The 54,926-nt window shown below is 71.6% G+C and carries 53 protein-coding genes, 1 tRNA gene and 1 pseudogene (1 of these 55 cut by a window edge); 14 read left to right on the top strand and 41 right to left on the bottom strand.

Annotated features, from left to right (window positions below):
• From ACLIBK_RS10615 to ACLIBK_RS10595, 5 genes are all read right to left on the bottom strand, one after another.
• On the bottom strand, window positions 1-2,886 hold the 5' portion of the coding sequence (locus tag ACLIBK_RS10615) for a cellulose synthase subunit BcsC-related outer membrane protein (protein WP_415387223.1). Its footprint begins 867 nt before the window's first position; 2,886 of the gene's 3,753 nt are visible here — the first part of the coding sequence; its start codon is at window positions 2,884-2,886; the stop codon falls past the left edge of the window.
• Entirely contained in the window at window positions 2,883-7,469 is a 4,587-nt protein-coding gene (bcsA, locus tag ACLIBK_RS10610; protein WP_415387222.1) for a UDP-forming cellulose synthase catalytic subunit, read from the bottom strand. Before bcsA ends, ACLIBK_RS10615 begins: the two co-directional genes overlap by 4 nt.
• The gene (locus ACLIBK_RS10605) at window positions 7,466-8,266 is read right to left on the bottom strand and encodes a cellulose synthase operon protein YhjQ/BcsQ (RefSeq protein ID WP_415387221.1); all 801 of its coding nucleotides are present in this window, start codon (window positions 8,264-8,266) and stop codon (window positions 7,466-7,468) included. The genes bcsA and ACLIBK_RS10605 overlap by 4 nt, the downstream gene beginning before the upstream one ends.
• Window position 8,267: 1 nt before the next feature.
• On the bottom strand, window positions 8,268-8,546 hold the full coding sequence (locus ACLIBK_RS10600; protein ID WP_415387220.1) for a hypothetical protein: 279 nt from the start codon (window positions 8,544-8,546) through the stop codon (window positions 8,268-8,270).
• Window positions 8,547-9,293: 747 nt separating this feature from the next.
• Window positions 9,294-10,325 (bottom strand): glycosyl hydrolase family 8, encoded by a 1,032-nt coding sequence (locus ACLIBK_RS10595; RefSeq protein ID WP_415387219.1) that lies wholly within the window; start codon window positions 10,323-10,325, stop codon window positions 9,294-9,296.
• Window positions 10,326-10,542: 217 nt separating this feature from the next.
• Here ACLIBK_RS10595 and ACLIBK_RS10590 point away from each other — a divergent pair, with 217 nt between their 5' ends.
• Window positions 10,543-11,589 (top strand): uroporphyrinogen decarboxylase family protein, encoded by a 1,047-nt coding sequence (locus tag ACLIBK_RS10590; protein ID WP_415387218.1) that lies wholly within the window; start codon window positions 10,543-10,545, stop codon window positions 11,587-11,589.
• A gap of 99 nt (window positions 11,590-11,688) precedes the next feature.
• On the opposite strand, the gene ACLIBK_RS10585 is transcribed toward ACLIBK_RS10590, so the two are convergent.
• From ACLIBK_RS10585 to ACLIBK_RS10570, 4 genes are read right to left on the bottom strand one after another with little or no spacing between them, the layout of a single operon-like run.
• A complete protein-coding gene (locus tag ACLIBK_RS10585) occupies window positions 11,689-12,420 on the bottom strand; it encodes an ABC transporter ATP-binding protein (RefSeq protein ID WP_415387217.1) in 732 nt (243 codons plus the stop codon).
• A complete protein-coding gene (locus ACLIBK_RS10580; RefSeq protein ID WP_415387216.1) occupies window positions 12,413-13,192 on the bottom strand; it encodes an ABC transporter ATP-binding protein in 780 nt (259 codons plus the stop codon). The genes ACLIBK_RS10585 and ACLIBK_RS10580 overlap by 8 nt, the downstream gene beginning before the upstream one ends.
• A complete protein-coding gene (locus tag ACLIBK_RS10575; protein ID WP_415387215.1) occupies window positions 13,189-14,205 on the bottom strand; it encodes a branched-chain amino acid ABC transporter permease in 1,017 nt (338 codons plus the stop codon). The genes ACLIBK_RS10580 and ACLIBK_RS10575 overlap by 4 nt, the downstream gene beginning before the upstream one ends.
• Window positions 14,202-15,062 carry a branched-chain amino acid ABC transporter permease gene (locus tag ACLIBK_RS10570; protein WP_415387214.1) on the bottom strand — a complete coding sequence of 287 codons (861 nt, stop codon included), beginning with the start codon at window positions 15,060-15,062 and terminating at the stop codon, window positions 14,202-14,204. Before ACLIBK_RS10570 ends, ACLIBK_RS10575 begins: the two co-directional genes overlap by 4 nt.
• Before the next feature lie 280 nt (window positions 15,063-15,342).
• Between ACLIBK_RS10570 and ACLIBK_RS10565 the strand changes: the two genes are divergently transcribed.
• The 3 genes from ACLIBK_RS10565 to ACLIBK_RS10555 are packed head-to-tail and all read left to right on the top strand — an operon-like array spanning window position 15,343 to window position 18,205.
• Window positions 15,343-16,410, top strand: coding sequence for a Rieske 2Fe-2S domain-containing protein (locus ACLIBK_RS10565; protein WP_415387213.1), 1,068 nt, complete (start codon window positions 15,343-15,345; stop codon window positions 16,408-16,410).
• Between the two features lies 1 nt (window position 16,411).
• Window positions 16,412-17,140 (top strand): GntR family transcriptional regulator, encoded by a 729-nt coding sequence (locus tag ACLIBK_RS10560; RefSeq protein ID WP_415387212.1) that lies wholly within the window; start codon window positions 16,412-16,414, stop codon window positions 17,138-17,140.
• Window positions 17,141-17,170: 30 nt separating this feature from the next.
• On the top strand, window positions 17,171-18,205 hold the full coding sequence (locus ACLIBK_RS10555; RefSeq protein WP_415387211.1) for a PDR/VanB family oxidoreductase: 1,035 nt from the start codon (window positions 17,171-17,173) through the stop codon (window positions 18,203-18,205).
• Window positions 18,206-18,249: 44 nt separating this feature from the next.
• Here the strand turns inward: ACLIBK_RS10555 and ACLIBK_RS10550 are convergent, their stop codons facing one another.
• Entirely contained in the window at window positions 18,250-19,647 is a 1,398-nt protein-coding gene (locus ACLIBK_RS10550) for a leucyl aminopeptidase family protein (protein WP_415387210.1), read from the bottom strand.
• 155 nt (window positions 19,648-19,802) lie between these two features.
• Here ACLIBK_RS10550 and upp point away from each other — a divergent pair, with 155 nt between their 5' ends.
• The 6 genes from upp (at window position 19,803) to ACLIBK_RS10520 (ending at window position 26,514) form a co-directional block, all read left to right on the top strand.
• Window positions 19,803-20,450, top strand: coding sequence for a uracil phosphoribosyltransferase (upp, locus tag ACLIBK_RS10545; RefSeq protein ID WP_415387209.1), 648 nt, complete (start codon window positions 19,803-19,805; stop codon window positions 20,448-20,450).
• 35 nt (window positions 20,451-20,485) lie between these two features.
• The gene (locus ACLIBK_RS10540; protein WP_415387208.1) at window positions 20,486-21,202 is read left to right on the top strand and encodes a ribonuclease activity regulator RraA; all 717 of its coding nucleotides are present in this window, start codon (window positions 20,486-20,488) and stop codon (window positions 21,200-21,202) included.
• 34 nt (window positions 21,203-21,236) lie between these two features.
• Window positions 21,237-21,674 carry a helix-turn-helix domain-containing protein gene (locus ACLIBK_RS10535; protein WP_415387207.1) on the top strand — a complete coding sequence of 146 codons (438 nt, stop codon included), beginning with the start codon at window positions 21,237-21,239 and terminating at the stop codon, window positions 21,672-21,674.
• Between the two features lie 513 nt (window positions 21,675-22,187).
• Window positions 22,188-23,183 carry a UDP-glucose 4-epimerase GalE gene (galE, locus tag ACLIBK_RS10530; RefSeq protein ID WP_415387206.1) on the top strand — a complete coding sequence of 332 codons (996 nt, stop codon included), beginning with the start codon at window positions 22,188-22,190 and terminating at the stop codon, window positions 23,181-23,183.
• 513 nt (window positions 23,184-23,696) lie between these two features.
• Window positions 23,697-24,776: a TonB family protein gene (locus tag ACLIBK_RS10525; RefSeq protein WP_415387205.1), complete on the top strand. Its 1,080-nt coding sequence runs from the start codon at window positions 23,697-23,699 to the stop codon at window positions 24,774-24,776.
• A 217-nt stretch (window positions 24,777-24,993) separates the two neighbouring features.
• Window positions 24,994-26,514 carry a glycerol-3-phosphate dehydrogenase gene (locus tag ACLIBK_RS10520; RefSeq protein WP_415387204.1) on the top strand — a complete coding sequence of 507 codons (1,521 nt, stop codon included), beginning with the start codon at window positions 24,994-24,996 and terminating at the stop codon, window positions 26,512-26,514.
• A gap of 23 nt (window positions 26,515-26,537) precedes the next feature.
• On the opposite strand, the gene ACLIBK_RS10515 is transcribed toward ACLIBK_RS10520, so the two are convergent.
• The 5 genes from ACLIBK_RS10515 to ACLIBK_RS10495 all read right to left on the bottom strand — a co-directional run bounded on the left by ACLIBK_RS10515 (window position 26,538) and on the right by ACLIBK_RS10495 (window position 29,802).
• Window positions 26,538-27,179: a ChrR family anti-sigma-E factor gene (locus tag ACLIBK_RS10515; RefSeq protein ID WP_415387203.1), complete on the bottom strand. Its 642-nt coding sequence runs from the start codon at window positions 27,177-27,179 to the stop codon at window positions 26,538-26,540.
• Window positions 27,176-27,757, bottom strand: a complete 582-nt coding sequence (locus ACLIBK_RS10510; protein ID WP_415387202.1) for a sigma-70 family RNA polymerase sigma factor — start codon at window positions 27,755-27,757, stop codon at window positions 27,176-27,178. The genes ACLIBK_RS10515 and ACLIBK_RS10510 overlap by 4 nt, the downstream gene beginning before the upstream one ends.
• 163 nt (window positions 27,758-27,920) lie before the next feature.
• Window positions 27,921-28,433: a hypothetical protein gene (locus tag ACLIBK_RS10505; RefSeq protein WP_415387201.1), complete on the bottom strand. Its 513-nt coding sequence runs from the start codon at window positions 28,431-28,433 to the stop codon at window positions 27,921-27,923.
• Window positions 28,430-28,969, bottom strand: a complete 540-nt coding sequence (locus tag ACLIBK_RS10500) for a hypothetical protein (protein ID WP_415387200.1) — start codon at window positions 28,967-28,969, stop codon at window positions 28,430-28,432. Before ACLIBK_RS10500 ends, ACLIBK_RS10505 begins: the two co-directional genes overlap by 4 nt.
• A 74-nt stretch (window positions 28,970-29,043) precedes the next feature.
• Window positions 29,044-29,802, bottom strand: a complete 759-nt coding sequence (locus ACLIBK_RS10495; protein WP_415387199.1) for a transglycosylase SLT domain-containing protein — start codon at window positions 29,800-29,802, stop codon at window positions 29,044-29,046.
• A 199-nt stretch (window positions 29,803-30,001) separates the two neighbouring features.
• Here ACLIBK_RS10495 and ACLIBK_RS10490 point away from each other — a divergent pair, with 199 nt between their 5' ends.
• Window positions 30,002-30,721, top strand: coding sequence for a DUF72 domain-containing protein (locus tag ACLIBK_RS10490; protein WP_415387198.1), 720 nt, complete (start codon window positions 30,002-30,004; stop codon window positions 30,719-30,721).
• Between the two features lie 27 nt (window positions 30,722-30,748).
• On the opposite strand, the gene ACLIBK_RS10485 is transcribed toward ACLIBK_RS10490, so the two are convergent.
• The 13 genes and pseudogenes from ACLIBK_RS10485 to ACLIBK_RS10425 form a co-directional block, all read right to left on the bottom strand.
• Window positions 30,749-31,735 (bottom strand): branched-chain amino acid ABC transporter permease, encoded by a 987-nt coding sequence (locus tag ACLIBK_RS10485; protein ID WP_415387197.1) that lies wholly within the window; start codon window positions 31,733-31,735, stop codon window positions 30,749-30,751.
• A 5-nt stretch (window positions 31,736-31,740) separates the two neighbouring features.
• On the bottom strand, window positions 31,741-32,598 hold the full coding sequence (locus ACLIBK_RS10480) for a branched-chain amino acid ABC transporter permease (protein WP_415387245.1): 858 nt from the start codon (window positions 32,596-32,598) through the stop codon (window positions 31,741-31,743).
• Between the two features lie 100 nt (window positions 32,599-32,698).
• Complete coding sequence (locus ACLIBK_RS10475; RefSeq protein ID WP_415387196.1) at window positions 32,699-33,943, bottom strand: ABC transporter substrate-binding protein; 1,245 nt, start codon at window positions 33,941-33,943, stop codon at window positions 32,699-32,701.
• A gap of 23 nt (window positions 33,944-33,966) precedes the next feature.
• Window positions 33,967-34,713: an ABC transporter ATP-binding protein gene (locus tag ACLIBK_RS10470; protein ID WP_415387195.1), complete on the bottom strand. Its 747-nt coding sequence runs from the start codon at window positions 34,711-34,713 to the stop codon at window positions 33,967-33,969.
• A complete protein-coding gene (locus tag ACLIBK_RS10465) occupies window positions 34,706-35,485 on the bottom strand; it encodes an ABC transporter ATP-binding protein (protein WP_415387194.1) in 780 nt (259 codons plus the stop codon). The genes ACLIBK_RS10470 and ACLIBK_RS10465 overlap by 8 nt, the downstream gene beginning before the upstream one ends.
• A gap of 108 nt (window positions 35,486-35,593) precedes the next feature.
• A tRNA-Pro gene (locus tag ACLIBK_RS10460) sits at window positions 35,594-35,670 on the bottom strand.
• Between the two features lie 142 nt (window positions 35,671-35,812).
• Window positions 35,813-36,118, bottom strand: a pseudogene (locus ACLIBK_RS10455) (MerR family transcriptional regulator); the annotation flags it as partial.
• Window positions 36,118-36,441, bottom strand: coding sequence for an integration host factor subunit alpha (locus ACLIBK_RS10450; protein ID WP_415387193.1), 324 nt, complete (start codon window positions 36,439-36,441; stop codon window positions 36,118-36,120). The pseudogene ACLIBK_RS10455 and the gene ACLIBK_RS10450, both read right to left, overlap by 1 nt.
• A gap of 251 nt (window positions 36,442-36,692) precedes the next feature.
• The gene (locus ACLIBK_RS10445; RefSeq protein ID WP_415387192.1) at window positions 36,693-37,670 is read right to left on the bottom strand and encodes a beta-ketoacyl-ACP synthase III; all 978 of its coding nucleotides are present in this window, start codon (window positions 37,668-37,670) and stop codon (window positions 36,693-36,695) included.
• 8 nt (window positions 37,671-37,678) lie between these two features.
• Window positions 37,679-38,710: a phosphate acyltransferase PlsX gene (gene plsX, locus ACLIBK_RS10440; RefSeq protein WP_415387244.1), complete on the bottom strand. Its 1,032-nt coding sequence runs from the start codon at window positions 38,708-38,710 to the stop codon at window positions 37,679-37,681.
• 76 nt (window positions 38,711-38,786) lie between these two features.
• A complete protein-coding gene (gene rpmF / locus ACLIBK_RS10435) occupies window positions 38,787-38,990 on the bottom strand; it encodes a 50S ribosomal protein L32 (protein WP_415387191.1) in 204 nt (67 codons plus the stop codon).
• A 191-nt stretch (window positions 38,991-39,181) separates the two neighbouring features.
• Entirely contained in the window at window positions 39,182-39,697 is a 516-nt protein-coding gene (locus tag ACLIBK_RS10430) for a YceD family protein (protein ID WP_415387190.1), read from the bottom strand.
• Window positions 39,694-40,236: a ubiquinol-cytochrome C chaperone family protein gene (locus ACLIBK_RS10425; protein WP_415387189.1), complete on the bottom strand. Its 543-nt coding sequence runs from the start codon at window positions 40,234-40,236 to the stop codon at window positions 39,694-39,696. Before ACLIBK_RS10425 ends, ACLIBK_RS10430 begins: the two co-directional genes overlap by 4 nt.
• Window positions 40,237-40,435: 199 nt before the next feature.
• Between ACLIBK_RS10425 and ACLIBK_RS10420 the strand changes: the two genes are divergently transcribed.
• On the top strand, window positions 40,436-40,903 hold the full coding sequence (locus tag ACLIBK_RS10420) for an outer membrane protein assembly factor BamE (RefSeq protein ID WP_415387188.1): 468 nt from the start codon (window positions 40,436-40,438) through the stop codon (window positions 40,901-40,903).
• A 345-nt stretch (window positions 40,904-41,248) separates the two neighbouring features.
• Here the strand turns inward: ACLIBK_RS10420 and thiL are convergent, their stop codons facing one another.
• The 11 genes from thiL to ACLIBK_RS10365 form a co-directional block, all read right to left on the bottom strand.
• A complete protein-coding gene (gene thiL, locus ACLIBK_RS10415) occupies window positions 41,249-42,217 on the bottom strand; it encodes a thiamine-phosphate kinase (protein WP_415387187.1) in 969 nt (322 codons plus the stop codon).
• Window positions 42,218-42,229: 12 nt separating this feature from the next.
• Window positions 42,230-42,742 carry a transcription antitermination factor NusB gene (gene nusB, locus ACLIBK_RS10410; protein ID WP_415387186.1) on the bottom strand — a complete coding sequence of 171 codons (513 nt, stop codon included), beginning with the start codon at window positions 42,740-42,742 and terminating at the stop codon, window positions 42,230-42,232.
• A complete protein-coding gene (ribH, locus tag ACLIBK_RS10405; RefSeq protein WP_415387185.1) occupies window positions 42,739-43,221 on the bottom strand; it encodes a 6,7-dimethyl-8-ribityllumazine synthase in 483 nt (160 codons plus the stop codon). The genes nusB and ribH overlap by 4 nt, the downstream gene beginning before the upstream one ends.
• Complete coding sequence (gene ribB / locus ACLIBK_RS10400; protein ID WP_415387184.1) at window positions 43,218-44,363, bottom strand: 3,4-dihydroxy-2-butanone-4-phosphate synthase; 1,146 nt, start codon at window positions 44,361-44,363, stop codon at window positions 43,218-43,220. Before ribB ends, ribH begins: the two co-directional genes overlap by 4 nt.
• Window positions 44,360-44,998 carry a riboflavin synthase gene (locus ACLIBK_RS10395; protein WP_415387183.1) on the bottom strand — a complete coding sequence of 213 codons (639 nt, stop codon included), beginning with the start codon at window positions 44,996-44,998 and terminating at the stop codon, window positions 44,360-44,362. The genes ribB and ACLIBK_RS10395 overlap by 4 nt, the downstream gene beginning before the upstream one ends.
• The gene (gene ribD / locus ACLIBK_RS10390; RefSeq protein ID WP_415387182.1) at window positions 44,998-46,110 is read right to left on the bottom strand and encodes a bifunctional diaminohydroxyphosphoribosylaminopyrimidine deaminase/5-amino-6-(5-phosphoribosylamino)uracil reductase RibD; all 1,113 of its coding nucleotides are present in this window, start codon (window positions 46,108-46,110) and stop codon (window positions 44,998-45,000) included. The genes ACLIBK_RS10395 and ribD overlap by 1 nt, the downstream gene beginning before the upstream one ends.
• Before the next feature lie 26 nt (window positions 46,111-46,136).
• Window positions 46,137-46,589, bottom strand: coding sequence for a transcriptional regulator NrdR (nrdR, locus tag ACLIBK_RS10385; RefSeq protein WP_415387181.1), 453 nt, complete (start codon window positions 46,587-46,589; stop codon window positions 46,137-46,139).
• Between the two features lie 13 nt (window positions 46,590-46,602).
• A complete protein-coding gene (gene glyA / locus ACLIBK_RS10380; protein ID WP_415387180.1) occupies window positions 46,603-47,907 on the bottom strand; it encodes a serine hydroxymethyltransferase in 1,305 nt (434 codons plus the stop codon).
• Window positions 47,904-48,365, bottom strand: coding sequence for a ribose 5-phosphate isomerase B (rpiB, locus tag ACLIBK_RS10375; RefSeq protein ID WP_415387179.1), 462 nt, complete (start codon window positions 48,363-48,365; stop codon window positions 47,904-47,906). The genes glyA and rpiB overlap by 4 nt, the downstream gene beginning before the upstream one ends.
• Window positions 48,366-48,636: 271 nt before the next feature.
• Entirely contained in the window at window positions 48,637-49,542 is a 906-nt protein-coding gene (locus ACLIBK_RS10370) for a dienelactone hydrolase family protein (protein ID WP_415387178.1), read from the bottom strand.
• Window positions 49,543-49,815: 273 nt separating this feature from the next.
• Entirely contained in the window at window positions 49,816-50,313 is a 498-nt protein-coding gene (locus tag ACLIBK_RS10365) for a hypothetical protein (protein WP_415387177.1), read from the bottom strand.
• Between the two features lie 436 nt (window positions 50,314-50,749).
• Between ACLIBK_RS10365 and hemB the strand changes: the two genes are divergently transcribed.
• Both hemB and ACLIBK_RS10355 read left to right on the top strand, forming a co-directional pair.
• Window positions 50,750-51,745, top strand: coding sequence for a porphobilinogen synthase (gene hemB, locus ACLIBK_RS10360; RefSeq protein WP_415387176.1), 996 nt, complete (start codon window positions 50,750-50,752; stop codon window positions 51,743-51,745).
• 164 nt (window positions 51,746-51,909) lie between these two features.
• Window positions 51,910-52,608, top strand: a complete 699-nt coding sequence (locus ACLIBK_RS10355; protein WP_415387175.1) for a hypothetical protein — start codon at window positions 51,910-51,912, stop codon at window positions 52,606-52,608.
• A 117-nt stretch (window positions 52,609-52,725) separates the two neighbouring features.
• On the opposite strand, the gene ACLIBK_RS10350 is transcribed toward ACLIBK_RS10355, so the two are convergent.
• Together ACLIBK_RS10350 and ACLIBK_RS10345 are read right to left on the bottom strand one after the other, a co-directional pair.
• Window positions 52,726-53,877, bottom strand: coding sequence for an alpha/beta hydrolase (locus ACLIBK_RS10350; RefSeq protein WP_415387174.1), 1,152 nt, complete (start codon window positions 53,875-53,877; stop codon window positions 52,726-52,728).
• Between the two features lie 181 nt (window positions 53,878-54,058).
• Complete coding sequence (locus ACLIBK_RS10345; RefSeq protein ID WP_415387173.1) at window positions 54,059-54,784, bottom strand: hypothetical protein; 726 nt, start codon at window positions 54,782-54,784, stop codon at window positions 54,059-54,061.
• Window positions 54,785-54,926 lie beyond the last annotated feature (142 nt).

The following is a 54,926-nucleotide window of genomic DNA, read 5'->3' as shown; positions in this document are numbered from 1 at the left end:
CACGTCATTCTGCCCGATCCGCAGCGGGTTGGTGCCGAAGCGGCGCAGCGTCCCGGCATCCTCGTTCAGGTCGCCGGAGTCGATGTTGTAGACCTGCGCCCGCACCGCGACCCGGCCGCCGAGCCCGGCGATCGGGGTGGAGACTTCGCCGCCCCCGGACACTTCCCGCAGGCGGTCGAGGCCGGCACTGCCGGTGCGCAAGCGGGCTCCGATGCTGGGCGTCAGGCGCGGCGCGGCTTCTTCGCGCACCTCCACGAGCTGGCGGGAAATGTCGTTGAGCAGCGGGTCGTTGACCGCCACACCGGTGGCGGCCGGCGGTTCCGCGAAAAGCTCGTTGCCGCCGGCCAGGGCCACGCGCCGGAACGGGTTCTGCGACACCGGCGCCAATGGGGTCGCCGCGGTAGGTTGCCGGGAAGCCTCTTCCTGCGGCGGCGCGGCACCGATCTGCGCCCGCCGCTGCTCGGCCGCCCGTTCCAGCGCCGCCCGGGCGCGGCGCGGGTCGCCCGAAGCCCGGGCCAGTCGGGCTTCCAGCACGGAAATCCGGGGGTCGTTGGGCATCAGCGCCTGCCCCTCGGTCAGCAGGGTTTCCGCCCGGCCCCATTGCCGAAGCGCCAGCGCCGCATCGGCGGCCGCGAGGCGGGCATCGGCATTGCGCGGGTCGCGGCCGAGCACCGCTTCGGCGATACGCTGCGCCTCCACCGGCTCGCGCGCGCCCTGGTAAAGGCGCGCGAGGGCCAGGTTGGCGGAGGGGTCCTGCGGCGCATTGCGCAGCGCCGGCAACAGCTGCTCGTAGGCACTGGCCTGGTCGCCGCGCTCGTTCAGCCGGTCGCTGGTGCGGACGGCCACGCCGGTGCGTAGCCCGTCCACCCGGCGGCGGTCATCGGCGGAGAGGCGGGGATCGGATTGCAGCGAGCGGATGATCTCCGCGGCCTCGGTTTCCTGCCCCGCCGCCAACAGGGCATCGGCCAGGGCGATGCGGCCCGCGGGCGCTGCCCCGCGGTTCACCGAAGCCGCCACGCGCGCCACCTCGGCCGCGCCGCGGACATCGCCGACATTGCTCAGCGCACGCACGGCCAGGGCCGCCGTTTCGCCGGTCGGGTCGGGTCGCGCGGCGATCTCCAGCAAGCGACGGCGGGCGTCTTCGGGACGGCCGTAGCGGGCCGGTTCCGCCGCCGCGGCGATCTCGCGCTGCAGCCGGGCGGTGCGCAGCAGCCGGTTCTGGTCGGCGTTGCGGAGCCGGTCGGGGATGCGCTCCACGTAGCGGGCCGCATCGGCCGTGCGGCCTTCCTCCTGCGCGAACAGCGCCGCGGCGTAGAGGTTGTCGGCGCTGGCATTGGTCTGCGCTGCTTCCTCGACGATGGCGCGGGCTTCCGCCGCATTGCCCTGGCGCAGCAGCGCGCGGGCGAGGTCGAGCCGCACCCAGGGATTGTTGGGGTTGGAGGCCTGCGCGCCCCGCAGCAGGGCGATGGCGGTGGCGGGATCCTCGCTGCGCTGGGCCTCGGCCCGCAGCTGTTCCGCCCGGGCCGCGCCGGTGGCCGCCGCGAAGGCGGGACCCCGGCGTGCGGCGAGCTCCTCGGCCTCGGCGAAGCGGCCTTGTGCCTGCAGGGCCTCGTACAGGCCGGACAGGGCACCGGGCAGGTCCGGACGGCGCGCCAGGGCAGCGCGGTAGCGCTGCTCCGCCCCGGCAGGATCACCGCGGCGCAGGGCGATGTCGCCCAGCAGGGTTTCCGCATCCGGCCGCTCGGCGCTGTCGCGGCGCACGGTCTGCTGCAGCGCGGCTTCGGCCTGGTCGATCTGACCGCGGCCGATCTGGTTGCGCGCGGCGTTGACCTCGCCGCTGGCGGTGGAGCCGGCCAGGGCCTGGCCCCACTTGCGCCGGCCCTCCTGCGGGTCCGCGGCAATGGCACGGGTCAGGAGCTGGCGCGCATCGTTGTTGCGCCCCTGCCGCAGCCGCACGATGCCGAGACCGCCCAGTGCGTCGGAATCCTCCGGAACCTGCGCCAGCACCGCCTCAAAAGCCTGCTGCGCCTGGGCGAGCCGGCCGGCATTGAGCGCGGTGAAGCCTTCCTGCCGCTGCGCGCCGAGGAGGTCCTGCGGCGAGCGCACCGGGTTGCGCGCCGCGGCCAACTGGTTCTGCGCTGCCGTGTCGTTGGGGAAGCGCTGGAGGTAGTTCTCCAGCTCCGGGATCGCCGCGGGATTGCTGCCCTGGTAGCTCAGGGCGTCGCGCCAGGCGGCACTGGCGGCCTGGGCCGTATCCGGGTTCTGCGACAGTTGCCGCAGGCGACGGATGCCTTCTTCGCGGGAGCCTTCGCGCCAGGTCAGCACCTGCGCGTAGGCGAGCTGCAGGCGCCGGTCATTGGGGTTGCGCTCCGCCAGCCGCGCCAGTCCGTTGCGGGCTTCCGCGTAGCCCTCCTGGGTTCCCGCAAGGGCCTGGTAGTATTCGACCGCATAGGCATCCGGGGGCGTGGTGCCGCGGAACAGCTCGCGGTAGCGCGTCACCGCCGTTCCCTGCTGCCCGGCCTGTGCCAGCCGACGCGTTTCCGCGAGCTGGGCCGGATCGATGCTGGCGCCGCGGACGGCGAGTTCGGCCCGTCCCAGGCGCGGATCGGCGGGCGCCTGCTGCCGCAATCTGGCGAGGTACTGGTCCGCCGCTGCCCGGTTGCCCTGCTCGGCCTGCGCCTGGGCGGCGCCTGCCAGCGCGTCGGCATTGTTGGGATCGGAGCTCAGCACGCGTTCCAGCGTGCGCAGCACCTGATCGGGCCGGTTCTGCGACCGCCAGTAGTTCGCCTGGTCGAGCAGCACCTGGACGCCGCGATCCTGGGCCTGCGCTGCGACCGGCGTGGCGAAGGCGGCCGAGGCCAGGAGGAGGTGGCGAAGCGTCCTCATGGGTGGCGCGCCCGCAGCCGGGTGGCCGCTCGTCGTCGCATCGCCCAATAGGCAGGGATGGCGAGCAGCAGCGCTGCCCCCACCAGCAGGGCGAGGATCAGGTCAGGCCGATGCCCGAGGTAGAGCTGGGGCCAGAGCCAGATCGGCAAGGAGCCGACAGAGTAGTCCCGGCTGATGCGGAAGGCTTCCACCCGCCCACCGGACAGCAGGGCCACGTCGCCCTGGATGCGCGGCTGCTGTTCGGGGTCGCGCAGTGCGGCCAGCATGGCTTCCATTCCCTGCGGCGAGGTGCCGGTGAGAGCGAGGACGGACCGGCCTTCGCGCAGCGGGCTCTGGAAGCCCAGCAGCATGCCCTGCCCCTCGCCACCCGTGGAGATCACGCTGCTCAACCGTTCCCGGTCGCGCAAACGATCATCCGACAGGAAGAGGTTGCGGAACTGGTCCAATGCATCCGGCAGGGCCACGGTCAGGCGGTTGCCTTCCAGCGTCACTGGGCCGTCGCGCAGCAGCTGGGTCAGCGCCGGGACCCGGTTCAGTGCCCCCACCACCAGCAAGTCCTTGCCCGCGACCTGTTCCAGCCCGCCGGAGCGGACCACCTCGATCTTGGTGGCGGCATAGCCGACATTGGCGGCCAGCCGGCCCACCAGCGCCATGGTCGCCGACAGCTCCAAGGAATTCATCCGCTCCGGCACCACCAGGGCGGTTTCCGAGAAGTCGGCCATGCGCGTGTAGGGAAAGCCGGAGCTGGCAAAGAAGGCCAGGTTCGGCAGGGTGGTGAAGCGATGCGCGCGGGACAGGTCGATCGTGCTGTCCGGGTCGATGCCGGCACGCACGTCGCCGGGCACGGCGGTGCAGTCGCCGCGGTTCAGCGGCCGCATGTCGAAGCGCAGCTGCAGGTCGTTGAGGCCGAAGACCAGGTAGGGCGGCAGCCCGGCGGAACCCTCGACCACGTCGGCGGAGAAAGGCCGGCCGATCTGGCGGGCAATCCAGTTCCAGGGCCAGCCCGGCTCGGGCTCCCGCAGCGGCAGCGACTTCAGGTAGTTGCCGTTCAGCGACACGTCCAGCCGCGACACGGCCAGGTCCACCACCGGGCCAGGGGGCGAGCGGTAGCGCAGGTCCACCGGCAGCGGCCGCTGGCGCCAGGTGTAGACGTCCGGCGCGGTGCGGAAGGGAATGGCGATGTTGCCGGGCGCGAAGCCGAAGGATTGCAGCTCCGACGGGTCCATCAGTTCGCCGAAGCGGACCGGGCGGTCGATGCGGATCCAACGCGGCGCGTCGTAGGGCACGCGCGGCGCGAGCTCGGGGGCGGAGACCACCGCCCGCTCGCCCGACAGCGCCTGCCGGCCGGCGGCCAGGGCCTGGGCAGCGGTCACCACCTCGGCGCCGGAACGGCCGCCGATCACCAGCAGCAGCCCGTCGGGGTCCGAGGGGTTGGGCAGCAGCGCCAGGCTGGGACCTTCCGGCCGCGGCAAGCCCAGGCCGGTGCTGGCCTCGGCGGTCGGCGCGATCACCACGGCGTTGCCGCGCGCCGGCACGGTGGCCGAGGCCGGGAAGCTGGCGCCGCGGTAGTCCGCCTGCACCGCGAACCAGGAGGACGCGATCACCGCCGCGCGCAGCACGTCGTTGCCAGCTGCGTCCGGCACCACCACCGGCAGCACCAGCGGTTCCCGCTGCAGGCGCGCGTCGAAGAAGGGTTCCGGCAGCCGCGCCAGGTCGCGCGGCAGCGGCAGCCGCTCCGTGGTCACCTGCAAGGTGGAAAGGTCGGAGATGGTGGACCACAGCAGGCCCGAGAGCGGGTCGTTGCATTCCACCGCGTAGCGGCCGGTGAAGCGGAAGTTCAGCCGGTTGCTGTCGGTGAAGAACACCGGATTGATCGGGAACTCCAGCGGCCCGAAGGCCGGACGGGCGCGATCGGGCGTGACCGTGCCGACGAACTGCTCGTTCATCGTGATGGCGATCTGCGACAGTTCCGGGATCAGCGCCGGGCTGCTGGCGCCCTGGATCACCAGCTTGGCGTCCGTCACCACCTCGTCGGCGCGCAGCCCGAACAGGATGCCCTGCAGATCGGTGGTGCCGCGCAGCTGCATCGGGCTGCGCAGCCCGAGCTGGCGCAGTGTCCGTGTGGCCTGCCGTGCCCCCTCGGCCGGCGGCGGGATCGCCGCGGGAAGGGTGGCGGGAAGACCGGCCGCCGATGGCGGGTTGTTGGGCAAAGGCGCGGGCGCCGCGGCGCCGAGACCCGGCGGTGGCGGCGCGAGCAGCGCCGGTTCCGGAGCGGGAGCCGGCGCCGGCGCCGCGGGCTGTGCGGGTGGCGTGGCGTTGCGCGCCGGCGCGTTGCGGCCCTGGGCCGAGGCGGCCGCGGGAACGCCGAGCCCGAGGCCGAGCCCGATCAGCAGCGCGGCCGCACGCTGGGCACGGGACGCGACCGGCCCGGCATTGGCCGCGGGCAGCGAGGTGGCGGGGCGCGCCTGGTTCCTGCGTGTCCGCTTCCGCGTGAACTGGCTGTCGCCGCGGAACAGGCCACGAATGCTCACCGCAACCTCCCACAGCGCGCGCAACGGCCGATCGCGGCGGTTGCGGTCCCAGTCCACCCAACTGTCGGCGCGGCCCAGCACGATGCGGGTGACATTGCCCTCATCGCGCACGTCCTGCGGCGCGAAGCGCAGCTGCGCACGGCCGCTGCGCCAGCGCAGCATCTCGCCCGGCACGGCCACGCGCTCCGGCCCCAGGTCCACCTCCAGGGTCACGGCAGCGTTTTCCGGGACATCGTCGGGACGGTCCACTTCCAGCGCCGCACCACCGAGCGACATGTCCAGGGTGCGACCTTCCAGGACCCGCCCGTCGGCCAGGATCACCGTCGCCGGAACCACCACGCCGACCCGGGAACGCTCGCGCACCTGGCGCCGCTCACGGCCCACGGCAATGCCGGCCGACACGATGAAGAAGGAAAGGGAGATCCACAGCGTGTTCAGCGCATAGGCCTGGAATTCCAGTGTGCCGTAGCCGCTGCTCCACATGCCGTAGAGACCGAGCACCATGCCCAGCGCCAGCACGCCGGCCAGGGCGGCGTTGGGGCCCACGGCGCGCATGTCGAAGAAGCCCTCATCCAGCACGCCACCCTTGGCGGTCACGTTGAACTTGCCCTTGCGCGGATCCAGCAGCGTGGCCAACACCACGGGCAGCAGCCACATCGTCAGCACCGTCTCGTAGATCTCCGACCAGAAGGAATGGCGCACCGAGCCCTGCAGCCGGCTGTTGGTGGCCACGGCATGCACCACGTGCGGGCCGGCATAGGCCACGATGGCCAGCGGCGAGGCGGCGATCAGGTTCTGGCCGAACATCAGGAAGGCCAGGGGCGCGGTGAGGAACACGAAACGCGGCACCGGGAACAGGAAGTGCCACATGGAGGAGACATAGCAGAAGCGCTGCGTCAGGTTCAGGCCGGGCCCCATCAGCGGGTTGTCCACCCGGAAGATCTGCACCATGCCACGGGCCCAGCGCAGACGCTGGCCGATATGGGCCACCAGCCGCTCCGTCGCCAGACCGGCTGCCAGCGGCAGGCGGATATAGGCGGTGTGCCAGCCCAGCCGCGCCATCTTCAGCGAGCAGTGGCAGTCCTCGGTGACCGTTTCGTGCGGCACGCCGCCCACCTGTTCCAGCGCGGTGCGGCGCAGCAGGGCGCAGGAGCCGCAGAAGAAGGCGGCGTTCCACATGTCGTTGCCCGGCTGGATCAGCCCGTAGAACAACAGCCCCTCGTTGGGCACGCGCTGGCCCGAGGCGAGGTTCCGTTCGAAGGGGTCGGGGCTGTAGAAATGGTGCGGCGTTTGCAGCACCGCGATGCGGCGGTCGCGCAGCATCCAGCCCACCGTCATCTGCAGGAAGGCGCGCACGGGGACGTGGTCGCAGTCGAAGATGGCGATGTATTCGCCCTTGGTCTGCGTCAGCGCGTGGTTGATGTTGCCGGCCTTGGCGCCCTTGTTGTCGGGGCGGATCAGGTAGCCGCAGCCGATATCCTCGGCGAACTGGCGGAACTCTTCCCGCCGGCCGTCATCGAGGATGTAGACGTTCATCTTGTCGCGCGGCCAGTCCATCGCCAGCGCGCCGAAAACCGAGGGTTTCACCACCGCCAGGGATTCATTGTAGCTGGGGATGTAGACGTCGATCACCGGCCAATCGTCGGGATCGGCCGGCAGCGGCACCGGCTTGCGCTCCAGTGGCCAGACCGACTGCAGGTAGGACAGTAGCAGCGCGATCACGGCGTAGATCTCGGCCAGCAGCAGACCGGTACCGAGAAACGTCGCCCAGAGGCCGGAAAAGTCCAGCGTATCCGTCAGCCGCCAATAGATGTAGCGGGTCGAGATCAGCACGGAAAGCATCACCAGGAAGAAGCTCGCCGTCCGGCCTTTCAGGCGCGACGCCATCAGGAACACCAGGAAGCCCGCCAGGGCGAGCCAGGCCTGCTGCTCGGCTTCCAGGGGCGCCACCACGAAGGGCAGGCCGATCCCCACGCCCAGGATGGCCAGGAGCACGCCGGTCGCGGTGCAGCGCGGCAGCAGCGTGCGGGACAGGCGGGCCATGGCGCTCATCGGCTCCCCCAGGCGAAGGTGTTGTTCGGCTGCGCGGTGGGCAGCGCGGCGAGAAGGGCTTGCGTCACTTCGATCAGGTCCGAGGCGGCGCGCGAACGCGGCGCGTGGTCGAGCAGCAGACGCTGGCAGGCCAGGGCCTCGGCCACGCCTTCCTCCTGGCTGACGGCGCCGAGCAGCCGCGGTCCGACATGGCGGGCCACAGCCTCGGCCGAGGCGCGCGACAGGCGCGATTGCAGGTCCACGGCGTTGATCAGCACACGCAGCCGCTGCGCGACCAGCGCGGAGGTCGGGCCGTCCCCGACGAAGCGGCCGCTCTCGATCTCCGGCACCAGGGCGGCGCCCATGGCCTCGGCCTTCAGGACGCAGACCACGATGCTGGCCAGCGGTGCCAGGGCGGCGAAGGCCAGGGACGGCCCGGGCGGCATGTCGGCGATCACCAGCAGCGCGGGATCCGACAGCAGCGCCCGCATCGGGGCGGCCAGCAATTCCGGCTGACGGGACAGCACCGCCGACAGCGTCAGCGCCTGCTGCATGTCCACTCCGCCATGGGGCAGCAGCATCACGCCCGACGGCGTTTGCCGCATGGAACGGCGCCAGTCCGGCGGTTTCGGCAGGGCAGCCAGCCACCCTTCCCCATCCGTCATCGGCACGCCGAAATGCAGCCGCAGGGCATTCTGCGGGTCGAAATCCATGGCCAGCACCCGGCGCCCCTGCCGGTGCAGCGCATGGGCCACGTTGGCCGCCAGAGTCGTTTTCCCGACCCCTCCTTTTGGAGAGGCGAAGCAGATCAGTGGCACGTCAGAAGGGCCTCGACGTTGCCGGACCGGCTTGCGCCACCGCGCGCAGCCTTTCCGTCAGGCTGGGTTGTCCGTTCCGGTCCGCCGCCCCGCCGGGTGCGGCCTGCTGGCTGGCCATGGCCTGGTCCAGGGCTTCGAACAGGCTGTAATCCGCGGGCGCGAACTCGGGCGGGTTCCAGACCGGGGGCGGCGCCGGACGGGGAGGCGGCGCGGCAGCCGGCACCATCATGGCCGGCCAGGCGGGAGCAGGCGCCGGGTAGGCCTGAACGACCGGCGGCATCCCGACCGGCATCCACGCCATCGGCGGGGGCTGCATCGGCGCAGCCATGACCCAGGAAGGCGGCGGCCCGGGCCAGGGGGCCGGCGCGCCGGACCAGGACGGCGGGGCTGCCCAGTTCGGCGCAGGGGGCGGCGGATTCGCGGGCCAGTTCATCGCGGCGTATGGTGGCGCAGGGGGGGGCGGTGCGGCCCAGCCCTGCGGGGCAGCCCCGGGGAAGTTCGGCTGCGTCGGCAATGGCAGCACGTTGGGATTTCCAGCCCAGTGATTCGCAGCGGGCGGAGGGGCCGGCCGCTCCGGCACTGCAGCGGAGGACCAGGCCGAAGGACCGGCAGGGACACTTGCCGACGCAGGCGCGGGTGTTTCGATCCGATTCTGGGCAACACTCCCACCCTGCGGCGCGGCCGGGGCAACAGCGGCCACGCGCGGTGGTGCCGCGGCCTGTTCCACCGCGGAAAGGGGCTGCGGCGCTGCCGGCGGTGCGCTGACCTGAGCGGAGGGCAACTCGGCCGCCGGGGGCGGAGCCTCCACGGGCCGCGGCGGAGGCACGCGCCGAACCGCCTCATTGCCGAAGCTGCGATACTTCAGCCCGGGTGCGCCCAGTACCGCCGCTACCCGTTCAACGTCAGGTTCGAATGACATGCTCAACCTGCTTCAGAGTTGTTGCATGATGGCACAACCCAGATGAAGGATCATGTTCCTTTCGTGCCCGGAGTTGTGATTCGATGCTTTGTGACCCGGAAACTACGGTCATCGCGTCGCTAGTGAGCCAGTAAGTTCCTGGCGGGCCAGGGTAGCGAGCATTGCGAGGGCGGCAGAGTAGTAGTTGCTGGCTTCCTGTCCAACTCGTGGTGGTGGTAGCACGGCTCCCACCCCGGATGCCTCCACTGCCAGCCGCGCGATCGCGCGCATCCCCGGCAGGGCGGCATAGGGCGCCAGCGCCCCGGTCTGCAGGTCCACCCAGGCCGGGGGTCCCTGGGCGAAGCTGCGGGCCCAGTATCGTGCCGGGCCGATCAGCCCCGGCTCCTCCGTCAGGTTGGACCAGGCCAGCCAGAGCGGCAGGCGGACCGCGTCGAAGGAGAATCGTGCTGGCCACCCCGCCGCGGGGGTGAGTGCGCCATTGCTCCGAGATACCGCGACCCAGTCGGCGGGCAACTCCCAGGTGCCGAAGCGCGCGGCGCGCAGCAGACGCAGCCCGTCCGCCGCGAGATCCAGCCACATCCGGTCGGGCAAGGCAGCGGCCACGGTACGAAGCATGGGAAAGGCGTAGTAGGATGGGTTGATCACCACTTCGCCCGGCCGCTCGAACCCTTCCAGCCCAGGCAGCAGCAGCAGCGTCCCCTCCACCCGCCGCACCAGGAGGCGCAGGATATCCTGGCCGATGGCACGGCCATCCTCGACCCAGTTCGGCTGGCGCCAAGCCGTTCCGGCCTCGATCAGCGCCGCGGCGATGAACAGGTCGCCGTCGGTGGCATTGTTCCCGTCGGCCGGCAGCGGCGGCCGGCCGGGCTGCCAGCGCCAGTTGTGCAGACGGTCGCCCGGCCGTCCCATGTTTCGCCGCGTCCAGCCATGGATGCGCTCGAAGGCCGGCTGGTCATCGGCACGCACCGCGAAGAGCATGCCCCAGCCCTGCCCTTCGGAATGCGACACGTCGCCGTTCTGCGGGTCCACCACGCGGCCATCGGACTGCAGGAAACGTTGGGCGAAGTTGCTCCAGCGCAGCTGCACCGGGTCCGCTGCCTCGGCCACGCCCGGCACCAGCAGGGCTGCTGCGCTGCCCAACACGTCGCGCCTGCAGGGAAGGAAATGCACGACCCCATGGTGCATGCCTGTCCAGTTTTTGCAACCTGGGATAGAAGAACTTACCCGATCCGCCGGGCGGGCCGATCCTGCCGAGACATTGCTCGCCCGGTGTGCCGGTTGACGACGCCACTCCCGGCAAGGCGGCGGTCACGGTAGAAGGGGCCGGACAGGATCACCACGATCCCAGGGAGAAGCCATGTCACACCCCTTGCTGCCGACCTCGCTGGTCGGCTCCTATCCGCAGCCGGACTGGCTGATCGACCGGGCGAACCTGGCCGGCCGCTTCCCGCCGCGGGTGCGCGCCAGGGAACTGTGGCGCGTCGCCCCGGACTACCTGGAACAGGCGCAGGACGACGCCACCATCCTGGCGATCCGCGAGCAGGAACGCGCCGGGCTGGACATCATCACCGATGGTGAGATGCGACGGGAAAGCTATTCCAACCGCTTCGCCACGGCGCTGGACGGGGTGGATCTGGACAACCACGGCGTCGGGCTGGACCGCAGCGGCCACCCCAACCCCGTGCCGCGCGTGACCGGGCGCATCCGGCGCCGCCACGCGGTGGAAGCGCGCGACGTGGCCTTCCTGCGCGCCAACACGGACCGGATGATCAAGATCACCGTGCCCGGCCCCTTCACCATGTCGCAGCAGGCGCAGAACGACTTCTACGCGACCGAGGAAGAGATGGCCCTCGACTACGCCGAGGCCGTCAATGCCGAGATCCGGGACCTGTTCGCGGCCGGCGCCGACATCGTGCAGATCGACGAGCCCTACATGCAGGCGCGGCCCGAGAAGGCGCGGCAGTACGGGCTCAAGGCGGTGAACCGCGCGCTGGAGGGCATCACCGGCCGCACGGCGCTGCACATCTGCTTCGGCTACGCGCACGTCATCCACGCGCGGCCGGAAGGCTATTCCTTCCTGCCGGAGCTGGCGGATTGCTGCGTGCAGGAAGTCTCCATCGAGACGGCGCAGTCCAACCTCGACACTTCCGTGCTGGAGAAGCTGCGCGGCAAGACCATCATCCTCGGCGTGCTCGACCTGTCCAACCCGGAAATCGAGACGCCCGGCACGGTGGCGACGCGCATCAAGCGCGCCCTGCCGCATGTCGACGTGGACAAGGTGATCGTGGCGCCGGATTGCGGCCTGAAGTACCTGCCGCGCGAGGTCGCCTTCGGCAAGATGCAGGCGATGGTGGCCGGCACCAAGCTGGTGCGCGAGGAACTGGAAGGCCGCAAGGCGGCCTGACGGCGAACAGGATGGCGGCCCGGCCTACCGGGCCGCCGCCTCACGCGGGCCGTCGCGCCCTCGGCTTCCGGAGGGCCGCGGATCGCGGCCCATCCGCCCTCAGGCCGCGCTGGGCAGCACTACGCCCTTGCGCGACACGCCGAGGTGCCGTTCCAGCACCGAAGGGTCGGCGCGCAGCGCGGCGCTGGTGTCGGCATGCACGATGCGGCCCCGTTCCAGGATCACCGCGTCGTCGGTGACGCCCAGGATCTTGTGGGCGTGCTGTTCCACCACCATCGCCGACACACCCTCGTCGCGGATGATGCGGCGCAGGGCAGCCAGCAACTCGTCCACGATGATCGGGGCGAGGCCCTCGGTGGGCTCGTCGAGCAGCAGCAGCCGCGGGTTCAGCACCAGGGCACGGCCCACCGCCAGCATCTGCTGCTCGCCGCCGGAAAGCTGGTCGCCCATATTGCGGCGCCGCTCCTGCAGGCGCGGGAACATCGCGTAGACCTTGGCCACGTTCCACGGCCCGGGGCGTGCCACCGCGGTCAGGTTCTCCTCCACCGTGAGCGACTTGAAGATGTTGCGCTCCTGCGGCACCCAGCCCACGCCGACGCCCGCGCGCTGCTCCGCCGGCATGCGGCCGATCTCCTGCCCACCCAGGCGGATGCTGCCACCGAAGCGGCGGGTCACCCCGACGATGGTGTTCAGCAGCGTGGTCTTGCCCATGCCGTTGCGCCCCAGCACGGCCATGGACCGGCCTTCCGCCAGGGACAGGGACATGTTGTGCAGCACGGCCGCGGCGCCATAGCCGGCGGACAGGCCCTCGACGGCCAGGATGTCAGCCATGATCGCCCTCCCCCAGATAAACCTCGCGCACGCGGGGGTCGTTGGCGACCTCCTCCACCGTGCCTTCCATCAGCAGCCCGCCGGACACCAGCACGGAAATGCGGTCGGCGAAGCGGAACACCAGGTCCATGTCGTGCTCGATCAGCAGCACGGACACATCGCTCGGCAGGGCCGCCACGGTGGCCAGGATACCCTCGCGCTCGGCTTCCGGCACGCCGGCGGCTGGTTCGTCCAGCAGCAGCACGCGGGGGCGGCAGGCGATCGCCACGGCAATCTCCACCAGCCTCTGCCGCCCGTAGGGCAGCGAGCCGACGCGCTCGCCCATCACGTCGCCCAGGCGGAACTGTTCCAGGATGTCGGCGGCTTCCTCCACCACGGCGGGGCGGCTGCCCATGGTGCGCCACCACTGCGCGCTCAGCCCCAGGCGCTGCGATACCGCCAGCCCCACCGTGTCCAGCGGCGTCATGGCGGGAAACAGCTGGTTGATCTGGAAGGTGCGGGCCAGGCCGCGCGCCACGCGGCGTTCCGGCGGCAGGGCGGTGATGTCCTCCCCGTCGAGGAGGATGGTGCCGCTGGTGGGCGCCAGCACGCCGGTCAGCAGGTTGATCAGCGTGGTCTTGCCCGCGCCGTTGGGGCCGATCAGCGCGTGGCGGCTGCCGCGCTCCAGCCGCAGGCTGACGTCGTTGGTGGCCTTCAAACCGCCGAAGGAGCGATTGAGGTGGACGGTTTCCAGCGCCGGCGCGGCGGCCGGCTGTTGCAGCGCGGCGCTCATTCCGCAGGCTCCTGCACGGGGGTCGGCGCCGGCCGGCGGCGCAGGCGGGACGGCCACTGCGCCATGCGGTCGCGGCCCACCAGCACCAGTACCACCAGCACCAGCCCGATCCAGAACTGCCAGTACTGCGGCGTCAGCACGGACAGCGTGTCCTGCATCAGCTTGAACACCACCGCGCCCAGCAGGCCGCCATACAGCCAGCCGATGCCGCCGATCACCAGCACCAGCAGGATGTCCGCGGAACGGTGGAAGGCCAGCACGTCCAGCGACACGAACTGCGTGGTCTGCGCCAGCAGCGCCCCGGCAATGCCCGCGATCCCGGCGCCCACCGTATAGGCCGCGATAAGCCGCCGGTTCACGGGCACGCCGATGGCGCCGGCGCGCAGCGGGTTGCCCTTCACCGCGCGCAGCGCCCAACCGAAGGGCGAATGGACGATGCGCCGCACCACCAGGAACACCACGAACAGGGTGACGAGGCTGTATACAGCCGCCACCTTGCCGCCGAGGTCGAACTCGAACAGGCCGAGGATCGGGCCGACCTCCATGCCCTGCAAGCCGTCGGCGCCGCCGGTCAGCCAGCTGACGCGATTGGCGACCTCGTAGAGCACGGAGGCGACGCCCAGCGTCACCATCAGCTTGGTAAGGTCCGAGCCGCGCAGCACTAGGAAGCTGGTGGCGCCGCCTAGCAGCGTCGCCGCGCCCCATGCCAGCACCAGCCCCAGCAGCGGGTCGGGCAGGCCGCGCACCGCGGCAATGCCGGCGACATAGGCGCCGAGGCCGAAGAAAGCGGCGTGGCCCAGCGACAGGATGCCGGCATAGCCGAGCACGAGGTCCAGGGAGAGGGCGAAGAGCGCGGTGATCGCGATCTCGCTGATCAGCAGGTAGCGGTCGGGAAACAGGAAGAAGGCTGCGGCCACCAGCGCCCAGACGGCGAATTCCGCCGGGTGCCAGCGCGACAGGCCCGCCAGCTGTGCGGCGGCGCGCTCGCGCAGGGAGGAACGGGCGCCGCTCATCGGGTGGTCACCCGGCCGAACAGGCCCTGCGGGCGCCAGATCAGCACGACGATCATCACGGTGTAGATCACGAAGGCTCCGAAGGCCGGCACGTAGTATTTCCCGGCCACGTCGGCGATGCCCAGCAGCATGGAGGCCAGGAAGGCCCCGCCGATGGAGGCGGTGCCGCCCACGGTGACCACGATCAGGAAGTAGATCATGAACTTCAGCGGAAAGGTCGGGTCCAGCCCGAGGATCTCCGCCCCCAGCGCGCCGCCCAGCCCGGCGAGGCCGGAGCCCACCGCGAAGGTCACGGCGAAAACGAGGTTGACGTTGATGCCCATCCCCCGCGCCACCCGCGGGTCGTCCACCGCCGCGCGCAGCCGGCTGCCGAAGCGCGTCCGCGCCAGGCCGAGATGCAGCGCCAGCGCGATGGCGGCGCACACGCCGATGATCAGCAGGCGGTAGGCGCCCATGCTGACGCCGGCGACCTCGAAGCGGGCGCGCAGGAAGGCGGGAACCTCGATGAACTGCTGCTGCGAGCCCTGGGTGTAGTCCACCAGCGCCATGGCCATGAACACCAGCCCGATGGAAAACAGCACCTGGTCGAGGTGGCTGCGGGCATAGATGTGGACGTAGAGCGTCCGCTCCAGCAGGGCGCCCAGCGCGGCCGAGACCAGGAAGCACAGGGGCAGCGCCGCCAGGAAGGGCACGCCCCAGCGGTTCACCAGCAGCACCCCGGCATAGCCGCCCGCCATGGCGAAGGCGCCGTGGGCGAGGTTCACGAGGTTCATCAGCCCCAGCGTGACGGCCAGGCCGCAGGCCAGGATGAACAGCACCATCCCGTAGGCGAGGCCGTCGAACAGGACGGTCAGCATAACACGGTCTTCCTCACTGGCGTCCCTCGGTGGGGTTTCTGCGGGGCGGCCGCGGCCGGCCCCTGGGGCGCGGGTCCGGCGCTGTGGCGGGCGAGGATGCCTGATCGGCTCGGCAACACGGACGCATCCCCATCGTTACGGATTCGGCGCGGCGTGGTCCGCCACCCTTGCTGCGCTCTACACCGCCCCCCTTGGCAAGCACCAGGGTCGGCTAACATATACAAGTCTGTACGCCACCTGTATACAGGACGCGACACGAACGTCCGAGGGAACCCCGCCCATGGCCACCAGCACCCGCCCGACCTTTCCGCTCAACGCCTGGTACGCCGCCGCCTGGGATGCGGAAGTGAAGCGGGAGCTGCTGCCCCGCACCATCTGCAACAAGAAGCTGGTGCTGTACCGGACCCAGGACGATCAGGTCGTGGCGCTGGAGGATGCCTGTTGGCACCGCCTCGTGCCGCTCTCCATGGGCAAGCTGAAAGGCGACGAGATCCAGTGCGCCTATCACGGCCTGCGTTTCAACAGCCGCGGCCGCTGCACCTTCATGCCCTCGCAGGAAACCATCAACCCCTCGGCCAATGTCCGCTCCTTCCCCGTGGTGGAAGCGCATCGCTTCGTGTGGATCTGGCCGGGCGACCCGGCGCTCGCCGATCCCGCGCTGGTGCCCGACCTGCGCTGGAACAAGCACCCGGACTGGGCCGGCGACGGCAAGGTGATCCACGCGGCCTGCGACTACCGGCTGGTGGTGGACAACCTGATGGACCTGACGCACGAGACCTTTATCCACGGCAGCAGCATCGGCAACGACGCGGTGGCCGAGGCGCCCTTCGACGTGTCGCACGGTGAGAAGACCGCCACCGTCACGCGCTGGATGATCGACATCGAGCCGCCGCCTTTCTGGAAGGCGCAGCTGCGCAAGCCCGGCAATGTCGACCGCTGGCAGATCATCCGCTTCGAGGCACCCTGCACGGTGGCCATCGACGTGGGCGTGGCGCCCACCGGCACCGGCGCGCCGCAGGGCGACCGGTCGCAGGGCGTCAGCATGATCGTGATCAACACCATCACGCCCGCCACCGACAAGACCTGCCACTACTTCTGGGCCAATGTCCGCGACTACCGCATCGACGAGCAGCGCGTGACCACCGACATCCGCGACGCCATCACCAAGGTCTTCCATGAGGACGAGGTGCTGGTGGAAGCGCAGCAGCGCGCCATCGACGACCATCCCGACCACGTCTTCTACAACCTGAACATCGACGCGGGGGCGATGTGGGCGCGGCGGGTGATCGACCGCATGATCGACGCCGAGCAGGCCGGCAAGGCGCCGTTCCGCGTCGCCGCGGAGTAGCATGTCGCAAACCGTCACCGCCCTGCTGCGGCTGCGGGAGCTCATCCTCGAGGGTGAGCTCTCGCCCGGCGAGCGCCTGTCCGAGAACACCGTGGCCGACCGGCTCAGCGCGTCCCGCACGCCGGTACGGGCAGCGCTGGCCCGGCTGGCCGAGGAAGGGCTGCTGGAGCCGATCCCCTCCGGCGGCTTCACGGTCAAGGCCTTTTCCGAACGGGAAATCCGCGACGCCATCGAGGTGCGCGGCACGCTGGAAGGCCTCGCCGCGCGCTTCGCGGCGGAGCGGGGTGCGTCGGTGCAAGGCCTGGGACACCTGCGCGACCTGCTGGGCCGCATCGACGCCGCGATCGGGCGGGAGCGGATGACGGAAGCCGATTTCGCCGGCTACGTGGAACTGAACGAGCAGTTCCACGCCGTGCTGCTGGAACTGGCCGAGAGCCCGGTGCTGGCCCGCAAGGTCGAGCAGGTCGTGGCCCTGCCCTTCGCCTCGCCCAGCGGCTTCGTGATGGCGCAGGGCGTGCTGCCGGAAGCCCGCGTCATCCTCACCATGGCGCAGGAACAGCACCGCGGCGTGGTGGAGGCCATCACCCTGCGCGAGGGTACGCGGGCAGAGGCCCTGATGCGCGAGCACGCCCGCCTGGCGCACCGCAACCTGGCCCTGGCGCTGCGCAACCAGCACACGCTTCACCTCGTCCGCGGCGGCGCACTGATCCAGCGCCGGCTGCGGGCCTGACTCACGCCCGAGCGATCCGGGAGGAAAACCATGCGCTTCGACAACCAGTGGACCCAGGCGATCCTGCGCAGGGTGCGCGACCTGACGCCCGGCATCCGCGAGTTCACCCTGGCCCCGGAAGGCGGCGCTTCCCCCTACCCCACCGGCGCACACGTGGTGCTGCGGGTGATCGTGGACGGCAAGCAGGACCTGCGGCGCTATTCCCTCGTGGGCGAGCAGCCGATGGACGGCTGCTACCGAATCGCCGTGAAGCGCGAGGATCCCGGGCGTGGGGGCTCGCGCTACATGTGGTCGCTGCCCGAGGGCGCGCGGATCGAGCTGGCCCCCCCGGACAGCTTCTTCCAGCTGTCGCGCGACGCGTCGGAATACCTGCTGATCGCCGGCGGCATCGGCATCACCCCGATCCGCGGCATGGCCACTGCCCTGCTGCGCCGCGGCGCGAAGTTCCGCATGCTCTATGGCGGCCGGACGCGGGAGGAGATGGCCTATCTTGGGGAGCTGGAAGTCGAGCTGGGCGACCGGCTGGCCGTGTTCCCGGATGACCAGGGGGTGCGGATGGACCTCGCGGCGGAGTTCGCCCGCCTCGCCCCGGATGCCGAAGTCTATGTCTGCGGCCCGCTCGGCCTGCTGGAAGCGGTGAAGCGCGCCTGGGCCGCCACGGGCCGCCCGCGCGCCAAGCTGGTGTTCGAGACCTTCGGCTCTTCCGGTCGCTTCGCCTCCGAGCCCTTCACCGTGCGCGTGCCGCGCCTGGGGGTGGAAGTGCAGGTGCCCGCCAACACCTCCATGCTGGACGCGCTGGAAGCAGCGGGCGTGGGCGTGCTCTACGACTGCCGGCGCGGCGAATGCGGCCTTTGCGCCATGGACGTGCTGGCGGTGGAGGGCACGATGGACCACCGCGACGTGTTCTTCTCCGACCACGAGCACGAGGAAAACCGCAAGGTCTGCGCCTGCGTGTCGCGCGTGGCCGGCGGCTCCATCACGGTGGACCCGGCCTTTCGCGGCGATGCCGGGCTGCAGCCGGGCAAGTCGGCACTCTGGCCCTCGGCGATCCCGGCCGCGGAGTAGCGCGACGGGACGGAGCGCGGCGCTCCGTCCCGCCCTGCCCGGGTTCAGCCGGCCGCCAACTCCTCGATCGCACCGAACAGGGCGCGGATGGCCATGGCTTCGCCGCCCTCGGCGCGGCCGGGACGGCTGCCGAAATTCCAGGCCGAGAAGTCCAGATGCGCCCAACGCGTATCGGGCGACACGAACTCGGCCAGGAACAGCGCGGCAGTGGTGGCGCCGTTGAAGGCGGTGGTCCCCGTGGAGGAGATGGTGGCCACCTTGCTGTCGATCTGCTTGCGGTAGTGCGGCCAGAGCGGCAGGCGCCAGAGCGGGTCCGCCACCCGGCGCGACTGTGCTTCCAACTGCTGCGCGAGGTCGTCGTGCCGGGTGAACAGCGCCGGCAGTTCCGGCCCCAGCGCCACCCGCGCCGCGCCGGTCAGGGTGGACATGTCGATCAGCAGGTCCGGCTTCTCGGAATCCGCCTCCACCAGCGCATCGGCCAGGATCAGCCGCCCCTCGGCATCGGTGTTGCCGACCTCCACCGTGATGCCCTTGCGCGTTTGCAACACGTCCAGCGGGTGGAAGGACCGGGCGGACACCGCGTTCTCCACCGCGGGGACCAGCACGCGCAACCGCACGTCCAGCTTCGCCGCCATGATCATGTGTGCCAGGCCCAGCACGTTGGCCGCGCCACCCATGTCCTTCTTCATCAGCAGCATGCCACCCGCGGGCTTGAGGTCCAGCCCGCCGGTGTCGAAGCACACCCCCTTGCCCACCAGCGTCACCCGACGCCGGCCGCCCGGGTTCCAGGTGATGTCCACCAGCCGGGGTTCCTGCGCCGCGGCCCGGCCGACCGCGTGGATCATGGGATAGTTCGCGGCCAGCAGTTCCTCACCCACCGTGATCGCGCAGACCGCATCGTGCTCGCGCGCCAGGGCAGCCGCCGCCTCGGCCAGCTCGGCCGGGCCGAGGTCGCCGGCCGCGGTGTTGATCAGGTTCCGCGCCAGCACGATGCCGGCCGCTTCCCGCTCCACCCGCGCGCGGTCCGCAGCCTCCGGCCAGACCAGCCGGGCGGGGGCGCGCTTGCGCGGCTTGTAGCGCTCGAAGGCATAGGCGCCGAGCGCCCAGCCCAGCGCCATCAGCGTCGCGGCTTCCGCCCCGGGCTGCTCTGCCAGGCGGTAGTCGCCCGCCGGCAGGCTGTTCGGCAGGGCGCCCAGGCACCACAGGTCGCGCTCGGCTTCCGACAGCAGGGGCTCGCCTTGGCCGAGCACGACCTGCCCGAGCCCCGCCTCGCCGGGGATGAACAGGGTGGCTCCCGCGGCGCCCTCGAAGCCCATCGCGGCGACGAAGGACTGCTCGGCGGCGGGGCGACCGGCGAGCCAGCCCGGCAGCGACGCCTTGGACACGAGGTGGAGCGGGACCGCGGTCGCGGCCTCGCCGGCATCGATCAACCCGAGCGTCACGGCAACTCTCCTGCGGGAAGGGATAGCGGCGAGAACAATCCTCCGACCCGCGGGCGTCAAGCCGTACGCCGGGCGGAACCGGGCCGCGCCCCTGGCGCAGGGCGCGCGGCTGGGGCAGATGCGGGGGGACAGTTCTGGGGAAGGGACGTGCCGCCATGTCGACCGCCGAACACGGGCCCAACGTCACCGTGCTTCGCCACCCGCTGGTGCAGCACAAGCTGACGCTGCTGCGCCGCAAGGACACCGCCACGGGCGAGTTCCGGCGGCTGGCGCGCGAGATCAGCCTGCTGATGGCCTACGAGGTCACCCGCGACCTGCCGCTGGAAACGGTGGAGATCGAGACGCCGCTGGAACGGATGGAAGCGCCCCTGCTGTCGGGCAAGAAGCTGTGCTTCGTGTCCATCCTGCGCGCCGGCAACGGCATCCTGGACGGGATGCTGGACCTCGTGCCCTCCGCCCGCGTCGGGCATATCGGCCTGTACCGCGACCCGCAAACGCTGGAGCCGGTGCAGTACTACCTGAAGCTGCCGGAGGATGTGGGCGAGCGGCTGGTGATCGCCGTGGACCCGATGCTGGCCACCGGCCATTCCGCCGCCGCTGCGGTGTCACGCATCAAGCAGGCCGGCGCGCAGCAGATCAGCTTCGCCTGCCTGATCGCCGCCCCGGAAGGGCTGCGCGTGCTGACCGAGGCGCATCCGGATGTGCCAATCTTCTGCGCCGGCGTGGACCGCGAGCTGGACAGCCACGCTTATATCCGCCCCGGCCTCGGCGATGCCGGCGACCGGCTGTTCGGCACGAAGTAGCGCGCCGCCCCTTCTCCCCGGAGCCCTGAAGAACCATGACCCTCGACCCGCGGACCACCGCCATCCTGTCCGGCATCTCCACGGCGACGCTGACCACGGTGCTGCTCAAGAAGGGGCTGCGCAATGTGTGGATGCGCGGCACCAGGCCGCTGCGCCCCGGCCAGCCGCGCTTGGTGGGCCGGGCCTTCACTCTGCGTTTCGTGCCGGCGCGGGAAGACCTCGCCACGCCGGAATCCTGGTCCTCGCCCAAATCCACCCGCGCCGCGATCGAGGATATGCCGGCGGGCTGCATCGCCGTGGTGGACGCCATGGGCGTGACCGATGCCGGCATTTTCGGCGACATCCTCTGCGCCCGCATGGCCAGGCGCGGCGTCGCCGCCCTGATCACCGACGGCGTGGTGCGCGACGTGGCGGGGGTGCTGGGCACCGGTTTGCCGGTGTGGTGCCAGGGCGCCGCGGCGCCGCCTTCCGTGGCCGGGCTGACCTTCGTGGACTGGCAGCAGCCGATCGGCTGCGGCGGCGTCGCGGTGTTTCCCGACGATGTGGTGGTGGTGGACGAGGACGGCGCCGTGCTGATCCCGCAGAACCTGCTGGAAGCCGTGGTGTCCGCTTCCGCCGAGCAGGAACGGCTGGAAGGCTGGATCATGTCCGAGGTGGACAAGGGTGCCGCCCTGCCCGGCCTCTACCCGCCCAACGCCGAGAACAAGGCCCGCTACGACGCCTGGGCGCGCGAGAACCCGATCCAGGGCTGAGGCGAACCGGGCGGGGGGAAAGGCCGCGATCGGCATGGCGGAGCCCGAAATCTCGCCGATGGCGGAGCGAATCGAGGCCCGGCTGGAGCGGCTTTCCCTGACGCCGGCGGCGGCCGCGAAGAAGGCGACGCTGCCGCCGGACGCCATCGAGAAGATCCTGTCCGGCCGTGCGCCCAGCCCGCGCGGCACCGCGCTGCGCAAGCTAGCGGAGGTGCTGGAATGCTCCATCTCCTACCTGGTCGGCCTGGACCCCGACGTGCCGCCGCCGCCGGAACTGCTGGAAGAAGAACAGGGCAATTTCGGGCTGCTCTCGGGCGATCAGGAAGCGCTGTTGCGCGCCTACGGGCGGCTGGACCATGCTTCCAAGGCAGCCTTGTTGCGGGTGGCCCAGAAGATGGCGGGACCGGAGCCCGATCCACCAGTGGAACCGAAGCGGCCGGTGCGGCGAAAGGCCGCATCTGCCAAAGCGTGACGTGGCATCGACGCCGGCAGCGTCGGCCACGCACCCTGTTCTCGCGGTGTCAGTCCGACGTGGCGCGGCGGCGGTGCTGGCGAGCCTTCGGGCCGTAGCGACATGATGGAAGATTTATCTAATCCGTTTATTCATTTCTCGCGCAATGGTTGTAATTCTCAATGGAAATATCGGCGCGTAATACGGAAATGACGTGCCGGCCTCAATGTCGCCACAATCCAATTCCTGCGATGCCTGGGACTTACGGAACTGTCGCAACTCTGCACTTCTCTTGCAAATTTGCAAACTAACTCCGGCCTCGTTTCTGCGTTTCCCCCACGAGGCTTTGATGTTGGTGAACATCCCATTCAACTGGTGCACGATATTTGTCGTGGTACACCCAGGGTATGTCGCTGGCCCGTTGCCTCGTGCCGCGAGACACAGGAGGGACCTATTCTGCTTCAGCCAATCACCGGCCCTTCGCCAGATTCCTTCATCGCTTCCGTTGCGACGGAGCACCCCGGCCTGAAACCCATGGTGCTGGTGACGGGAGGAGCTGGCTACATCGGCAGCCATGCCGTTCTCGCGTTGCGGGAGGCCGGCTTTGGCGTCGTGGTGCTGGACGATCTTTCCACCGGCTTCGCCGCTTCCGTGCCGGATGGTGTGCCGCTGGTGAAGGCCTCCGTGCTCGACACGGCGCGGGTGGCGGAAACCCTGCGAACCTACCGGATCAGCGCGGTGATGCATTTCGCCGCCTCGCTGGTGGTGCCGGAAAGCGTTGAGCAGCCGCTGCATTATTGGCGCAACAACCTCGGCGGAACGCTGTCGCTGGTGTCCGCCTGCACGGCCGTAGGCGTGTCGCGCCTCGTGTTCTCCTCCACCGCGGCGGTCTACGGCATTCCCGACAGCATCCCCGTGGCGGAAACCGCCCCCTGCCAGCCCATCAACCCCTATGGCTCCTCCAAGCTCGCGTCCGAGCGCATGCTGGGTGAGGCCGGTGCGGCACATGGGCTGAACACGGTGGTGCTGCGCTACTTCAACGTGGCCGGCGCCGATCCGGCCGGACGGGCGGGCCAGCGGACGCTTCGTGCCACCCACCTGCTCAAGGTCGCCTGTGAGGCGGCCCTGGGCCGGCGGAACGTGGTGGAAGTCTACGGCAACGACTACCCGACCCCGGACGGCACCGGCCTGCGCGACTACATCCACGTGTCCGACCTCGCGGACGCCCATGTCGCCGCGCTGCGCCACCTCCTGTCAGGGGGCGGCAGCCTGACGCTGAACTGCGGCTATGGCCGCGGGCTGTCGGTGCGCGAGGTGCTCTCGGCGGTGGAGCGGGTGACGGGGTCGCCCCTGCCCGTCCGCTACACGGCCCGCCGTGCCGGCGATCCGCCGGCGCTGATTGCCCAGGCCGACCGCATCAAGGAAGTCCTGGGCTGGAAGCCGGTGCGCCAGGATCTGGACGGCATTATCCGCTCCGCCCTGGCCTGGGAGCGCAAGCTGATGATCCCCGCGCTGGAAACAGCGGCCTGACGTGCTTCTCCGGGCCGGATGCCACGCGGCGTCCGGCCCGGGCCAGCTAGCGGTGCGAGCCGCGTTCCGTCCGGCCGCAGCGATCAGCCCTGACATCCCCCCGTTCACTCCCCCCTGACCGGTTTCCATCGCGCTGCGTCGGGCTTGTACCCTCCGGGTCCACACGTCCCGCTCGCCGGTGCCGGGGTCATGCAGCCCCGAAATTGCCCCTCTCCTTGCAGGGCATAGCGCGGCCCTTCACGTTCCGGATCGAGGCTCCCGACTTCCGCTCATAAGAGGCAGGAACCGCGGCAACGGCGTTGCAGGCCCCCCAGGTCCGGGCATACCGGACGCCGCCATTCCGTGCGAAACCCTGGATGCCTATGTTCGGCCGTAGCTGCGCTGGCCCCATGCGGCAGGGCGGATGGCTCGCCCAGAGGCGCGGGCCTGGGATGCGAAAGGGACCCATCCTATTCCCGAAGCGGCCGAAACTTGAACACGCAGAGCCTGAGCTTCCCGGGCCCTGTTCCTCGCGTGCCCAGCCCGCCCCCCTCGTCGCGCCGGCGGGAACTGCTGCGCGCGGGCGCGCTGGGCTCCCTGGTGCTGCACGCGCTGCTGGCGGCCTTGCTGCTGTTCCTGCCAGGGCGCGAACCGCCGCCCGAGCCCCTGCCCAGTTCCTCCATTCCCGTGATCTTCGAAGGCATCGGCGCCGACCGGACGGCGGCACCTGACAGCCGCGCCGACCTGGCCGCGCCCGCACTGCCGGACGCACCCGCGGCGTCGCCGCCCCTGTCGGACCCGCCGGACATCCCGGGACCGCCGCCATCCGTGGCCGAGGCCCTTCCCACCCTGCCGGGCGGCTTGCCGCTGCCGCCGCTGCCCAGCATGCCGCTCCCCTTGCCAGCCCTGCCGCTCGACCGGCCACCGCCCATGGCCGACCTGCCGCCACCACCGGTGGCCGCGCCGCCCGCCACACCGCGTCCGCTGCCACCGCCTGTGCCGCAAGCCACCGCCGAACTGCCCCGGCCACCCGATCCAACGCCCATGGCCAGCGCGGAGCTGCCGCTTCCGCCGCCGCCCGCCCCCACTCCGCCGCAGCCGGCGCAACCGCCGCGCCCGGCACCGCGGCCGGCGCCCTCCCCCTTCGCCGGAACGCTGGACCTGAGCCGCGGCCCGCCCATCACCCTGGCCCAACCCAGCCCGCGGCGAGCCAGCCCGTCGCGCGGCTCGATCGACCTCGCCCTGGGTGCCAATATCCCGCCGCCGAGCGCACCGCGCGCCGCCGCCAACGCGATGACCTCGCAGGTGCGTATCCGGGGGAGCGAGTTGGGCGCCGACTGGCGCGGTGCACTCGCGGCCTGGGTGAACGCGCGCAAATACTATCCCGAAGCGGCGCGGCGCGCTGATGAGGATGGTCCGGCTGTGGTTCGCATGGTGGTGCGGCGGGACGGACAGGTGGAGTCGGTGGAACTTCAGACCACCTCAGGCTCGCGGTGGCTGGATATCGGACTTCAAGCCCTGTTCCGCGGGCAAAGGCTCCCGCCCTTCCCGCCCGGCATACCGGACGAGAGCATCATCCTCTACTTCACGATGAACTACATCCTCATACGCTGAGCGACGGAACGATCCACATACAGGCTGCGCGCGGCTTTGCACCGAAACCTGCCCCTGGCACGCTCGGCGCTTCTTCGTCCGCACAGCCACCGTGACAGCAACAAAGGGTGAGTGACTTGGGGCCGGTTCTTTTTTCCGCGGAGTTCACCATCCCCGTTCCGGCAGCCAGGAGTGGTTCGCGAACTCCCTTTTCCCGCAGCCGCGGGACCTGCGCAGCGTGAGCGCCCCCGGGCTTGCGTCCCGCTCAGCCGAGGAACCGCTCGACCTGCTGGTGGTGGGCGGCGGCATCAACGGCACCGGCATCGCGCGCGACGCAACCGGACGCGGCCTGTCCGTGCTGCTGTGCGAGCAGGCGGATCTCGGTGGCGGCACCTCCTCCCGTTCCAGCAAGCTGATCCATGGCGGGCTGCGCTACCTGGAATATTTCGAGTTCCGGCTGGTCCGCGAAGCGCTGATCGAGCGCGAGGTGCTGTTGCGCGCCGCACCCCACATCGTGTGGCCGATGCGCTTCGTGCTGCCGCACAGCCCCGAACAGCGGCCGGCCTGGATGATCCGGCTCGGCCTGTTCCTGTACGACCATCTCGGCCGCCGCCAAGTGCTGCCGGGCACGCGCCGCCTGAACCTGCGCCGCGTGCCGGAAGGCGCGCCGGTGGACCCTGCCTTCACCGCCGCCTTCGAATACTCGGATTGCTGGGTGGAGGATTCGCGGCTGGTGGTGCTCAACGCGCTGGACGCGCAGAACCGCGGCGCGGAGGTGCTGGTGCGCACGGCGGTGGTGAGCGCCCGGCGCGACGGCGAGCTGTGGCATGCCACGCTGCGCACGGAGGAGGGCGGCACGCGCGAGGTCCGCGCGCGCGCCCTGGTCAATGCCGCCGGCCCCTGGGTGGAACGCGTGCTGCGCGGCGTCGCCGGCAGCAACACGCCGGCGCGGGTGCGGCTGGTGAAGGGCAGCCACCTCGTGGTGCGAAAGTTCTGGGACGGCCCGCAGGCCTACCTGCTGCAGAACACCGACAAGCGCGTGATCTTCGTGATCCCCTTCGAGGACGACCTGGCGCTGATCGGCACCACGGACACGCCCTATGACGGCGACCCCGCGGCCGTGGCCATCGACGAGGCGGAGCGGGACTACCTGCTGGCCGCCGTGAACCGCTACCTGCATCCCAAGCTTTCGCCCGCCGATGTGCAGCACAGCTTTTCCGGCGTGCGCCCGCTGTTCGACGACAACAGCGGCAAGAGCGCCTCGGCCGTGACGCGCGACTACGTGTTCGACGTGGAAGCGGGCGAAGGCCGGGCGCCGCTGCTGTCGGTGTTCGGCGGCAAGATCACCACCTATCGCAAGCTGGCGGAGCACGCGCTGGAGAAGCTGGCGCCGCACCTGCCGAAGCGGCCCGGCCCGGCCTGGACGGCACATGCGCCGCTGCCCGGCGGCGCCATGCCCGGCGCCGATCCGGCGGCCTACCTGAAGCAATTGCTCGCGGACCGGCCCTGGCTGGAAGCCGCGGTGGCGCGGAGCTACGTGCGCGCCTACGGCACGCGCGCGGAGGAATTGCTGGAGGGCGCGCGCGACATGGCGGATCTCGGCCGGTTCTTCGGCGGCGGGCTCTACGAGCGCGAGGCGGAGTTCCTGCGCCGCACGGAATGGGCGCGCACCGCCGCGGACGTGCTGGAACGTCGAACCCGGCGCGGCCTGCACATGAGCCCGGCCGAGCGCGACGCCTTCACGGCCTGGATGGGCTGAGCCGCGGGCGCGGTCTCACCCTGCTAGAAGGGCAGCACGGGTTGCAGGATGCGGGCGAGCGCGCCCGTGAACCGCAGCCGGCCGGACACCGCCATCAGGCAAAGGCAGTCGCCGCCCTCCGCGGCGACGGGCCGGTGCGGTCCGTGATCATCCGCCTCGGCCAGGTCGCCAGGGCCGTAGGAACCCCGCTCGTCGTGGAAGCTGCCTTCCAACACGCAGGTCAGCTCCAGGCCGTGATGCAGGTGCTGCGGCAGCGCGGTGTTGGGCCGGACCCGCAGCAGGTGCAGGGAGACGCCTTCGCTGCGCAGGAGTTCCTCGTGGCGGATCCCGACGCCCAGCCAGCCCAGCGGCCGTGCCGCGAAGCCGCCCAGCACGGCGGGCAGGTCGGGCTCGGCCATCCAGGGCGCCCGGTCCGGCGCAGCGGGCGCGGGCTCGTCCAGCCGCGCCAGCGTGCGGGCCAGGACGTCGTCGGGCAGCGGCTCCGCCGGCAGGTCTTCCAGCATCTGGCCCGCGGCCTGCTCGGCCCGGCGCACCATGCCGCGGCAGGTGGCGCAGCCGAGAAGATGGGCCGCCACCACGAAGCGATGCGCCTGCGCCAGCTGGCCGGCGGCATGCGCCAGCAGGGTCGCATCGCTCGGGTGGTGCCGCACCGGCGCGCCGGTCATTCGTTCCGCTCCAGGGCAGCGCGCATCCGTTGCAGCAACCGCCGGAGATGCGACTTCACGGTGCCGAGCGGCATGCCCTGGTCTCGCATGATCTCAGTGTGCGATTTATCTTGGAAAAATGCCAGTTTCAGCAGGTTGTTCTGTTCCTGCGACAGATCGCCGAGCACGCGATGCAAGCGGGCGACTCGCTCGTCCTGCAGCAGAAGCTCCTCCGGCTCCCGCGGTTCCTCCGTGTCCAAGCCGTAATTCCCTTCCAGGGCGGCGATGCGCTGGTCCTGCCGCACCCCGGTGATCCGGGCGTTGCGGGCGATGGTGAAGACCCAGGCCCCGGCATTGCCCCGGCGCGGGTCGAACTGTTCGGCCTTCCGCCACACCGCCAGCATGGTGTCCTGGACGAGGTCATCCGCCACCGCGGCCGGTGCTCCCAGGCGGAAGAAGTAGGTCCGCAGCCGCGGGCCGTAATGCGAGAACAGCGTCCGGAAAGCATCGCGGTCACGTCGCTCGGCAACCGAGCGTATCTGGCGAGCGAGCTCCTCCTCCGAGGGTGGCGGCCGCCCCCCCGGATCGCTGCGCGTCACGGAATGGGCCGGTGGCAGGCGGGGATGCCTGTGCCGAAGGCCCGCGCCGACGCAGCCCTCGGGCGGCGTCCCGGAAGCCCTTCATGGAATGCGGGCCGACGGCAGGCGTGACCTGGCCGCGGAGGCCTACCGCGCCGTTCCGAAGTTCCCCGGACCGTCGCGGTTATTGGAGGTTACCCCAGCGGGTAACCGCCGGTTCCGCCGCCGCCCAGGTCCAGGTGCCGTTCTGCTCGCAGGCCGTGGTCACGAACCAGCTCCGCTGCGTCGCACCGTTCTCTTCCTCCTCGACGGAGAAGGCGGCTTCCTTGCAGGCCGCGAGCGGGGTGGTGATCACGCGCAGCACGCGAACCTCGCCGCCACCATTGCCGATCGGGATGTCGTGCTCGACCCGCCAGCGCCGCGTTTCGCCCAGGCCCGCCGCGCCGATAGCGGCCGCCACCTCGTCCTGTTCCGCGCGCTGGCGCCGGCGGACAACGACCCGCACCACCTCGTCGGTCGCGGCGCGCACGCCCAGCCCCACGGCATAGCCCACCGCGGGATTGGCTGATGCCGTGCCCGCCGCGATGCCGGCCGCCGCCCCCGTGACGTCGGCGATGGCGCCGCAGCCCGGAAGCGCCAGGGCCAGCAGGGCCAGGCCGGCAGCCCTTCCGGCATGGCGGGCGGCGCGGCGCGTCACTGCAGGTTGCCCCAGCGCTCCGTTGCCGGCTCGGCCGAGGCCCAGCGCCATTCCGCCCCGTCCCGGCACAGGATGGCGGTGAAGAAGGACTGCCTGGGCTGGCCGCGCTCTTCCGCTTCCACGGAAAAGACGACTTCCTTGCAGGACAGCGTGCCGGCCGAGATGATCCGGCTGACGGTGACCCGGCCGCGCTCCTCCGGCTCCAGGGGCACAGCGTGGTCGGTGTTCCACGGCGCGATGCCGCCCACCGGCAGGTCGCCAGCCGCTGCAGCGATGCGGTTCTGCGCCGCTCCATGCACCCGGCGCTGAGCGTATTGCAGCCCGGCCCGCGTGGCGGCGCGCACGCCGAAGCCGATCCCCGTGGTGACCCCGGCCCCGGCCCCCACCGCATCGGCCACCGCCGCGCCGCCGATCCCCGCGAGGTCGGCGGAGGCTTCGCCCTGGAACGCCGCGCAGGCTCCGAGGGGACCGACGAGCAGCAGGACCGCGGCGAGCCGCAACGGGCGGGCGAGAATCCCGGAGGTTGCACGCTTCATACGCACCTCCATGCCCGGCCCGGTTTGCCGGGGCAACCACCGCTCCCCGCACGACGGGCATTATGCCGCAGGCGTTACCGTGCCCATGCCGAGCGCAGGCAGACCAGGCGGGGCCGGGTGGACGCCATGGGCAAGGGGCGGGCCCGTCGCGCCTGGCCGGGCTGCATGAAGCGCCGCGCTTCCCGCGCCCCGCCGAGCAGCAGGGTGGGGTTCAGCCCCGGGGCACAAAGGCCCGCCGCGGCGCCGGGCGGCAAGGGCACCGCCCCGCCGCGGCCCCAGCCGGCGCCGAGCTGCGCCAGCGCCACCCGGCGGCTATAGGCCGAACCGCGCTCGGCCTCGCCGGAATGGTAGCGCGCCACCGCGTCGCCCCAGTCATTGGTGCGGGCGCGAAGCTGCAGCAGGAAGCGGATCGCGTAGCGCAGGTTGGCTTGCGGGTCGAAGGCCTGGTCCAGCGTGGCGAAGGCGTCGGGGTGGTGCAGCAGGTTCACCTGCATGCAGCCCACATCCACCGAGCGCGTCCCGCGCGCCAGCAGCGCCGAGACTTCCGCCACCGCGGCCGCCTTGGTGGCGGGGGCGTGGCTCACGCCCTCCACGTTGTAGGACCAGGGCCAGGGTTCCGGACGGCCGGTGCGCGGGTCCTGCCGGCCGCTCTCCACCAGGCCGATGGCGCCGAGCAGCCCGGGCGGCAGGCCGGAGCCCGGTTCCAGCGCCGCGATGGCGCTGCGGCACAGCGTCCAGTCCGATGCCGGCGCGGGCTGCTGCGCCGGGGCGATCCCGGCCGGCAGGATCGCCAGGGAAGCGCCGAGGATGAGGCTGGCGGAAAGGCGCGGCATGCGGAGGACTTCACCGGGGACGCGCCGCAGGTCAACGCCTGGCAGATCGGCTGCCCGCCCCGGCCGCAACGGACGGGAAGGCTGGCCCCTCACCGTCCCATGCGGCAGGCGGTTCGCAGGGCGGGCCGCTGGCGCTTGCGTCCGGCCCTGCCCTGGCCGAACACCGCGGCGGAACGCGTCGCGGAGGGCAGGAACGGCAGTGGAATTCCGCATCGGAACGGCCGGCTGGAGCATTCCCCGGCAGCACGGCGACAGCTTCCCGGCCGAGGGCAGCCACCTGGAGCGCTACGCGGGCCGTTTTCCCGCGGTGGAGATCAACTCCTCCTTCTACCGCCCGCACCGCCCCGCCACTTACGCGCGCTGGGCGGCCAGCGTGCCGCCCGGCTTCCGCTTCGCGGCCAAGCTGCCGCGGGAGATCATGCATGACCGCCGACTGCGCGAGGCGGAGGAACCGCTCCGGCGCTTCCTGGGCGAGGTGACCTCGCTCGGCAGCAGCCTCGGCCCGCTGCTCGTGCAACTGCCGCCGAGCCTGCGCTACGAGGCCGCCCTGGCCGAAGGCTTCTTCACGACGCTGCGGGCGCAGTTCGGCGGCGAGGTGGTGTGCGAACCGCGCCACGCCACCTGGTTCACCGATGGCGTGGACGCGCAGCTCGCGGGCTTTCGCGTCGCCCGCGTCGCCGCCGACCCGGCGGTGGTGCCGCGCGCGGCCGAGCCGGGTGGCTGGCCAGGGCTGGCCTATTGGCGCCTGCACGGCTCGCCGGAAATCTACCACTCGCCCTACGGATCGGAGGCGGTCGCCGCGGTGGGACAGCGGCTGCGCGCCACGCCCGCCGAAACGCGCACCGCCTGGTGCATCTTCGACAACACCGCGCTGGGCGAAGCCACCCGCGACGCGCTGGACCTGCTGGACCGGCTCTGACGCGGGGCGCTGCCGGCCCCGCGCGGTTCACAGCCGGACGCGCAGTGCCTTGGCCAGCTCGCCCACGATGCCGGCGCGAAAGGCCAGCACGCAGACCACGAAGATCGCCCCCTGGATCACCGTGACCCAGTCCCCGAGCTGGGCGAGGTAGTTCTGCATGGCCACCACGACAGCCGCCCCCACCACGGGGCCGAACAGCGTGCCCATGCCGCCCAGCAGGGTCATCAGCACCACCTCGCCGCTCATGGACCAGTGCACGTCCGTCAGCGTGGCGATGCCGAACACGATGGCCTTGGTGCCGCCGGCCACCGCGGCCAGCGCGGCGGAAAGCACGAAAGCCACCAGCTTGTAGTCGTCGGTGCGGTAGCCCAGCGAGGTCGCGCGCGGCTCGTTCTCACGGATCGCCTTCATCACTTGGCCGAAGGGCGAATGCACCACGCGCTGGATCAGCAGGAAGCCCAGCAGGAAAATCGCCGCCACCACCCAGTACAGGGTGAAGTCCGGCCGCAGGTCCACCACGCCGAACAGCACGCCGCGCGGCACGGCCTGGATGCCGTCCTCGCCATGGGTGAACGGCGCCTGCAGGCAGACGAAGTAGACCATCTGCGCCAGCGCCAGGGTGATCATGGCGAAGTAGATGCCCTGCCGGCGGATCGCCAGCAGCCCGATCACCAGCCCCAACACCGCCCCCACCGCGGCCCCGCCCAGGATCGACAGTTCCGGCGACAGCCCCCAGACCTTGGCGGCATGGGCGGCGATGTAGCCCCCCATGCCGAAGAAGGCGGCGTGCCCGAAGGAGAGCAGCCCGACATAGCCGATCAGCAGGTTGAAGGCGCAGGCGAACAGCGCGAAGCACAGCACGTTCATCAGGAAAACGGGATAGAGGAAGTAGGGCGCGGCCACGATCGCCGCGACCATCAGCACCAGCGCCACCAGCTGCGCGCGGGTGAAGCCGAACAATCCCTGCGGCTCGGCGGGGGCTTGCACGGGCAGGCTCTCGGCATGGGCGGACATCGGCGTCAGGCCTTCCCGAACAGGCCGGCGGGGCGCGCCAGAAGCACGATCGCCATGATGACGAAGATCACGGTGGCCGCGGCCTCGGGGTAGAAGACCTTGGTCAGTCCTTCCACCAGCCCCAGCGCGAAGCCGGTCACCACAGAGCCCAGGATGGACCCCATCCCCCCGATCACCACCACGGCGAAAACGGTGATGATCAGGTTGGAACCCATCTGCGGGTTCACCGAATAGATCGGCGCCGCCAGCACCCCGGCCAGCGCCGCCAACGCTACCCCCGCGGCATAGGTCAGCGTCACCATGCGCGGCACGTTGACGCCGAAGGCCTGCACCAACGGCGCGTTCTCGGTGGCCGCGCGCAGCGTGGCGCCCAGGCGGGTCTTCTCGATCACCAGCCAGGTGGCCAGCGACACGATCAGCGCCGCTGCCACCACCCAGAGCCGGTATTTCGGCAGGAACATGAAGCCCAGGTCCACCGGCGCGCCGGTCAGCTCGGCCGGCGGCGCGTAGGGCAGGCCGGAGGAGCCGAACTGCCGGCGGAACAGCCCCTCGATCACCAGGGCCAGGCCGAAGGTCAGCAGCAGCCCGTAGAGGTGGTCCAGCCCCTGGAGCCGGCGGATCAGGAAACGCTCCATCAGGATGCCGGTGAAGCCCACGATCAGCGGCGCCAGCACCAGCGCCGGCCAGTAGCCGATCCCGCCCCAGGCCAGCAGCATCCAGGCCACGAAGGCCCCCATCATGAACTGCGCGCCGTGGGCGAAGTTGATGACGTTGAGCAGGCCGAAGATCACCGCCAGCCCCAGCGACAGCATCGCGTAGAAGGCGCCGTTCACCAGGCCCAGCACGACCTGGGGCAGGCCCATCTCCAGCCGGAACAACAGCTCTTCCACCGGCGCGAACTCCTCGACGAACAGGCAGGGGCGGAGCGCGCTTCGGCCCCGCCCCGCCCGGATCAGTGGTGGATCAGGAACGGATCAGGGAACAGCCGCCTTCGGACACCGGGCGGAAGGCTTCCTCGGCCGGGGTGGTTTGCAGCAGCTTGTAGTAGTCCCAGGGCGCCTTGCTCTCGGCCGGTGCCTTCACCTCGAACAGGTAGGCCGGGTGCAGCTTGCGGCCATCGGCGCGGATGCTGCCAGCGCCGAAGCAGTCGTCGTCCGTGGGCATCGCCTTCATGCGCGCCACCGCCTCGGTGCCCGAGGCCTTGGCCGCCGCGGCGCCCATGTCGGCCGCCGCCTTCAGGTAGTGCAGCACGGAGGCGTAGCAGCCGGCATGCGACATCGCCGGCATGTTGCCGCCGAGGCTACCCTTCACCCGGTTGGTGAAGGCGCGGGTGCGGTCGTTGAGGTCCCAGTAGAAGCTTTCCGTGCAGACCAGCCCCTGCGCGGTCTGCAGGCCCAGGCCATGGACGTCGTTGATGAACATCAGCAGCACCGCCAGCTTGGCGCGGCGGGTGATGCCGAACTCGGCCGCCTGCTTCACCGCGTTGATGGTGTCGGTGCCGGCATTGGCCAGCCCCACCACCTTGGCGCGGCTCTGCTGCGCCTGCAACAGGAAGGAGGAGAAGTCGGTGCTCTGAAGCGGGTGCTTGCTGGTGCCCAGCACGCGTCCCCCCGCGGCCTGCACGAAGGCGGTGGTGTTGCGCTCCAGGTCGGCGCCGAAGGCATAGTCCGCGGTGATGAAGTACCAGGTGTCGCCACCGGTCTTCACCATGGCGCCGCCGGTGGACTTGGCCAGCATATAGGTGTCGTAGGTCCAGTGCACCGTGTTGGGCGAGCACTGGGAACCCGTCAGGTCGGTGGTGCCGCCGGTGGAGTTGAAGTAGGCCTTGTTCTTCTCGCGCGTGATGCCGGCCACGGCCAGCGCCACGGCGCTGTTGGGCACGTCCACGATGGCGTCCACGCCGTCGCGGTCATACCATTGGCGGGCGATGTTGGAGCCCACGTCGGGCTTGTTCTGGTGGTCGCCGAAGACGACCTCGACGTTGACGCCCTTGGCGGCGATGCCGCTGTCCTGGATGGCCTGCCGCACGCAGGCCACGGCGGTGGGGCCGGACACGTCGCGGTATACGCCGGACATGTCGTTCAGCACGCCGATCTTCAGCGTGGTCGCCCCCTGCGCCCGCGCCCCGCGCGCAGGGATGACGGAGGGCAGGCCCGCGAGGGCCGGCAGGGCAGCGGCGCCGAGCAGCGTGCGACGGTTGAGCGACATGGTTCCGTTCTCCCTGGTTTCTGTCAGACGCCGAGATAGGCGTGCAGCCGGTCGGTGCTGCCGGCGAGCTCGTCGCGGCCCAGCGTGTCCACCACGCGGCCGTGTTCCATCACGTAGTGCCGGTCCGCCACGGTCTGGGCGAAGCGGAAGTTCTGCTCCACCAGCAGCACGGTGAAGCCGCGTTTCTTGATCTCGCGGATCGTGGCGCCGATCTGCTGCACGATCACGGGGGCCAGCCCTTCCGTCGGCTCGTCCAGCAGCAGCAGCGGCGCGCCGGTGCGCAGGATGCGCGCGATGGCCAGCATCTGCTGCTCGCCGCCCGACAGCTTGGTGCCCGGGCTGTTGGCGCGTTCCTTCAGGTTGGGGAACAGCGCGTGGATGGTGGCGATGTCCAGCCCGCCGGGCCGCACGATCGGCGGCAGGCGCAGGTTCTCGGTCACGTCGAGGCTGGCGAAGATGCCGCGCTCCTCGGGGCAATAGGCGATGCCGGCGCGGCCGATCTCGTCGGGGCGGGAGCGGATCGTTTCCTTGCCCTCGAAGCGCACCGAGCCGGTGCGGCGGCCGACCAGCCCCATGATCGCGCGCAGCGTGGAGGTCTTGCCCGCGCCATTGCGGCCCAGCAGCGTCACCACCTCGCCGGGGCGGATGTCCAGCGACACGCCGTGCAGCACGTGGCTTTCGCCGTACCAGGCCTGCAGGTCCTGCACCTGCAGCATCGGCGCGGTGCTCCCCGCCGCGGCCGGGGATGGCGCGGTCATCGCCTCAGCCATGCGCGGTGCCCCCGGCGATGGTGGGATCGCTGCCGAGATAGGCGGCCACGACCTCGGGGTTGCGGGACACCTCGGCATAGGGGCCCTCGGCCAGGATGCGGCCGCGGGTCAGCACGGTGATGCGGTCGCACAGGCCTTCCACCACCTTGAGGTTGTGTTCCACCATCAGCACCGTTCGCCCCTGCGCCACGCGCTTCACCAGGGCGACGATGCGGTCCACATCCTCGTGCGTCATGCCGGCGGTCGGCTCGTCCAGCAGCATCACCGCCGGGTCCAGCGCCAGGGTGGTGGCGATTTCCAGCGCCCGCTTGCGGCCATAGGAGAGCGAGCCGGCGGTGGCAGAAGCGGCGCCCCCCAGCCCGACCTCCTCCAGCAGTTCCCGGGCACGGGCGTCGAACTGCGTCAGCACGGATTCGCTGCGCCAGAAGTCGAAGGACCCGCCGCGCTGCCGCTGCAGCGCCAGGCGCACGTTTTCCAGCACGCTGAGATGCGGGAACACCGCGGAGATCTGGAAGGACCGCACCAGCCCGAGCCGCGCGACCTCGGCCGGCTTCATCCGCGTGATGTCGCGGCCGTCGTAGCGGATGGACCCGCGCGAGGGTTGCAGGAACTTGGTCAGCAGGTTGAAGCAGGTGGTCTTGCCGGCGCCATTGGGGCCGATCAGACCGTGGATGCTGCCGCGGGCCACCCGCAGGTTGACGTCGGACACCGCGGCAAAGCCGAGGAATTCCTTGGTCAGGCCTTCGGTCTCCAGGACGTATTCCTGCGGCACTCCGCTCTCGCTCCCCCGACGCGCGCTTGGCGGCGCGATGGGTGCGACGTTGCCCGCAGGAGGCGGAAATCGCAAGCAGCAGGAAAGAAGATGATGGGGGAGGAAGGATGGTCGGAGCGGCGGGATTTGAACCCACGACCCCTTGTCCCCCAGACAAGTGCGCTACCAGGCTGCGCTACGCTCCGAACATGGGCCGTCTAGCACCCGCGCGCCGCGGCCTCAACCCTCGCCGGCACCGCCGAGGGATCGCAATCGCGCGGCGATGGCTTCCAGCTCCTCCAGGCATTCCCCCAACAGCGCGTCCCGGCCACCGGCGGGCAGCCCGCCCTCCCCTGCCGGATCGGCCGCTTCGTCGCCACCGCCATCGCGCAGCAGCCGTTGCACGCCCTTGATCGTGTAGCCCTGGGTGTAGAGCAGGTCGCCGATGCGCCGCAGCAGGGCGATGTCGTCGGGCCGGTAATAGCGCCGCCCGCCGCCGCGCTTGAGCGGCTTGAGCTGCGGGAACTTGGATTCCCAGAAGCGCAGCACGTGCTGCGGGATGTGCAGGTCCTCCGCCACCTCGCTGATGGTGCGGAAGGCGGTGGGGGCCTTGCGCGGTCGCGACGCGGCGTCGTCGGCGATGTCGGAGGGCATCAATCCTCGTCCTGCGCGTCGCCGCCGGCAGGCGGGGCGTCGCCGTTGATACGGGCCTTCAGCACCTGGCTGGCGCGGAAGCTCAGGACCCGGCGCGGGGAGATCGGCACCTCCAACCCGGTTTTCGGATTGCGGCCGACGCGCTGGGCCTTCTGGCGGACGCTGAAGGTGCCGAAGGCGCTCAGCTTCACCGCCTCGCCAGCCTGCAGGCTGGCCGAGATGCGCTCCAGCACGCCTTCCAGCAGGGCCGCGCTCTCGTTGCGGGACAATCCGACCTGGGCGTAGATCGCATCCGCGAGCTGCGCGCGCGTGACGGTGTTCATGTCAGCAGCGACTCCCGTTCAACCCCACGGGCGGGCCCGTTCGGCCGCAGTGAAAGCGGCTGGTTCCGCCGGCGTCAATCGCGCGTTGCGCCGGGGCCACGCTCGGGCCGGAAGGGTGGCAACCCTGCCACGCTCCCCCCGGCGATCCGCCGGAATGGAGCCTTCGGAGAAAACGGCCGGGCGCCGGAAGGGCCCGAGATGGAGCGGGTGAGAGCTGCGAATCCGGGCGGCAGCACCGCCCCGGCAATGCGTCAGAAGCGCGCCAGCGCCGCGCCCCAGGTCAGGCCGCCGCCGATGGCTTCCATCAGCACGAGGTCACCGGTGCCGATGCGGCCATCCGACACCGCTTCGTGCAGCGCCAGCGGGATGGAGGCGGCGGAGGTGTTGGCATGGCGGTCCACCGTGACCACCACCCGCTCCGGCGGCAGGCCGAGCTTGCGGCCCATCGCCTCGATGATGCGCAGATTGGCCTGGTGCGGCACCAGCCACTGCACCTCCGACCGATCGAGCCCATTGGCGGTCAGCGCCTGGTCCACCACGGAAGCCAGCTTGGACACGGCGTGGCGGAACACTTCCCGCCCGGCCATGCGCAGCACGCCCGGGCCGCCGGTGGAACCGGCCCCGCCCTCGACCTGCAGGATGTCGGTGTGGCGGCCATCGGCATGCAGGTGCCAGGACAGCAGGCCGCGGCCGTCGTCGCGGCCGGGAGCGCTCTCATGCGCGCGCAGAACCACGGCGCCGGCACCGTCGCCGAACAGCACGCAGGTGCCGCGGTCGGTCCAGTCCACGATGCGCGAATAGATCTCGGTGCCGATCACCAGGGCGCAGCGGACATGGCCGCCCTTCATCAGCGATTCGGCCATGCCCAGGGCGTAGACGAAGCCGGCGCAGGCGGCGGACAGGTCGAAGGCCGGCCCGCCCGGCACGCCCAGCGCCGCCTGGATGCGCGCCGCGGTGGAGGGAAAGGCGCTGTCGGGCGTGGCGGTGGCCACGATCACCGCGTCCACCTCGGCGGCCGCGATGCCGGCCCGGCGCAGGGCTTCCCGCGCCGCGGCCGCGCCCATCGAAGACGCCGTCTCGCCGGGGGCGGCGAGGTGGCGCTGGCGGATGCCCGTGCGCTCGCGGATCCACTCGTCGGAGGTGTCGAGATTATAGGCTGCGGCCAGGGCCTCGTTGTCGAGAACCCGCTCGGGCAGATAGGCACCGGTGCCGGCGATCAGGGCGCGCATGGAAAACCTCAGTGTGCCGCCGTGACGGGCGGACCATCGGGCAGCGTCGCGGCGGCGCGGCGGGCGCGCAGCAGGTCGACGCTCTCGCGGATGCGGTCGTTGAAGCCGTGCGTCACCATGTCCATCGCCACGTCAACCGCGTGTGCGAAGCCGATCGCGTCGGTGCCGCCATGGCTCTTCACCACCACGCCGTTCAGCCCCACCAGCACGGCGCCGTTGTAGCGGCGCGGGTCCATGAACTCGCGCAGCCGGTCCAGCGCCGGGCGCGCCAGCACGTAGCCGAGGCGCGCGGGCACGGAGGAGGTGAAGACCTCCTTCAGCAGGTCGCGCATCAGCTTCATGGCGCCCTCGCCGGTCTTGAGCGCGATGTTGCCGGTGAAGCCGTCGGTGATCACCACGTCCACCGTGCCGCGGGTGATGTCGTGGCCTTCCACGAAGCCGTGGAACTGCGGTGCCAGATGGCTGTCGCGCAGCACCTCCGCCGCTTGGCGGACGCGTTCGTCGCCCTTCAGTTCCTCGGAACCGACATTCATCAGCCCGATGGTGGGCGCGGGCAGGCCCAGCACGGCGCGGGCGAAGGCGTCGCCCATCACCGCGAATTCCACCAGGTTGCGCGTGTCGCACTGCACGTTGGCACCCAGATCGAGCAGCACCACGTCGCCGCGCGCCGAAGGGCCGAGCGCCGCCAGCGCCGGCCGGTCGATCTCCGGCAGGGTCTTCAGCACGATCTTGGCCAGCGCCATCAGCGCGCCGGTGTTGCCCGCCGACACCACCCCCGCCGCCTCGCCGGACGCGACCGCGTCGATGGCGAGCCGCATGGATGAGCCGCGCAGCCGCAGCGCCGCGGTGGGCTTCATGTCCCCCGGCACGGCCTCGGCCGCGTGGCGGATGGAGCAGGCCTTGGCGGCACGCGTCCGCCGGGCCAGCAGCCCGGACAATTGCGCCTCGTCGCCGACCAACAGGAAGCGGGCCTCGGGGTGCCGCTCGGCCGCGAGCTCCAGCCCGTCCAGCACGGCGGCAGGCGCGTGGTCCCCCCCCATCGCGTCCACCGCGAGGGAGAAGCTGCGCGCTGAACCCGCTAGGGCTGCGGTCGGCACGGGCGGGCTCCCGCGGGGTTCAGGTGCGAACCGCGGCCTTCAGGGCGTCACCGGCCTGCACGACCTCACGGCCATCGTAGTGGCCGCAGGAGGAGCAGACGTGGTGCGGGCGCTTCAGCTCGCCGCAATTGGCGCACTCGTTGTACGCCTGGGCGGTCAGCGCCTCGTGGCTGCGGCGCATGCCGCGGCGGGAGGGCGAAACTTTCTTCTTAGGGACGGCCATGTCGCCGGGCCTTTCTCAGGTGATCGCAGGTCATCAGGGAGGAAGCCGGGGCCATTACCACCCCCCCCCGGGGGTGACAAGCGCGCTGCGCGCCGGGCGGACCGGCCCGGGCCGGGCGGCTGCATCACGTCCCCGGGCGGTTCGGCCCGGCGCGGCGCGGATCGGCGGCCGTTCCAGGGTGCCGGACGGGGTCAGCCGTCGCGGCGCAGCTTGGCCAGGCCTTCGAAGGGGTTCCGCTCCGGGTCGCCCACGCCATCAGGGTCCAGGGCGACACCGGGGCAGCGGGGATAAGGGTCCAGCGCCAGGGACAGCTGCTGGGTCACGGCCTCGCCGAGGTCCAGCACGCCGTTTGGCGCGTCCACCGGTTCCGGCCCTTCCAGCGCGTCGTCGGGAAGTTCCTCCTCCTCGCTCTCGGGATCGGGCGGCGGGGCGACGATCCAGTCCACCGCCTCCTCGATCTCCTGCGGCACGGGCTCCAGCGTCACCACGCAGGCCTGCACCACGGAGGCGCGCAGGCGGCCGGTGACGCGCACGGTGTCCTGGGTGGTGGGCCGCAGGTACAGCTCCGCCTCCAGCCGGTCGAGGCCGAGCAGGTCCAGGCGCTTGGCCACCGCCTGCCGCTCGGCCGCATCGGCCACCACGGTTTCGCGGCGGCCGCCGAGCGGAACGGCGGAGAGCGGAATGGGACGCGACAGTTCCGGGGTCATGCCGGCGCGCTTTCCGGCCAGACCGCCCGGCCCGCCGCCAGCTCGTCGATCCCCTGGGTGGCCAGGGCGGCCGCCGCCGCGCGGACATGCCGCGCCAGCGCCGCCGGGGCACCGGCCGGGGCCTGGCCGCCCCAAACGTTGCGGTCCAGCGCCGCTTCCACCCCGGCGCCGTCGGCGGCGTTCAGGGCGGCTTCCAGGGCGCGGGCGCGGCCGTGGAAGCCTTCCCACAGCACCTTGACCCGCTTGCCCACCGTGTTGTCGCCCACGCCCATCTCGCGCAGGTTGACGTCCATGTCGGCGAACATGGCGTCGAACACCGCCTGGGCCAGCACGGGGCCGCGCGGGTCGGGGTCGGTGTGCAGGCGGCGCACCAGCAACGAGGCGTGCAGCACGATCATCTCGAACCGCCCGGTCAGGGTGTCGGGCACGCCCACGCCGCCGAACAGTTCGGGGGAGCGCGCGGCCGCGACGCAGCCGGTGTAGAGTTCGAAGCCCTGGCGCTCGAAGGGCTTGCGCCTGAGCAGGCCGAACAGGCCCATGGTTCAGTGTGACCTTCCGGAACAAACCTCGCCCGTTGACCGGGCGCAGGGGCGGTGGCAATCCGCCGGGGAGATGGCCCGCGCCCCCTTCCCCGTCAATCGCGCTCCGCACCGGAGCAACCCCCAGGCACCCGGCCCCGGCGGCCAGGTCCCGTGCGCGACGGCGACCGCGCGAGGGGCGACCGGCGCCACGCAGGTCGTGGCGGCGGTGCTGGGGCTGCTGGCCCTGGGCGCCTGCTCCATCTTCGAGGCACCGCCGGAACTGCGGGGCAACCGGGTGGACCCCGACCAGGTGAAGCAGATCACGCCGGGGGTGCAGACGCGCCAGGACGTGACCGCCCTGCTGGGCACGCCCAGCGCCACCGGCACCTTCGACCAGGACCACTGGTACTACATCAGCGCCACCTCCCGCACGCGGCCGGGCCGGGTGCCGGGGGTGGAGAACCAGCGCGTGGTGGCCATCGCCTTCGACCAGGCCGGGGTGGTGCGCGAAGTGCGCGAGCTGGGCGAGAACGACGCCCGCAACATCCCCGTGGTGGAGCGGCAAACGCCGGTGCCGGGCACCGACCGCACGCTGCTGCAGGCGCTGTTCGGCAATATCGGCCGCTTCAACGGCGCGGGCGCGGCGTCCGGCCCCGAAGGGCCGGGCGGCGGGCCGGGCCGCTAAGGGGCCGCTGGGGCAGCGGTTCGCCTTACTTCCTTACGCCCTTACTTCCTTACCGCGGCCCGTCCAGGCGGGGCCGCTTTCGGAAAATAATCCTACAACTTCAAGGGGCTGGCGGTCAAGCTCCGCCTGGGCCGTGGCAGATTCCGGGCTTTCTGTCATTTCGGGCGTTTTCTGCCACTTCCGGCCATTCCTGCCATGCGCCGGCCGGGCCGCGACGCGGTGTGGCGGCCTGTCAGCCCGCCGCGGTGTTCCGGCCGACAAGGGTGGCGTCCGCCGGCGCCCGGCAACAGAACAGGCGCCGCGCGCCGCACCGGCTGGTGACCTCCTCGGGCAGGGTGCTGGGCCTTACAGGTGGCTCCATCCCGCGCGGTCCAGGGAGATGATCGCGCCGGCGGCGTCCAGCAGACGGGCCCCGGGCGGGCCGGGGTGGAAGCGGCCGATGCGGGTGACGGGCGTGTCGCTGCGGCGCGCGGCGGCGGCCACGGCATCGGCATTCCCCGGGGCGGCGGCGAAGAGCAGCTCGTAATCGTCGCCGCCGGCGCAGAGTCGCGGCAGCCAGGACGGGTCCGCCGCCACCGCCGCCGCGGCGGGCAGGGAGAGCGGGACGCGCGCGGCCTCGATCACCGCGGCGCAATCCCCGGCGCGGCAGAGGTGGCCGAGGTCCTGCACCAGCCCGTCCGACACGTCCATCGCGGCGCGCGCGATCCCGCGCAGCGCCTGTCCCAGGGCCAGCCGCGGTTCCGGCAGACGGTAGCGGCGCGCGAGATGCCCATCCCCGTCGGCCGGCCAGCGCCCCTGCAGCACGGCGAGGCCGAGCGCGCCGTCGCCGATGGTGCCGGACACCCAGAGATCGTCGCCCGGCCGTGCCCCCGCGCGGCGCAGCGCGGCGCCCGGCGGCACCTGGCCGAGGATGGTCAGGGAATAACAGGCGGGGCCGTCGGTGGTGACGGTGTCGCCGCCCAGGACCTGCAGGCCGAAGCGACCCTGGTCCTCCGCCAGCCCGGCGGCGAAACCGGCCACGGTGCTGTCGGGCGTGCCGCGGGGAAAGGCGGTGGTGAGGAGGTAGCCCAGCGGCGCCGCGCCCATCGCCGCGAGGTCCGACAGGTTGGTGCGCAGCAGCTTGCGCGACACGGTGTCGGGCGGGTCGTCGGGCAGGAAATGCACGCCCTCGACGATCGCGTCCGCCGCCAGCACCAGGGTCTGGCCGGGCGGCGGGTCCAGCAGGGCGGCGTCGTCGAGCAGGTCCAGCCCGCCCGGCCCGGCGAGGGGCCGGAAATGCCGGGCGATCAGCCCGAATTCGGGCGGCAGGGACACGGCGGAGGGGCGTCAGCCGCCGGGGGCGGCGAATTCCTCGGCGCGCAGCTGGCGCGCCAGGCTGTCCAGCACGCCGTTGGCGAAGCGCGGCTCGGCCTCGTCGAAGAAGCCGTGCGCCACGTCCATGTATTCGTTGATCACCACCTTGGCCGGCGGCTCCTTGCCGCCCCACAGCTCGGCCGCGGCGGCGCGCAGCAGGGCGCGCAGCACGGGGTCCAGGCGGTCCATGGTCCAGTTGCCGGACAGGTTGCCGGCCACGATCGGGTCCAGGGTTTCGGCGTTCTGGGCGACCTGGCGGACGATGTTGACGAAGAGCGGCACGTCCGCCTGCGGCACGCGGCCTTCCTCGAAGCCCCCCTGCCCCGGCAATTCGCCCAGCCGGTGGCGGACGAATTGCTGGATCACGGCCTCCGGTGCCTCGGCCGCCAGTTCCGACTGGAACAGCGCCTGCACGGCCGCGACGCGCGCGCCCAGGCGCGGCCGGCCGGCCGCCGGGCGGCGCATCGGCTTGTTGGCGCCGCTCATGCCGCGACCTCCCATTTGCGGGCGAGGGCCACCTGGCCCAGCAGCGCGTGCGCCGCTTCCGCCCCCTTGTTGTGCCGGTCGGGGCGCGAACGCTCCACGGCCTGCTGCATGGTGGCCACCGTCAGCAGGCCGAAGCCGATCGGCGCCCCGGTTTCCGCCGAGATGTCCATGATGCCCTGGCAGATCGCCTGGCAGATGAACTGGTAATGGTCGGTCTCGCCCTTCACCACGCAGCCCAGGATGAGGAAGCCGTCATAGCCGCCGCGCCGCAGCGCCATGCGCAGCGCCGCCGGCAGTTCGAAGCCGCCCGCCACATCCACCACGTCCAGCGTGGCGCCGGCCGCGTCCAGCACGGCCTGCGCGCCCTCACGCATCCCCGTCACGACCGCCTCGTAATAAGGCGACTGGATCAGCAGCAGCTTCGGCGCGGGTCCGTCGAGGCGAACCGCGCTGCGTTCGGGGGCGTCCTGGGTGCTCATCGTGGCATCTCGATCGGCCTCGTGCTCACCACAGTCAAGCCGTAGCCTTCCAAACCGACGATGGGTCGCGGATGATTGCTCAGCAGCACCATCTCCCGCACCCCGAGGTCGGAGAGGATCTGCGCGCCGATGCCGTAGTCGCGCAGTTCCGGGGACATCTTTTCCCGCCCGGCGCGGACGCGCTCGCTCAGCGCGGTGGGCTTCACGTCGCGCAACAGCACCACCACGCCGCTGCCCTCGGCGCCGATCTGCGCCATGGCCGCGTGCAGCTCGTCGGCCGAGCCGGGCATCACCATGTCGGAAAGCAGGTTGACCTGGTGCATCCGCACCGGCACCGGGCCGCTGCTGGCGGGATCGCCCTTCACCAGCGCGATGTGCTCGGCGTATTCCAGGGTGTTGGCGTAGATCATCACGCGCCAGGGGCCGCCGGGCACGTTCTCCAGCACGCTTTCCTCCACCCGCTTCACCAGCCGCTCCGTGCGGCGGCGATAGCCGATCAGGTCGGCGATGGTGCCGAGCTTGAGCCCGTGGTGCTGCGCGAAGGCCACGAGGTCCGGCATGCGGGCCATGGTGCCGTCGTCGTTCATGATCTCGCAGATCACGCCCGAGGGGTTCAGCCCGGCAAGGCGCGCGAAGTCCACCGCCGCTTCCGTGTGGCCGGCGCGCACCAGCGTGCCGCCGCCGCGGGCGACCAGGGGGAAGACATGGCCGGGGGTGACGATGCTGTCGCGCCCGGCCTCGGGGTTGATGGCCACGGCCACGGTGCGGGCGCGGTCGGCGGCGGAGATGCCCGTGGTGACACCCTCGCGCGCCTCGATGGACACGGTGAAGGCGGTCTGGTGGCGGGTGCCGTTGCTCTGCGCCATCAGCGGCAGGCCGAGGGTTTCCACCCGCTGGCGGGTCATGGCGAGGCAGATCAGGCCGCGGGCGTGGCGGGCCATGAAGTTGATGGCCTCGGGCGTGGCGAACTGCGCGGGGATCACGAGGTCGCCCTCGTTCTCGCGGTCCTCGTCGTCCACCAGGATGAACATGCGGCCGGAGCGGGCCTCGTCCAGCAACTCCTCCGTGGGGCTCAGGAACTCGGCGAAGGAGGTGCGTTCGGGCGCGGCAAAGGACGCGTCGTGGCGGGCGGTGAGGCTCATCGGCTGTTGCCCTCCCGGGCGGTTCCTGCGGCTTCGGCCAGGCGCGCGACGTAGCGGGCCAGCATGTCGATCTCGAGGTTCACGCGGTCCCCCGGCCCCATCGCGCCGAAGGTGGTGGCGGCATGGGTGTGCGGGATCAGGTTGACGCCGAAAACCTCGTCCCCGCCGTCGCGCCCCACCTCGTTCACCGTCAGCGACACGCCGTTCAGGGTGACGGAGCCCTTGGGGGCGATGAAGCGGGCCAGTTCCGGGGGCGCGCGGAAGCGCCAGCGGGTGGAGCCGTTCTCGGGGGTCACGGAAAGGACCTCCGCCTGCCCGTCCACGTGGCCGGACACGACGTGGCCGCCCAGTTCGTCGCCCATGCGCAGGGCGCGTTCCAGGTTGATGCGGGTGCCCGCCCGCCAGCCGCCCAGGGTGGTATGGGCCAGGGTCTCGGCCGAGGCTTCCACCTCGAAGGCTTCCGGCTCCAGCGCCACGGCGGTCAGGCAGCAGCCGGCACAGGCGATGGAGGCGCCGAGCTGCGCCCCTTCCAGCCAGCCCGGGGGCGTGCTGATCCGCAGGCGCATGTCGCGGCCCCCGCCCAGCGGGGAGACGGCGGCGACCTCGCCGAGGGCGGTGATGATTCCGGTGAACATCAGGGGCGCTCGAACTCGCTCATCAGGTCGGGGCCGCAGGGGGTCACGGCCACCCGGCGGAACTTGGGCATGGCAGCCAGCAGTTCCACCGGCAAGGGCTGCGCGGCAGGCAAACCGTCGCCGCCCATCACCGCCGGGGCGTGGAACCAGCACAGCCGGTCCACCAGCCCGGCCCGCAGCAGGGCGGCGGCGATGCCCGCGCCGCCTTCGGCCAGGAGGCGGGTGATGCCCTCGGCCGAGAGCGCGCGCAGCAGTTCCGCCGGGTCCAGCCCGCCACCGGGGGCTTCCGCGACGGGGAGGATGCGGGCGCCGGCGGCCACCAGCGGGGTCAGGGCGGCCTCGGGGTGGCCGGGGCGGGTGGCCAGCAGCACGGCGCCGTGGGTGTCCGCCGGGCCGGCGAAGAGGCGGGCCGTGGGCGGCGTGCGCAGCCGGGCATCGGCCACCACGCGCAGATTGGGGCGGGGCGAGAAGCCCGGCAGGCGGCAGGTGAGCTCCGGGTCGTCGGCCAGCACCGTGCCGCTGCCGGCCAGCACCGCGTCATGGGTGCCGCGCAGCGCGTGGGCGAGGCGGCGGGCCTCGGGGCCGGTGATCCACTGGCTTTCGCCCGTGCGGGTGGCGATGCGGCCGTCCAGGGTGGTGGCGAGCTTGAGGGTGACCAGCGGCCGGCGTTCCCGCTGGCGCAGGATGAAGCCCGCCACCAGCCGCGCCGCGTCTTCCGCCAGCAGCCCTTCCTCCACCGCGATGCCGGCGGCGGCGAGGCGGCCCAGCCCGCCGCCGTCCACCCGCGGGTCGGGGTCGCGCAGCGCCACCACCACGCGCGCCACGCCGGCGGCGATCAGCGCATCCGTGCAGGGGGGCGTGCGGCCCCAGTGGCAGCAGGGTTCCAGGGTGACATAGGCGGTGGCGCCGCGGGCCGCTTCCCCGGCGCGGGCCAGAGCCTGGGTTTCGGCATGCGGGCGGCCGCCGGGGGCGGTCCAGCCGCGGCCGACCACGCGGCCATCGCGCACCAGCACGCAGCCCACATTGGGGTTGGGCCAGGTGTTGCCCAGGCCGCGCGCCGCCAGCGCCAGGGCGGCGCGCATATGCGCCTCGTCGTCGGTCCTGGTGAACATGAAGGGCGGGCGGTTTGGCAGCCCGCTCAGCGGTTGTCCAGCGAGCCCAGGAACTCCTGGAAATCCTTCGCCTCGCCGAAATTCTCGTAGACGCTGGCGAAGCGGACATAGGCGACCTGATCCAGGTCGCGCAGCCGCTCCATCACCATGCGGCCGATGGTGCGGGTGGTCACCTCGCTCTCGCCGTCGCTTTCCAGGCGGCGCTGCAGGCCGGACACGATGCGCTCGACCTGGCTGTCGTCCACCGGGCGCTTGCGCAGCGCCACGCGGATGGAGCGCGCCAGCTTGTCGCGGTCGAAGGGGACGCGGCGGCCGTCGGTCTTGAGCACGGTCAGGTCGCGCAGCTGCACCCGCTCGAAGGTGGTGAAGCGGTCGCCGCAGCCGTTGCAGAAGCGGCGGCGGCGGATGGAGGAGCCGTCATCGGCCGGGCGGCTGTCCTTGACCTGCGTGTCCTCGTTTCCGCAGAAGGGGCAGCGCACCGGTTCGGGCTTCTCAGCGTTCGTAGATCGGGAAGCGGTGGCACAGGTCCAGGACCCGCGCCTTGGCCGCTTCCTCGGCGGCGGTGTTGCCGTCCGGGGCGTTGGCGCGGCCCAGCCCGTCCAGCACCTGCCCGATCAGCCCGCCAATCTCGCGGAACTCCGCCTCCCCGAAGCCGCGGGTGGTACCGGCGGGGGAGCCGAGGCGGATGCCGGAGGTCACCATCGGCTTCTCGGGGTCGAAGGGGATGGCGTTCTTGTTGCAGGTCAGGTGGGCGCGGTTCAGGGAACCTTCCGCCGCCTTGCCCGTGACCTTCTTGGGGCGCAGGTCCACCAGCATCAGGTGGCTGTCCGTGCCACCGGTGGAGATCTCCAGGCCCTGTTCCACCAGGGAGGCCGCGAGCGCCCGGGCGTTGCTGACGACCTGGCGGGCGTAGGTGCGGAACTCGGGGCGCAGCGCCTCGCCGAAGGCCACGGCCTTGGCGGCGATCACGTGCATCAGCGGGCCGCCCTGCAGGCCGGGAAACACCGCGGAGTTGAACTTCTTGGCCAGGGCTTCGTCGTTCGTGAGGATCATGCCGCCACGGGGCCCGCGCAGGGTCTTGTGCGTGGTGGTGGTAACGACGTGAGCGTGCGGCATCGGGCTGTCATAGGCGCCGCCCGCCACCAGCCCGGCATAGTGCGCCATGTCCACCATCAGGATGGCGCCGACCTCGTCGGCCACGCGGCGGAAGCGGGCGAAGTCGATCTGGCGGGAATAGGCGGAGCCGCCGGCGATGATCAGCTTGGGCCGGTGCTCGCGCGCCTGGGCCTCCATCTGCTCGTAGTCCAGGAGCCCGTCCTCGCGGCGCACGCCGTAGGAGACGGGGCGGAACCACTTGCCCGACAGGTTGGCGGGCGAGCCGTGCGTCAGGTGGCCACCGCCGGCCAGGTCCATGCCCAGGAAGGTGTCGCCGGGCTGCAGCAGGGCCAGGAACACCGCCTGGTTGGCCTGGGCGCCGCTGTGCGGCTGCACGTTGGCGAAGCCGCAGCCGAAGAGCTGCTTGGCGCGCTCGATGGCCAGGGTCTCGGCCACGTCCACCACCTCGCAGCCGCCGTAGTAGCGGCGGCCGGGATAGCCCTCGGCGTATTTGTTGGTCAGCACCGAGCCCTGGGCTTCCAGCACGGCGCGGGACACGATGTTCTCCGACGCGATCAGCTCGATCCCGTCCTGCTGCCGCAGCAGTTCGCGGCCGAGGGCGTCGGCCAGTTCCGGGTCGGCATCCGCCAGCGGGGCCGAGAAGAAGCGGTGGAGGGAGCCGCCCTGGGTCTGCTCGTTCATGGCGCGTCGGTCCGGTTGGGCGAGAGCTTGGCGACGCGGCGCTCGTGCCGTCCGCCCTCGTAGGGGGTGGAGAGAAAGGCGTGCAGCGCGTCGATCGCCACTTCCGGCCCGGTCAGCCGGGCGCCGAGGGCGAGCACGTTGGCGTCGTTGTGCGCCCGCGTCAGCCGGGCGCCGGTGCTGTCGGCCACCACGGCGCAGCGGATGCCGGAATGCCGGTTGGCGGCGATGGAGATGCCGATGCCCGTGCCGCAGACCAGCACGCCGAAGCGGGCGCGGCCGTCCAGCACCCGTTCGGCCACGCGGTTGGCGAAATCGGGGTAGTCCACGCTCTCGGGCCCGTGGGTGCCGCAGTCCTCGGTGGGGTGGCCGAGTTCGGTCAGGACCCGCAGCAGCGTGGCCTTCAGCTCCACGCCCGCGTGGTCGCTGCCGATCGCGATGGGGGTTTCGGAGGCGGTCATGCCCCGTGACTACCACGGCCGGTGGTCGGGCGGAACAATGACCACCAGCCCTCGTTGCGCGCAGCCCGGCCCGCGGGGTTGCGCGGGGCGAATGGCGGGGCGTGGCCCCGCGTGCCAGCGTTTCCGGCGGGACGGCGATCAGCCGGCGGTGCCGCGGGGCCGGTGCCGGGTCGGGGATTCCGCGAGGTCAGGGCCGAACCGGCGGTGCCGCGCGATCAGCGCGTGATCGGCGCTGCCGCAGGATCAGCACGCCCGCAGCGCTGCCACGGGGTCAGCGCGCCCGGGGCGGTTCCGCGGCCCAGGTCGCCAGGAAGGTCGGCACCCGCACCAGCGCGTCGGCCCGCGCCGCGGCGTCGGTGCCCATGCGCGCCGTGCCGCCGCCGTCCGCGGTGGTGGACAGGCCGGACAGGCTGCGCACCGGCATGTCCGGCTGATCGAAGCCGTGCTGCGCGCCGGGATAGGACACCACCGTCACCCCCGGCCCGGCGCGCTCGGCCAGGACGCGGCAGGGGGCGGCGGGGGTCCAGTTGTCGGCCTCGCCCAGCAGCATCAGCACGGGGGCGACGGGGCGGAAATCCGGCACCGGCCGTCCGGGCCGGACGCAGCCGGGGTAGAGCGCCACCGCCGCCCGCACCAGGCCCGGCGGCACCGGCATGTTGGTGGCGGACAGCGCGGTGCTGCCGCCATGCGACCAGCCCAGCAGCACCGCCCCGCCGGGACGGGCCCAGTTCTGCCGGTTGGCCCAGGCGGCGGCGGCCAGGGCGTCGTCGCGGCGGGTGGCCTCGGGGGTGATGCCGTTCTCGGGGGCGGCGCAGACCTCGGTCATGCCGCGGCTACCGAAGCTGTCGGGAAACAGCACGGGATGGCCGAGGGCCGACAGGCGGCGGGCCCAGTCGGCCTCGCGGGCCGGGAGCCGCGGGGGCGTGGCCGGCCCGCCCAGCCCGCCGCAGCCATGCAGGGCGACCACGGGGATGCCGGGGCGGCTGCCTTCCGGCAGCACCAGCAGGGCGCGCAGGGTGGCGCCGGCGGGGCCGGGAAAGCGCACCAGCTCCTGCGCCGGCGCGGCGCGCGGCAGCAGGGCGACGCCAAGCGCCAGCAGGGCCGGGCGCCAGAGCGGCACCAGCCGGTCTGGCAGGCGGCGGGCCAGGGACGGGACGCGGGATCGGGTGGCCGGCATGCCGCGGCAACGGTGCCCGGCTGGGCCGGGTTTCCCCGATCGTCGCGGCCAGCCCTGGCCCACGTTTCCCGGACCGTGGCGGCCTACCCCTGGTCCGCGTTTCCCGGATCGTGGTGGCCGTCCCTGGCCTGCGGCGTCTGTCCCCTGCCCCGCGCCGGCCGGTTCTGGCCCGCGGCGGCCGACGCTGGCCGCCGTTGGGGGGTGTTGCGGACCTGACCGGCGGTCGAGGATGAGGCCAAACCGTCGCGTCGGGCGGCATTGGTCGATTGCCCGTTACGTTGACGGACAAGGGGGCGGAAGGTCGGCCGGCTCGGTATCGAGGGGATAGTCCGCGAAGAACACGGGAAAGCCGGAAGGCTCGTCGCGTTCCGCCCGCCCGAGGATCTCCGTGAGCCATCCGGCATAGGCCCAGTCACGCCCGGAACCTTCTCGCGCAATGACCGGAAAGCGGTCCAGGAACATAACACCCAGTTCCCGGGCGGACCGACCGGGTGCGTCGGGCCACCCGAAGTAGCGGTCACGGGAACCCGTGGAGTAGTGCGCGATCTCGTCCACGGCGCGAGAAGCATCGATGCGGAGGCCGTCGCGCGTCATGTTGCTGGCGTGGGTGATGGAACAGCGCCAATGCGCGCCGCTCGGTGCCATGCCCGAGCTGAAGCGGATGCGCTGATAGCCCGCCTTGTGAAGTTCGTGGACCATCGTGAGGAGCCGCGTCGCGCAACGGCGGCCGGGGTCCGACGAGGGGGACAGCGATATCGATTGGTGGCTCATCGGCTGTTCTACCATCATGGGGCCCAGGGTCGGAGAAGGGTCGGACCCGGCGCTTCGGCCGGACCGCGATCCCCGCCCTGCACGATCTCCGGCCGCGTCCGCAACATCCTCCGACGGCACGCCGGCTTTCCCCTGCGCGGGCCGGTTCTGCCCCGCGCTGGCCGCGTTCCAGCCCGGCGCTTAAGCTGCGTGCGCCGATGCCGCCGCGGAGGGAGAACCGCCCCCGATGACCGAAGCTTCCCCGTGCCACGGCCGGGATGCCGGGGCGCCGCATGGGTGCCGGTGGTCCGGTCCCGCCGGCATCGGGCCGTCGCGCCCACCCTTGCCCGTCGTGCCGGGCCGGATTTCCTCGCTGGTCGGGGCCGGGCATGGCGGCGATACCCGCGCCACGCCGCCGCCGCGGCCGGACGCCCTCGCCTGAAAGGTTCGCCTCGCCTTGATCACCCCGAGCTTTCCCGCCGCCCGCCCCCGCCGCAACCGGCGCGACAGCTGGACCCGCCGGCTGGTCGCCGAGAACCGGCTCTCGGTAGATGACCTGATCTGGCCGATCTTTATCCGCGAGGGTTCCGGCGCGCCGGAGGAGGTCGCCTCCATGCCCGAACAGTTTCGCGTCGGGCTGGACGCGCTGGCCGACCATGTCGGGCCGGCGGCGGAGCTGGGCATCCCCGCCATCGCACTGTTTCCCGCCACGCCGCCGCACCGCAAGGACGCCGAGGGCACGGAAGCCGCCAACCCCGAGAACCTGATGTGCCGCGCGGCGCGGCAGCTCAAGCGCGACTTCCCCGATCTCGGGCTGATCGGCGACGTGGCGCTCGACCCCTACACCGACCATGGGCATGACGGCGTGATCCGCGACGGTTACGTCGCCAATGACGAGACGCTGGAGGTGCTGGCGCGGCAGGCGGTGGTGCAGGCCGAGGCCGGGATCGACGTGATCGCGCCCTCCGACATGATGGACGGGCGGGTGGCGGCGATCCGCGCGGCGCTGGACGCACGGGGCCTGCAGGGCACGCGGATCATGTCCTACGCGGCGAAGTACGCTTCCGCCTTCTACGGGCCGTTCCGCGACGCGCTGGGGTCCGGCGGCGCGCTGAAAGGCGACAAGAAGACCTACCAGATGGACCCGGCCAATTCCGACGAGGCGCTGCGCGAGGTGGCGATGGACCTCGCGGAAGGGGCCGACATGGTGATGGTGAAGCCGGGGATGCCCTACCTGGACATCGTGCAGCGGGTGAAGAGCCGCTTCGCCGTGCCGACCTTCGCCTACCAGGTCAGCGGCGAGTACGCGATGCTGATGGCCGCGATCCGCAACGGCTGGCTGGACCGCGAGCGCGGCATCCCGGAAGTGCTGATGAGCTTCAAGCGCGCCGGCTGCGATGGCGTGCTGACCTATTTCGCGGTGGAGGCGGCAAGGCGGTTGCGCGCCGGTTGAGGAAGGGAAGGTCGGGGGAGTGAACTCCCCCGAGCCCCCTCCTTTTTTCGGGAACAGAAGGCACGCCCTTGTCCGCCGGCGCGGCCCGGACGCGGACCGGATGGACTCGCAGCGAGGATCCACACGATACTGGATCGATATGACCCTGCGGGTTGGGGGTGCAGATGACGAAGACCATCGAAACATCGCCGCCACGGTCGCGCGCATGGCGGAAGATTCTGATGATCTTCGGGGTTCTCGCCGTCCTCGCCTCCGCCGCGGTCTTCACGGTGTTCGCGTTCACCGGCGAAGCGGTGAAGGGCGCGGAGAGCTTCCTCCAGACCAATGCGGTGCAAGGCCCGGATGCCGCCTGGAGGCAAGCCTCCCGCGGTTTCCAGGCCGCCACCACGGCCGAGGGATGGGCAGCGCTGTCCAGGTCGCAGGGGCTGGCCGGCTATGCCGGGGCTTCCTGGAACCGGCGCTCCGTTTCCGGTCACGAAGCCACGCTCAGTGGAACGATCAGCCTTGCCGATGGCGGGCGTGTGCCGGCCGAAGTGAGGCTGATCGAAGATGCCTCTGGCTGGAAGGTCCACAGCTTCGTTTTCGGCACCGCCGGGGCAAGCGCCGGGCTGGGCAGCCCGACAGAGATGATTGCGGGCGAGAGGATCGCGAACGTTTGCCGCGAGATCCTCGCCCAGCAGAGCAATTTTCAGCTCGACGGTGCCACGTGCCCGTCGATTGCCGCAACGAAGGGCGCGGTTGCGGAATGCACCGCCACCCGAGGGACGGCGAGCGGGCCGATGCGCGTCACGATACAGGCGATCGACGTGGATGGTGACATCAATATCGGTTGCGTCGCCAACCTTGGGGCACCGGCGCAGTAGGACCGGCTGGCGCCTGAACGCGGGTGGATCACCGGGTAAGGCCGAACAGGGTTGATGTTAAGCGGAGTAGCGGGGAGGCAAGCCGAGGGGGGAGACCTCCCCCCGGCTCGCCTTTCCTCAGTTCCGCGGCTGGCCGGCGCGGATGATGCGGCGGCCGCGCGGTGCCGGCGGCGCCGGGCCGTTGGACACCGGCGACAGGAACACCGCCCGCAGTTCCGCGGCCAGGAAGGTCTGGGCTTCCTTGGCCTTGCTCAGCACCGCATCGGCGCCGAAGAACTCATGCGTCACGCCGGGGAAGACGCGGCGCGCGGTGGGCACGCCGGCGGCCCGCAGCTTTTCCTCCAGCCGGGCGCCGTCATCCGCCAGCGGGTCGATCTCGGCATTGACGATGACCGTGCGGGGCAGGCCGCGCAGGTCGGCCCGGCCGTAGACGTCCAGCCGCGGGTCCTGCAGGTCGGTGCCGCCATTGGTGTAGTTGCGCACGAACCATTCGATCATCGGCCGGTTCAGCGGCTTGGCGTTGGCATAGGTCACGTAGGAAGGGGTGGTCAGGTCGGTGCCCGCCACCGGGTAGACCAGACCCAGCGCCACCGGCATCGGCGCGTTGTTCACCTTGGTGGTGATGGCCGTGGCGATGGCCAGGTTGCCGCCCGCGCTCTCGCCGACGATGGCGACCTTGTTGGGCATGGCGCCCAGCGTCGCCGCGTTCTGCACCGCCCAGACATAGGTGGCGTAGGCGTCGTCATGCGCGGCGGGGAACTTGCTTTCCGGCCCGCGGCGGTAGTTCACGGACAGCACCACCGCGTTGGAATCCGCGGCGAGGGCACGGCAGGAGGTGTCGTAAACGTCGAGGTCCGCGATCACCCAGCCCCCGCCGTGGAAATACACGATCAGCGGCAGCGGCGCCTGGTTCGGCATCGCCGGCACCTGGGCGGGGCTGTAGACGCGCGCGTTCAGCGGGCCGCCGGGGCCGGGGATCGTCAGGTCGCGCACCAGGGGCAGCTCGCGCGGCGCGGTGGGCTTGCCCTGCTGGCGGGCCAGCCGCACGGCGGCGTCGGCCAGGGTGGGCTGGCGCCGGGCTTCGGCGGCGGTCAGCGTCTCGATGGGCCGGGGGTTGAGGGCGGCGAGGCTTTCCAGCAGCGCCCGCATTTCCGGGTCGGCACGGCCGCTGGGATCGGCGGGCCCCATCGAGGGCGTGGCGCAGGCCGAGAGCAGGGCAGGCGTGGCGAGACCCATCAGCAGGGCGGAGCGGCGGGAAAGCGGCGTCATGAAACGTCCTTCGCGTGTATTGCGGCCCGAAACGGGGCCGGCCGGTCAACGCCCGGCAGCCGCAATGGTTCACGGGTTGGAACCCGTCGTTTCTCCGCGTCCGGGCGCGGCACGGGAAAGCCGCGCTCCGTCCCGTGCCGCGGGCCGGAGCGCCACATCCCGTGCCGGGCTTTCCCCCGCCTCATGCCCGGAAGTTGCGCCGCCCGACCATGGTCCAGAATGCGGCACCCGGCCCCTGCGTCATGTAGCGGAACAGCACCGACGGGGTGGTGTGCTTGGCATCCAGCCGCGGAAAGGCCGCATCGTTCTCGCGCAGGCAGAGCTGATAGGCCAGCACGCAGAGTTCCGAACAGATGACGTTCTTCGGCTTCATGTCGGGGCGTCCGGCGTATTTGTGCAGGCGCCCTTGCGCCCCCGTGCCGAAGTGGCTCGACCCCATCAGGTTGCCAACCACCCGCGCGGTGACGCCGAGGCCGATCGCGCCGCCGGAATAGCCCACTTCCTTTTTCGGCTTCGGCTGGCCGCGCCGGAACTCCCCTTTCGGGGCCCAGCCCTCGGCGAGCTTGGCGGCGTTGTAGGCGATGTGCCAGTCGACGAAGCGGAACACGATGGCGGGCTGGCTGTCGCTGAACATCGAGACCTTGCGCACCCCATCCGGGTCCACGGAGTCGATCTTGAACGTCTTGTCCGTGGAAGCGATGTTGGTGTGGCCGATATACTTGCCGCTGGCGATGTGGAAGAAAACGTCGCCGGGCCTGGAGTTGTCCAGGTTGTATGCCGGCAGCGCGGGTTGCCGCATGGCGTCCAGGGCGCTGGCACCCGCTTCCCTCTGGCGGTACAGATCGGCGCCGCTCGCGGCCGAGGAGGCCGAGGTCACCGAGCCCACGGCGGAAATGCCGCTGGTCATCAATCCGTTGAACATGCTCTGTTTCCCTGCCGGCCGCATCGCCGGTCGTTGGTTCGCGCCGCGGCACCTTTTGCCGTTGGCGGGGCGACGCTTCCGGCTGCCGTTTCCTTCGGAGAGGCAGCCGCACCGCGCGTCCCGGTGC

The organism is Roseomonas sp. BN140053 (genome assembly GCF_047690175.1).
Classification (GTDB): domain Bacteria; phylum Pseudomonadota; class Alphaproteobacteria; order Acetobacterales; family Acetobacteraceae; genus Roseomonas.
The sequence above is the reverse complement of the archived record's forward strand: the minus strand, read 5'-3'. Positions and strand labels throughout refer to the sequence as shown.

What these genes read in the sequence shown, in the direction of transcription:
- ACLIBK_RS10450 (WP_415387193.1), bottom strand. Translation starts at nt 36,441, where the DNA reads ATGAACACCGTCACGCGCGCGCAGCTCGCGGATGCGATCTACGCCCAG.
- ribH (WP_415387185.1), bottom strand. Translation starts at nt 43,221, where the DNA reads ATGAGCACCCAGGACGCCCCCGAACGCAGCGCGGTTCGCCTCGACGGA.
- ACLIBK_RS10395 (WP_415387183.1), bottom strand. Translation starts at nt 44,998, where the DNA reads ATGTTCACCGGAATCATCACCGCCCTCGGCGAGGTCGCCGCCGTCTCC.
- glyA (WP_415387180.1), bottom strand. Translation starts at nt 47,907, where the DNA reads ATGAACGAGCAGACCCAGGGCGGCTCCCTCCACCGCTTCTTCTCGGCC.
- ACLIBK_RS10445 (WP_415387192.1), bottom strand. Translation starts at nt 37,670, where the DNA reads ATGCGCGCCCTGATCGCCGGCACCGGTGCCTATCTGCCCGAGCGGGTT.
- ribB (WP_415387184.1), bottom strand. Translation starts at nt 44,363, where the DNA reads ATGAGCCTCACCGCCCGCCACGACGCGTCCTTTGCCGCGCCCGAACGC.
- ACLIBK_RS10475 (WP_415387196.1), bottom strand. Translation starts at nt 33,943, where the DNA reads ATGTCGCTCAACCGTCGCACGCTGCTCGGCGCCGCTGCCCTGCCGGCC.
- ACLIBK_RS10540 (WP_415387208.1), top strand. Translation starts at nt 20,486, where the DNA reads ATGACCCTCGACCCGCGGACCACCGCCATCCTGTCCGGCATCTCCACG.
- rpiB (WP_415387179.1), bottom strand. Translation starts at nt 48,365, where the DNA reads ATGACCGCCTCCGAAACCCCCATCGCGATCGGCAGCGACCACGCGGGC.
- ACLIBK_RS10535 (WP_415387207.1), top strand. Translation starts at nt 21,237, where the DNA reads ATGGCGGAGCCCGAAATCTCGCCGATGGCGGAGCGAATCGAGGCCCGG.
- ACLIBK_RS10495 (WP_415387199.1), bottom strand. Translation starts at nt 29,802, where the DNA reads ATGCCGCGCCTTTCCGCCAGCCTCATCCTCGGCGCTTCCCTGGCGATC.
- ACLIBK_RS10345 (WP_415387173.1), bottom strand. Translation starts at nt 54,784, where the DNA reads ATGACCAGCGGCATTTCCGCCGTGGGCTCGGTGACCTCGGCCTCCTCG.
- ACLIBK_RS10575 (WP_415387215.1), bottom strand. Translation starts at nt 14,205, where the DNA reads ATGAGCGGCGCCCGTTCCTCCCTGCGCGAGCGCGCCGCCGCACAGCTG.
- ACLIBK_RS10370 (WP_415387178.1), bottom strand. Translation starts at nt 49,542, where the DNA reads ATGCCGGCCACCCGATCCCGCGTCCCGTCCCTGGCCCGCCGCCTGCCA.
- ACLIBK_RS10580 (WP_415387216.1), bottom strand. Translation starts at nt 13,192, where the DNA reads ATGAGCGCCGCGCTGCAACAGCCGGCCGCCGCGCCGGCGCTGGAAACC.
- ACLIBK_RS10515 (WP_415387203.1), bottom strand. Translation starts at nt 27,179, where the DNA reads ATGACCGGCGCGCCGGTGCGGCACCACCCGAGCGATGCGACCCTGCTG.
- ACLIBK_RS10565 (WP_415387213.1), top strand. Translation starts at nt 15,343, where the DNA reads ATGGCCACCAGCACCCGCCCGACCTTTCCGCTCAACGCCTGGTACGCC.
- ACLIBK_RS10570 (WP_415387214.1), bottom strand. Translation starts at nt 15,062, where the DNA reads ATGCTGACCGTCCTGTTCGACGGCCTCGCCTACGGGATGGTGCTGTTC.
- upp (WP_415387209.1), top strand. Translation starts at nt 19,803, where the DNA reads ATGTCGACCGCCGAACACGGGCCCAACGTCACCGTGCTTCGCCACCCG.
- ACLIBK_RS10585 (WP_415387217.1), bottom strand. Translation starts at nt 12,420, where the DNA reads ATGGCTGACATCCTGGCCGTCGAGGGCCTGTCCGCCGGCTATGGCGCC.
- nusB (WP_415387186.1), bottom strand. Translation starts at nt 42,742, where the DNA reads ATGAGCGGCGCCAACAAGCCGATGCGCCGCCCGGCGGCCGGCCGGCCG.
- ACLIBK_RS10600 (WP_415387220.1), bottom strand. Translation starts at nt 8,546, where the DNA reads ATGCCGCCGGTCGTTCAGGCCTACCCGGCGCCTGCTCCCGCCTGGCCG.
- plsX (WP_415387244.1), bottom strand. Translation starts at nt 38,710, where the DNA reads ATGGGGGGGGACCACGCGCCTGCCGCCGTGCTGGACGGGCTGGAGCTC.
- ACLIBK_RS10350 (WP_415387174.1), bottom strand. Translation starts at nt 53,877, where the DNA reads ATGACGCCGCTTTCCCGCCGCTCCGCCCTGCTGATGGGTCTCGCCACG.
- ACLIBK_RS10555 (WP_415387211.1), top strand. Translation starts at nt 17,171, where the DNA reads ATGCGCTTCGACAACCAGTGGACCCAGGCGATCCTGCGCAGGGTGCGC.
- ACLIBK_RS10365 (WP_415387177.1), bottom strand. Translation starts at nt 50,313, where the DNA reads ATGAGCCACCAATCGATATCGCTGTCCCCCTCGTCGGACCCCGGCCGC.
- ACLIBK_RS10430 (WP_415387190.1), bottom strand. Translation starts at nt 39,697, where the DNA reads ATGACCCCGGAACTGTCGCGTCCCATTCCGCTCTCCGCCGTTCCGCTC.
- rpmF (WP_415387191.1), bottom strand. Translation starts at nt 38,990, where the DNA reads ATGGCCGTCCCTAAGAAGAAAGTTTCGCCCTCCCGCCGCGGCATGCGC.
- ACLIBK_RS10480 (WP_415387245.1), bottom strand. Translation starts at nt 32,598, where the DNA reads ATGGGCCTGCCCCAGGTCGTGCTGGGCCTGGTGAACGGCGCCTTCTAC.
- ACLIBK_RS10470 (WP_415387195.1), bottom strand. Translation starts at nt 34,713, where the DNA reads ATGGCTGAGGCGATGACCGCGCCATCCCCGGCCGCGGCGGGGAGCACC.
- galE (WP_415387206.1), top strand. Translation starts at nt 22,188, where the DNA reads ATGGTGCTGGTGACGGGAGGAGCTGGCTACATCGGCAGCCATGCCGTT.
- ACLIBK_RS10560 (WP_415387212.1), top strand. Translation starts at nt 16,412, where the DNA reads ATGTCGCAAACCGTCACCGCCCTGCTGCGGCTGCGGGAGCTCATCCTC.
- ACLIBK_RS10590 (WP_415387218.1), top strand. Translation starts at nt 10,543, where the DNA reads ATGTCACACCCCTTGCTGCCGACCTCGCTGGTCGGCTCCTATCCGCAG.
- ACLIBK_RS10500 (WP_415387200.1), bottom strand. Translation starts at nt 28,969, where the DNA reads ATGAAGCGTGCAACCTCCGGGATTCTCGCCCGCCCGTTGCGGCTCGCC.
- ACLIBK_RS10425 (WP_415387189.1), bottom strand. Translation starts at nt 40,236, where the DNA reads ATGGGCCTGTTCGGCCTGCTCAGGCGCAAGCCCTTCGAGCGCCAGGGC.
- ribD (WP_415387182.1), bottom strand. Translation starts at nt 46,110, where the DNA reads ATGTTCACCAGGACCGACGACGAGGCGCATATGCGCGCCGCCCTGGCG.
- ACLIBK_RS10355 (WP_415387175.1), top strand. Translation starts at nt 51,910, where the DNA reads ATGACGAAGACCATCGAAACATCGCCGCCACGGTCGCGCGCATGGCGG.
- ACLIBK_RS10485 (WP_415387197.1), bottom strand. Translation starts at nt 31,735, where the DNA reads ATGTCCGCCCATGCCGAGAGCCTGCCCGTGCAAGCCCCCGCCGAGCCG.
- bcsA (WP_415387222.1), bottom strand. Translation starts at nt 7,469, where the DNA reads ATGAGCGCCATGGCCCGCCTGTCCCGCACGCTGCTGCCGCGCTGCACC.